Source organism: Gluconobacter vitians (genome assembly GCF_015244565.1).
Lineage (GTDB): Bacteria > Pseudomonadota > Alphaproteobacteria > Acetobacterales > Acetobacteraceae > Gluconobacter > Gluconobacter vitians.
Genome location: NZ_JABCQG010000007.1, coordinates 57,554 through 115,224, shown reverse-complemented (window position 1 = coordinate 115,224; position 57,671 = coordinate 57,554). Strand labels below are relative to the sequence as shown.

The 57,671-nt window shown below is 61.9% G+C and carries 44 protein-coding genes and 1 tRNA gene (2 of these 45 running past the window's edge); 30 read left to right on the top strand and 15 right to left on the bottom strand.

Translation table 11 applies throughout. The features are described from left to right. From xdhB to HKD24_RS07285, 3 genes are all read left to right on the top strand, one after another. Positions 1-2,192: the 3' portion of a xanthine dehydrogenase molybdopterin binding subunit gene (gene xdhB / locus HKD24_RS07295; RefSeq protein WP_194259683.1), read on the top strand. The gene continues 124 nt to the left of window position 1, outside the view; only the last 2,192 of its 2,316 coding nucleotides appear in the window; its start codon lies off the left edge, out of view; its stop codon occupies positions 2,190-2,192. Positions 2,193-2,194: 2 nt separating this feature from the next. After that, entirely contained in the window at positions 2,195-3,067 is an 873-nt protein-coding gene (gene xdhC, locus HKD24_RS07290; protein ID WP_194259682.1) for a xanthine dehydrogenase accessory protein XdhC, read from the top strand. Between the two features lie 230 nt (positions 3,068-3,297). Further along, a complete protein-coding gene (locus HKD24_RS07285) occupies positions 3,298-4,719 on the top strand; it encodes a glucoamylase family protein (protein WP_457851942.1) in 1,422 nt (473 codons plus the stop codon). 4 nt (positions 4,720-4,723) lie between these two features. On the opposite strand, the gene treZ is transcribed toward HKD24_RS07285, so the two are convergent. The 3 genes from treZ to glgA are packed head-to-tail and all read right to left on the bottom strand — an operon-like array spanning position 4,724 to position 10,347. After that, positions 4,724-6,478, bottom strand: coding sequence for a malto-oligosyltrehalose trehalohydrolase (gene treZ / locus HKD24_RS07280; protein ID WP_194259680.1), 1,755 nt, complete (start codon positions 6,476-6,478; stop codon positions 4,724-4,726). Then, positions 6,475-8,700, bottom strand: a complete 2,226-nt coding sequence (glgB, locus tag HKD24_RS07275) for a 1,4-alpha-glucan branching protein GlgB (protein ID WP_194259679.1) — start codon at positions 8,698-8,700, stop codon at positions 6,475-6,477. The genes treZ and glgB overlap by 4 nt, the downstream gene beginning before the upstream one ends. Positions 8,701-8,709: 9 nt before the next feature. Beyond that, on the bottom strand, positions 8,710-10,347 hold the full coding sequence (gene glgA, locus HKD24_RS07270) for a glycogen synthase GlgA (protein ID WP_194259678.1): 1,638 nt from the start codon (positions 10,345-10,347) through the stop codon (positions 8,710-8,712). A 205-nt stretch (positions 10,348-10,552) separates the two neighbouring features. Here glgA and glgX point away from each other — a divergent pair, with 205 nt between their 5' ends. Next, complete coding sequence (gene glgX / locus HKD24_RS07265; protein WP_194259677.1) at positions 10,553-12,697, top strand: glycogen debranching protein GlgX; 2,145 nt, start codon at positions 10,553-10,555, stop codon at positions 12,695-12,697. A gap of 70 nt (positions 12,698-12,767) precedes the next feature. Then, the gene (locus tag HKD24_RS07260) at positions 12,768-12,953 is read left to right on the top strand and encodes a YqaE/Pmp3 family membrane protein (protein WP_062507997.1); all 186 of its coding nucleotides are present in this window, start codon (positions 12,768-12,770) and stop codon (positions 12,951-12,953) included. A gap of 70 nt (positions 12,954-13,023) precedes the next feature. On the opposite strand, the gene HKD24_RS07255 is transcribed toward HKD24_RS07260, so the two are convergent. After that, positions 13,024-14,442, bottom strand: coding sequence for a sugar porter family MFS transporter (locus tag HKD24_RS07255; protein ID WP_322783294.1), 1,419 nt, complete (start codon positions 14,440-14,442; stop codon positions 13,024-13,026). A 324-nt stretch (positions 14,443-14,766) separates the two neighbouring features. Here HKD24_RS07255 and HKD24_RS07250 point away from each other — a divergent pair, with 324 nt between their 5' ends. Continuing rightward, on the top strand, positions 14,767-15,672 hold the full coding sequence (locus HKD24_RS07250) for a LysR family transcriptional regulator (protein WP_194259676.1): 906 nt from the start codon (positions 14,767-14,769) through the stop codon (positions 15,670-15,672). Positions 15,673-15,766: 94 nt separating this feature from the next. Next, positions 15,767-17,608 carry an FUSC family protein gene (locus HKD24_RS07245; protein ID WP_322783293.1) on the top strand — a complete coding sequence of 614 codons (1,842 nt, stop codon included), beginning with the start codon at positions 15,767-15,769 and terminating at the stop codon, positions 17,606-17,608. A gap of 13 nt (positions 17,609-17,621) precedes the next feature. Here the strand turns inward: HKD24_RS07245 and HKD24_RS07240 are convergent, their stop codons facing one another. Continuing rightward, positions 17,622-18,416: an SDR family NAD(P)-dependent oxidoreductase gene (locus tag HKD24_RS07240; RefSeq protein WP_194259675.1), complete on the bottom strand. Its 795-nt coding sequence runs from the start codon at positions 18,414-18,416 to the stop codon at positions 17,622-17,624. Between the two features lie 171 nt (positions 18,417-18,587). Here HKD24_RS07240 and HKD24_RS07235 point away from each other — a divergent pair, with 171 nt between their 5' ends. The 4 genes from HKD24_RS07235 to HKD24_RS07220 all read left to right on the top strand — a co-directional run bounded on the left by HKD24_RS07235 (position 18,588) and on the right by HKD24_RS07220 (position 25,002). After that, complete coding sequence (locus HKD24_RS07235) at positions 18,588-22,214, top strand: PAS domain-containing protein (protein WP_194259674.1); 3,627 nt, start codon at positions 18,588-18,590, stop codon at positions 22,212-22,214. A gap of 81 nt (positions 22,215-22,295) precedes the next feature. Next, entirely contained in the window at positions 22,296-23,135 is an 840-nt protein-coding gene (locus HKD24_RS07230) for an aldo/keto reductase (RefSeq protein WP_194259673.1), read from the top strand. 81 nt (positions 23,136-23,216) lie between these two features. Beyond that, on the top strand, positions 23,217-24,482 hold the full coding sequence (locus tag HKD24_RS07225) for an outer membrane beta-barrel protein (protein ID WP_194259672.1): 1,266 nt from the start codon (positions 23,217-23,219) through the stop codon (positions 24,480-24,482). Positions 24,483-24,525: 43 nt separating this feature from the next. Then, a complete protein-coding gene (locus HKD24_RS07220) occupies positions 24,526-25,002 on the top strand; it encodes a flavin reductase family protein (RefSeq protein WP_194259671.1) in 477 nt (158 codons plus the stop codon). On the opposite strand, the gene HKD24_RS07215 is transcribed toward HKD24_RS07220, so the two are convergent. Both HKD24_RS07215 and queF read right to left on the bottom strand, forming a co-directional pair. Beyond that, positions 24,999-25,811, bottom strand: coding sequence for an aminoglycoside N(3)-acetyltransferase (locus HKD24_RS07215; protein WP_194259670.1), 813 nt, complete (start codon positions 25,809-25,811; stop codon positions 24,999-25,001). The two genes, HKD24_RS07220 and HKD24_RS07215, sit on opposite strands and share 4 nt — an antisense overlap. Before the next feature lie 8 nt (positions 25,812-25,819). Next, entirely contained in the window at positions 25,820-26,308 is a 489-nt protein-coding gene (gene queF / locus HKD24_RS07210) for a preQ(1) synthase (protein ID WP_062501863.1), read from the bottom strand. A gap of 169 nt (positions 26,309-26,477) precedes the next feature. On the opposite strand from queF, the gene typA reads away from it, so the two are divergent. From typA to HKD24_RS07195, 3 genes are all read left to right on the top strand, one after another. Further along, positions 26,478-28,298: a translational GTPase TypA gene (gene typA, locus HKD24_RS07205; protein WP_194259669.1), complete on the top strand. Its 1,821-nt coding sequence runs from the start codon at positions 26,478-26,480 to the stop codon at positions 28,296-28,298. A gap of 208 nt (positions 28,299-28,506) precedes the next feature. Then, a complete protein-coding gene (locus tag HKD24_RS07200) occupies positions 28,507-28,854 on the top strand; it encodes a hypothetical protein (RefSeq protein ID WP_194259668.1) in 348 nt (115 codons plus the stop codon). Positions 28,855-29,022: 168 nt separating this feature from the next. Further along, a complete protein-coding gene (locus tag HKD24_RS07195) occupies positions 29,023-31,134 on the top strand; it encodes a tetratricopeptide repeat protein (RefSeq protein WP_194259667.1) in 2,112 nt (703 codons plus the stop codon). A gap of 23 nt (positions 31,135-31,157) precedes the next feature. On the opposite strand, the gene HKD24_RS07190 is transcribed toward HKD24_RS07195, so the two are convergent. Beyond that, entirely contained in the window at positions 31,158-32,414 is a 1,257-nt protein-coding gene (locus tag HKD24_RS07190) for a D-amino acid dehydrogenase (RefSeq protein WP_062448300.1), read from the bottom strand. 90 nt (positions 32,415-32,504) lie between these two features. Beyond that, the gene (locus tag HKD24_RS07185) at positions 32,505-33,527 is read right to left on the bottom strand and encodes an NAD(P)/FAD-dependent oxidoreductase (RefSeq protein WP_194259666.1); all 1,023 of its coding nucleotides are present in this window, start codon (positions 33,525-33,527) and stop codon (positions 32,505-32,507) included. A gap of 41 nt (positions 33,528-33,568) precedes the next feature. Here HKD24_RS07185 and HKD24_RS07180 point away from each other — a divergent pair, with 41 nt between their 5' ends. The 7 genes from HKD24_RS07180 to HKD24_RS07150 all read left to right on the top strand — a co-directional run bounded on the left by HKD24_RS07180 (position 33,569) and on the right by HKD24_RS07150 (position 44,280). Continuing rightward, positions 33,569-34,648, top strand: coding sequence for a glycosyltransferase family 4 protein (locus HKD24_RS07180; RefSeq protein WP_194259665.1), 1,080 nt, complete (start codon positions 33,569-33,571; stop codon positions 34,646-34,648). Positions 34,649-34,711: 63 nt separating this feature from the next. Continuing rightward, positions 34,712-35,161, top strand: a complete 450-nt coding sequence (gene tsaE / locus HKD24_RS07175; RefSeq protein ID WP_194259664.1) for a tRNA (adenosine(37)-N6)-threonylcarbamoyltransferase complex ATPase subunit type 1 TsaE — start codon at positions 34,712-34,714, stop codon at positions 35,159-35,161. Next, a complete protein-coding gene (gene addB / locus HKD24_RS07170; protein ID WP_194259663.1) occupies positions 35,158-38,208 on the top strand; it encodes a double-strand break repair protein AddB in 3,051 nt (1,016 codons plus the stop codon). The genes tsaE and addB overlap by 4 nt, the downstream gene beginning before the upstream one ends. Further along, entirely contained in the window at positions 38,205-41,780 is a 3,576-nt protein-coding gene (gene addA / locus HKD24_RS07165; protein ID WP_194259662.1) for a double-strand break repair helicase AddA, read from the top strand. The genes addB and addA overlap by 4 nt, the downstream gene beginning before the upstream one ends. An 84-nt stretch (positions 41,781-41,864) precedes the next feature. Beyond that, the gene (trxA, locus tag HKD24_RS07160) at positions 41,865-42,191 is read left to right on the top strand and encodes a thioredoxin TrxA (RefSeq protein WP_011252202.1); all 327 of its coding nucleotides are present in this window, start codon (positions 41,865-41,867) and stop codon (positions 42,189-42,191) included. 73 nt (positions 42,192-42,264) lie between these two features. Beyond that, complete coding sequence (gene rnd / locus HKD24_RS07155; RefSeq protein WP_194259661.1) at positions 42,265-43,455, top strand: ribonuclease D; 1,191 nt, start codon at positions 42,265-42,267, stop codon at positions 43,453-43,455. 135 nt (positions 43,456-43,590) lie between these two features. Beyond that, entirely contained in the window at positions 43,591-44,280 is a 690-nt protein-coding gene (locus tag HKD24_RS07150) for a GcrA family cell cycle regulator (RefSeq protein ID WP_194259660.1), read from the top strand. A gap of 239 nt (positions 44,281-44,519) precedes the next feature. Here HKD24_RS07150 and HKD24_RS07145 read toward each other — a convergent pair. Further along, positions 44,520-44,594: transfer RNA gene (locus tag HKD24_RS07145), tRNA-Thr, on the bottom strand. A gap of 52 nt (positions 44,595-44,646) precedes the next feature. After that, positions 44,647-45,060, bottom strand: coding sequence for an RNA polymerase-binding protein DksA (gene dksA, locus HKD24_RS07140; RefSeq protein WP_141350758.1), 414 nt, complete (start codon positions 45,058-45,060; stop codon positions 44,647-44,649). A 235-nt stretch (positions 45,061-45,295) separates the two neighbouring features. Between dksA and HKD24_RS07135 the strand changes: the two genes are divergently transcribed. From HKD24_RS07135 to HKD24_RS07125, 3 genes are read left to right on the top strand one after another with little or no spacing between them, the layout of a single operon-like run. Further along, positions 45,296-46,438: a flagellar basal body P-ring protein FlgI gene (locus HKD24_RS07135; RefSeq protein WP_194259659.1), complete on the top strand. Its 1,143-nt coding sequence runs from the start codon at positions 45,296-45,298 to the stop codon at positions 46,436-46,438. Next, positions 46,438-46,740, top strand: a complete 303-nt coding sequence (locus HKD24_RS07130; RefSeq protein WP_194259658.1) for a rod-binding protein — start codon at positions 46,438-46,440, stop codon at positions 46,738-46,740. Before HKD24_RS07135 ends, HKD24_RS07130 begins: the two co-directional genes overlap by 1 nt. Then, positions 46,737-47,168: a flagellar protein FlgN gene (locus HKD24_RS07125; protein WP_194259657.1), complete on the top strand. Its 432-nt coding sequence runs from the start codon at positions 46,737-46,739 to the stop codon at positions 47,166-47,168. Before HKD24_RS07130 ends, HKD24_RS07125 begins: the two co-directional genes overlap by 4 nt. 9 nt (positions 47,169-47,177) lie before the next feature. Here the strand turns inward: HKD24_RS07125 and HKD24_RS07120 are convergent, their stop codons facing one another. Both HKD24_RS07120 and hpnH read right to left on the bottom strand, forming a co-directional pair. Beyond that, positions 47,178-48,470 (bottom strand): hemolysin family protein, encoded by a 1,293-nt coding sequence (locus HKD24_RS07120; RefSeq protein ID WP_194259656.1) that lies wholly within the window; start codon positions 48,468-48,470, stop codon positions 47,178-47,180. Between the two features lie 158 nt (positions 48,471-48,628). After that, positions 48,629-49,825, bottom strand: coding sequence for an adenosyl-hopene transferase HpnH (gene hpnH / locus HKD24_RS07115; RefSeq protein WP_062507969.1), 1,197 nt, complete (start codon positions 49,823-49,825; stop codon positions 48,629-48,631). A 324-nt stretch (positions 49,826-50,149) separates the two neighbouring features. On the opposite strand from hpnH, the gene HKD24_RS07110 reads away from it, so the two are divergent. The 4 genes from HKD24_RS07110 to hpnK all read left to right on the top strand — a co-directional run bounded on the left by HKD24_RS07110 (position 50,150) and on the right by hpnK (position 54,407). After that, positions 50,150-50,806, top strand: coding sequence for an ABC transporter substrate-binding protein (locus tag HKD24_RS07110; RefSeq protein WP_062508064.1), 657 nt, complete (start codon positions 50,150-50,152; stop codon positions 50,804-50,806). Between the two features lie 58 nt (positions 50,807-50,864). Beyond that, positions 50,865-52,076, top strand: coding sequence for a bacteriohopanetetrol glucosamine biosynthesis glycosyltransferase HpnI (gene hpnI / locus HKD24_RS07105; RefSeq protein ID WP_194259655.1), 1,212 nt, complete (start codon positions 50,865-50,867; stop codon positions 52,074-52,076). Beyond that, positions 52,073-53,497 (top strand): hopanoid biosynthesis associated radical SAM protein HpnJ, encoded by a 1,425-nt coding sequence (gene hpnJ / locus HKD24_RS07100; protein WP_011252191.1) that lies wholly within the window; start codon positions 52,073-52,075, stop codon positions 53,495-53,497. Before hpnI ends, hpnJ begins: the two co-directional genes overlap by 4 nt. Before the next feature lie 73 nt (positions 53,498-53,570). Further along, the gene (gene hpnK, locus HKD24_RS07095; RefSeq protein WP_194259654.1) at positions 53,571-54,407 is read left to right on the top strand and encodes a hopanoid biosynthesis-associated protein HpnK; all 837 of its coding nucleotides are present in this window, start codon (positions 53,571-53,573) and stop codon (positions 54,405-54,407) included. A 32-nt stretch (positions 54,408-54,439) separates the two neighbouring features. Here hpnK and HKD24_RS07090 read toward each other — a convergent pair whose 3' ends face one another. Continuing rightward, a complete protein-coding gene (locus HKD24_RS07090; RefSeq protein ID WP_194259653.1) occupies positions 54,440-55,420 on the bottom strand; it encodes an adenosine kinase in 981 nt (326 codons plus the stop codon). 297 nt (positions 55,421-55,717) lie between these two features. Between HKD24_RS07090 and HKD24_RS07085 the strand changes: the two genes are divergently transcribed. After that, a complete protein-coding gene (locus HKD24_RS07085) occupies positions 55,718-56,410 on the top strand; it encodes a bactofilin family protein (protein ID WP_228124240.1) in 693 nt (230 codons plus the stop codon). 118 nt (positions 56,411-56,528) lie between these two features. Beyond that, positions 56,529-57,023, top strand: coding sequence for a DUF3465 domain-containing protein (locus HKD24_RS07080; RefSeq protein WP_194259652.1), 495 nt, complete (start codon positions 56,529-56,531; stop codon positions 57,021-57,023). A gap of 54 nt (positions 57,024-57,077) precedes the next feature. Here HKD24_RS07080 and clpA read toward each other — a convergent pair whose 3' ends face one another. Beyond that, a protein-coding gene (clpA, locus tag HKD24_RS07075; protein ID WP_062507961.1) for an ATP-dependent Clp protease ATP-binding subunit ClpA crosses the window boundary here: on the bottom strand, positions 57,078-57,671 show its end. Its footprint extends 1,722 nt past the window's final position; only the last 594 of its 2,316 coding nucleotides appear in the window; its start codon lies off the right edge, out of view; it ends in the stop codon at positions 57,078-57,080.

The window sequence follows — 57,671 nt, the reverse complement described above, 5'->3', positions numbered from 1 at the left end:
TGCCGGGGCTGAGCACGAAGGCCCATGCGCGGATCGTGTCGATGGATCTGGACGCCGTGCGTACCGCGTCGGGCGTCGTGTGCGTGCTGACGGCGGAAGATGTGCCGGGGGAAAACCAGATCAGTCCGGTTCATCGGGAAGACGAGCCACTTCTGGCGACAGATCACGTTCATTTCTGGGGGCAGGTGATGTTCGCCGTGGTGGCGACCTCGCTTCAGGCGGCGCGGCAGGCCGTGCGTCTGGCGAAGATCGAGTATGAGGAAAAGCCTGCGATCCTGAACATCGCGCAGGCGCGGCAGAATGGCAGCCCGATGGTCTGGCGCTCCCTGACCATGCAGCGCGGGGATGTAGAGCGTGGTCTGACGGCCGCGCCGCGCCGTCTGTCGGGACAGATCGAGATTGGCGGGCAGGAGCATTTCTATCTGGAAGGGCAGGCCGCGCTCGCCCAACCCGGAGAGGCCGGGGAAATGCGGATCTGGTCCTCCACGCAGCATCCATCCGAGACGCAGCATCTGGTCGCGGCCGTGCTCGGGCGGCCGCATCATCTGGTCACGACGGAAGTGCGGCGTATGGGCGGGGCGTTTGGCGGCAAGGAGACGCAGGCCAATGCCTGGGCCTGTCTGGCCGCCATCGCCGCTGATCGAACGGGACAGGCCGTCAAGGCGCGTCTGGACCGCGATGATGACATGATGGTCACGGGCAAGCGGCATGATTTCCTGATCGACTACGACGTCGGCTTTACCGATGAGGGCGATATTCTCGCCGTGGACATGGTTTTGGCCGCGCGGTGCGGCTGGGCGGCGGATCTGTCCGGACCTGTTACGGACCGGGCGCTGTTTCATGCCGATAACGCCTATTTCTATCCGGATGTGCGGCTGAAATCCGAACCGTTGCGGACCAATACCCAGTCCAACACGGCCTATCGCGGTTTTGGCGGACCGCAGGGCATTGTCGCGGCCGAGCGCGTGATCGAGGAAGTCGCATTTGCGACCGGGCTGGACCCTGTGACGGTCCGTCTGCGGAATGTTTATGGGACCGGGACGCGCAATCTCACGCCGTATCACATGACGGTCGAGGACTCGATTACGGCGGAAATCCTTACAAAGCTGGTCGCGCGTTGTGACTATCAGGCGCGTAAGGCGGAGATCCGGGCATTCAATCGTAACAGCCGCATCATTCGTCGCGGCATTGCACTGACGCCGGTGAAGTTCGGCATTTCCTTTACGGCCACGCATTACAATCAGGCCGGCGCGCTGGTGCATGTCTATACGGATGGCTCGGTTCAGGTGAACCACGGCGGGACGGAAATGGGGCAGGGGCTGCACACCAAGATGGTGCAGATCGTCCTGCGCGAGTTCGGTCTGACGGCGGATCTTGTGCGCATCACGGCGACCACGACCGGGAAGGTTCCGAACACGTCGGCTACGGCGGCGTCATCGGGAGCGGATCTGAACGGCATGGCGGTGCTGGACGCCGTTCGGAAGATCAAGGGCCGGATGATCACGTTCGCTGCTGAAAAATGGGGCGTGGCGGTTGAAGATATCCATTTCCGGCCTGATGGCGTGCATGTCGGTGCGGAGATCATGACCTTCCAGCAACTCGCCTGGCAGGCTTATTTCGCGCGGGTTTCGCTGTCCTCGAACGGGTTTTACAAGACGCCGAAGATTTCCTGGAATCCCGAGACCGGGCGCGGCCGACCGTTTTTCTATTTCGCCTATGGCGCGGCCTGTGCGGAAGTGTCGGTCGATCTGCTGACGGGGGAGCACAGCATCGACCGAGTGGATATTCTGCATGACGCCGGGCAGTCCCTGAATCCCGATATCGATATCGGGCAGATCGAGGGCGGGTTCGTGCAGGGTGCGGGCTGGCTGACGACCGAAGAACTGGTCTGGGATCCGGCCGGCCGTCTGCGCACCCATGCGCCCAGCACGTACAAGATCCCGGCCTGTTCCGACCGGCCGCGGATTTTCAACGTGGAATTGCTGGAAAACGCACCGAACCGGGAGGAGACGATTTTCCGCTCCAAGGCCGTCGGAGAGCCGCCTTTCGTGCATGGGGTCGCGGTTTTGCAGGCCATTTCGGACGCGATTGCCAGTCTGGATGACTACCGCACCTGTCCGAAGCTGGACGCACCGGCCACGCCTGAGAGGGTGCTGAAAACCCTCATGGCGCTGCAAGAGCGCGCGGACTGATCATGCTCGCGGATGTTCTGCGCTGGCGGCGGGAGGGGCAGGACATGGTGCGCCTGACCGTTATCCGTGCCCGGGGCTCGACGCCACGGGAAGAAGGCGCGTTCATGCTCCTGACCCGGACCGAACAGACCGGCACGATCGGCGGAGGACGTCTGGAATGGGACTGCATGGCGGAGGGGCGCGCGCTTCTTGCTTTGGGCGGTGCGCCTGTGGAGCGTCACATTCCGTTGGGCCCTGCCATCAACCAGTGCTGCGGCGGGGCGGTGACGGTTCGCATCGAGCGGGTGCTCAGTCCCGACATTCTCGAAGCCGAAATCCGGGCCGAATGGGAGAGGCTGCCGCAACTGCTGCTGTTCGGGGCGGGGCATGTGGGGCGCGCTCTGGCACGTTCGCTCGCGCTTCTGCCGCTTCGGCTGGTCTGGATTGATGCGCGCGAGGAGGAGTTCGGGGCCGTGCCGCCGGGCGTGGAGGTACATGTTACCGAGCAATGGGAGCCGCTTGTTCAGGGCGCTCCCGCGGGATCGGGCGTACTGGTCCTGACCCAGAGCCATTCGCTGGATGCGCTCATCACGGGGGCTGCGCTGGAGCGCGGGGACCTACGCTATGTCGGGATGATTGGATCGCGGACGAAGCGCAGGCGGTTCGAGAGTGCCTTCCGTCAGATCGATATTCCGCAGGAGCAGATCGACCATCTGGTCTGTCCGATCGGGGATTTCGGGGTGCGCGACAAGCGGCCCGAGGTGATCGCGACCTTCGTAACAGCGGAAATCGCGGCCCGGATGCTGTGCGAGACAGATTCGGTTGCCAGCCCTGAAGTTTCGGAATCAGTCATTTCAGATATTGCGGATGTTACATTCGCCTCAATCCTGTCATAAAGTTCTCCATGACAAGGGCGGAGTTCCCTCACTTTCTGGATGTCACAGAAAGTTGATGTAACGGGAGGTGCGTGGCGGTCTGTGCTTCTGCTTATCCTCCCCGCATGAGCATGCAGCACCGGACGCAGCGGACTTCCGAAGTCCCGTTTTTCTCTCTACAGGCCGTGACGGGCGACAGAAGGGCCTCCCGGATGGCGCGCTTCCGGCGGGTCGGGATGGCTCTGGGCGCGATGGCCCTGATGCTTCCTTCCGCAAAGGCCGCACCCACGCACAGCACGGCGCTGACGCCGGCCCTTCAGCCTGCGAGCCTGCCGGCTGCCGATGCCGCTTTTGTCGATGATCTGGAAAAGCGGACCTTCAATTGGTTCTGGGAAACGGCCAATCCGCAGAATGGTCTGGTGCCGGATCGTGCGCCGCTTCCCAATGGGGCTGCCAGCATTGCCAGTGTCGGTTTTGGACTGACGGCTTATGGCATTGGTGTGGAGCGGAACTACATTACCCGCCAGCAGGCCGTGGACCGGACCCTGACGACGCTGCGTTTCCTCGCAAGCCTGCCGCAGAATGATCATGTCTCGGGCGCTGCGGGCTATCATGGCTTTTTCTACCATTTCCTCGATCCCAACACCGGCCTGCGTGTTGCGGACTGGTCCGAGCTGTCCAGTGTCGACACTGCGCTCCTGATGGGGGGCGTGCTGTTCTCACAGTCCTATTTCGATCATGACACGCCGCAGGAAAAGGAAATCCGCGACATTGCGGACCATCTGTACCGCCGGATCGACTGGACATGGATGAAAGCCCATGGCCCCTGGCTCAGTATGGGGTGGATGCCGCCGCATACGTTCCTGCCGAGCGACTGGAAGGGCTATAACGAGGGTCTGATCATCTATCTTCAGGCGCTTGGTTCTCCGACGCATCCGCTTCCGGCCGAGACCTGGAAGACCTGGACGGCGACCTATGAGGGACAGTGGGGCGACTTTCAGGGCCATAAGCTGCTGAATTTTGCACCGATGTTCGGGCATCAGTACAGTGAATCCTGGATTGATTTCCGCGGTGTGCAGGATGCCTGGGACCGGGCCCATAACGTCGATTATTTCCAGAACGGTCGTGAAGCGGCCTATGCCCAGCAGGCTTATGCCCGCGCCAATCCCGGTGACTGGAAGGATTACGGTCCCAATATCTGGGGGCTGACGGCCTGTGATGGGCCCGGGGATGCGCAGCAGGTCTATCATGGCAAGCAGCGCCATTACCTCGCCTATAGTGCGCGTGGGGCAGGGCGGGATTATATTCTGGATGACGGGACAATCGCACCCACGGCTGTCGGTGGTTCGATTGCCTTTGCACCGGAAATTGCCCTGCCAGCGCTCAAGGAAATGCGCGCGCGTTACGGGGACCGGATCTACAACAAGTATGGCTTCCTTGATGCCTTCAATCCGTCCTTTGCCGACCAGAAATCCTACTGGGTGGATGGGCAACAGCTCGGGATCGATCAGGGGCCGATCCTGCTGATGCTGGAAAACTGGCGCAGCGGCCTTGTGTGGAACACGATGAAAAAGAACCCCTATCTGCGCGCCGGGCTGGAGCGCGCAGGGTTTGAGGGCGGATGGCTGCGGACCACGACAGCCGCGTCCACCCCGACGGGCAAGTCCCTCTGAGGAACTAGAGGGCGCGGTCCAGTCCCACGACAATGCTGTGGGGGAGCAGGGTGCCGGCTGGCCGGTCGGCACCGGTCTGATAGATCAGGGATCCCGGTTCGACGATGGGCAGGGTCTGGGGGCCCAGATTGATAGCGATGCTCAACAGGGTGCCGTTGTCCAGAAGCCAGCTTGCCCGAACGGCGCCGTCCCCCAGAACTTCTGCTCCTGCACTGCGCGCACCCTTCAGATGAGGCGTGATGTGGTGGTGGCGCAGACCCAGGAGTTCTTTCGTACGAGCGAGCCATTCCTGTCCGACAGGCGTCTCGCGTTCCTGCCGATTAGGGCGTGAAGCGTCATAGGTCGAACGGGCGATGGGATCGGACAGGCTTTCCAGTTCTGCCGGATCGCTGACCCCGCAATATTTGCGGAACTGGTCATTCCGTCCCTTGCGGACCTTCTGTCCCAGTTCTCCATCAAAATCGCAGAAGAAATAGAAGGGTGTGGTGCATCCCCATTCCTCACCCATGAACAGCATGGGCGTCATCGGGCAGAGCAGAAGCAGCGCATAGGCGGCCTTGAACGCTTCCGGCACGCAAAGTGTGATCATCCGCTCTCCTCGTGGGCGATTGCCGATCTGATCATGATTCTGCAGGAAGGTTACGAATTTCGTGGGTGGCAGGTCCGCGCTCGGTGTGCCGCGCATTTTGTCTGCCGGCGCAAAATATTCGCCCTGCCAGGCAAAGCCCTCCGCCAGAACCCGGCGCAGAAGGGCGGTCGGGTCGTTCGTGAAGGCCTTGAAATACCCTTCATCCTCCCCGGTCAGCAGAACGGTGACGGCATGGTGCCAGTCCTCGTCCCACTGGCTGTAGCCATCGCGGAGCAGTGCGGAATCATTGTTCTCGTTCTCGAGGATCAGATGGATATGCCGTTCCGGCTCCGTATAGCGGGCGATCTGCTGACGGAGCTGGGTGAACCAGTTGCGGTTGGTGATCGCCCAGGCCGCGTCGATCCGCAGTCCGTCGAAACGGTATTCCGCAAGCCAGAGCAGGGCATTGTCGATGAAGAACTCTGCCGCGACGGGGTTGTGGAAATCGATCCCTTCACCCCAGACGGTCGCATTGTCCGGATCAAAAAGTGCTTCCGCATATTCGGGCACATAATTCCCGTCAGGCCCGAAGTGATTATACACCACGTCCAGAAACACCATCAGGCCAAGCTCATGAGCATGGTCGATCAGCGTCTTGAGGATGGAGGGGCGGCCATAGGAAATATCGGGTGCAAACAGCAGAACGCCATCATAGCCCCAGTTCCAGTTACCGCTGAAACTGTTGATCGGCATGAGTTCGATGGCCGTGACACCCAGATCAACCAGCTCTTGTAGCCGCCCCATCAGGCCTTCATAGCCACCTTCCAGACCAACATGCAGCTCGTAGATGACCGTCTCTTCCCACGGGCGGCCTTTCCATCCCGGATGCTTCCACTGATAAAAACCGGGATCGAGGACTTCGCTCGGCCCGTGCACGCCATCGGGCTGGCAGCGGCTGGCGGGGTCAGGAACGGAAAGGTCGTCGCGGATCCTAAAGCGGTAGCGTGCCCCTGCACCACAGAGCGCTTCTGTCGTGAAGAAGCCGTCTTCATGCCGTTCCATGACCTGAGGCGGCAGGCCTTCCACTTCAAGAATGACCGTCTTGCAGGATGGTGCCCAGAATGAAAAACGTGTCCGGTCCGGACTGAGAAGTTCTGCGCCGAAGCGGCCCGTATAATGGAAGGCTGTCATGAAGAAGATCCTTGAGGGCTCGCGGGATGGGGAGAGAAATACAGTGTGGACAGGGGCGGAAGTGTCAGGACGAGGGAATGGGCCTCACCGTGAGACGGAACATGCTGTGCATGGCACAGGCCGCCATTGCCCATGTTGGAGCCGCCAAAGATCGCAGCGTCCGTATTGAGGATTTCATGCCAGCTTCCGTCTGATGGCACTCCGATCCGGTAATCATGCCGGGGCACCGGTGTCATGTTGCAGACGACCAGGACCGGTGCGCGGTCCGGCGCCTGACGCAGCCAGGCAAAAACGCAGTTTTCGCGATCATCGGCGATCAGCCAGCGAAAGCCGGATGGTGTGTCGTCACGCTGATGCAGGGCAGGCTCCCGGCGGTACAGTCCGTTCAGGGCGCGGACCGTATCATGCATGCCGCGACCGAAGGCGTCATCCAGACGGAACCAGGCGATTTCGCCTTCGTACGACCATTCCTGCGGCTGGGCGAGTTCACATCCCATGAACAGAAGCTTGCGGCCGGGATAGGCCCACATCAGGGCATAATAGGCTCGCAAGTTGGCATGTTTCTGCCAGTCATCGCCGGGCATTTTTGCGAGAAGCGACCCTTTGCCGTGCACCACTTCGTCATGGGACAGCGGCAGGATGAAACGTTCGGAATAGGCGTAGATCATGCCGAACGTAATGTCGCTGCCATGATGGCCACGCCAGAGCGGGTCCCGCTCCATGTAGCGCAGCGTGTCGTGCATCCAGCCCATGTTCCATTTGTAATCAAAGCCCAGCCCCCCTTCGGAGACCGGCTTCGTCACACCCGGCCAGGCGGTGGATTCCTCGGCAATGAGGAGGGTCTCGGGATGGAGATGGCGGATGGTTTCTGACAGGTGATGCAGGAAGCCGATGGCTTCGAGATTTTCCCGGCCACCATGGATATTGGGATACCACTCACCTTCTTCACGGCTGTAATCGCGGTAGAGCATGGAGGCCACGGCATCGACGCGCAGTCCGTCGATGTGAAAATGTTCCAGCCAGTAAAGCGCGCTTCCCGTCAGAAAGCCGCGGACTTCATTACGGCCAAAATTATAGATCAGCGTATGCCAGTCCTGATGATAGCCTTCGCGCGGATCGGCATGTTCATACAGATGCGTCCCGTCAAAAGAGGCCAGTCCGTGCTGGTCGGCCGGGAAATGTGCCGGCACCCAGTCCATGATGACGCCGAGCCCGGCCTGATGGCACTGGTCCACGAAGCGCGCGAACTGTTCGGGGTTGCCATGACGGGAGGTTGGTGCGTAAAGCCCAAGCGGCTGATAGCCCCATGAGCCGGAGAACGGATATTCCGTTACCGGAAGAAGTTCGATATGGGTAAAACCCAGTTCCGTGACATAAGGGATCAGTGTCGCGGCCAGTTCGTCCCAGTCCATAACACCCCGGCCACTCTGCGGATGGCGCCATGAGGGGGCATGCAGTTCATAAATCGACAGTGGATTTTCCGGGGTCTGGTGCCGGGCGCGTTCCTGCATCCAGACCTTGTCCTGCCAGCTGTGGCTGCCGGAGGAGGCGACGATGGAAGCCGTGGCGGGCGGGTGCTCGCTGGCCCGGGCATAGGGATCGGCCTTGGCGGGGAGCACCGTGCCGTCCTGTGACATGACTTCGTATTTATAGCGCTCACCTGCCCGAAGACCGGGAATGAACAGTTCCCAGATTCCTGCTTCATGTCGAAGTCGCATCGGATGACGGCGGCTGTCCCAGATATTGAAATCCCCGATCACGGAAACCCGCTTCGCATTGGGTGCCCAGACTGCGAACCGGACACCCTGCACACCGTCGATCGTCATGGGAATGGCGCCCATCATCTGGTCCAGATGATGATGGCGTCCTTCGGAAAACAGATACAGGTCCAGTTCCCCCAGCAGCAGGCCGAAGCTGTAGGGATCATGCGTTTCCTGCCAGCCATCCGCCCAGCGGATGCGCAGGCTGTAGCGGCTGGTTTTGGGAATTGTGGTGACGTAAATGCCGCGCTCGTCAATGCGGCGCATGGTCTTTTCCGAGCGCTCTCCCTTGGCACTTTCTACCGTTAGGCGAACTTCCAAGGCGTCCGGATAGAAGACACGAACCTGATCGGTTCGCCCTACACGGTGCCGCCCCAGGAGCGCGAAAGGATCCTGACAGTGTGTGGTGACCAGATCATCGATCATGGATTGCAAGGGTTGAGACACGGTAATGGCCTGCATTCAGAACCTCTAGGCATGGGTGCCGGTACGGGGAAAACTGAGAATGGAACTGACCTGTTCGCCATTGCGCCCACGGGGCATGCGTGCGGCCGGGCGGACTGTGCGCGGTGCGGAGGACATGGGATCGCTGCGACGGGGTGCGATGGCATTTTCGGCTTCGCGGGCCACCGGACGCCGCCCCGTCATTTCCATCAGGAGACGGGCATATTGCGCACCCTTGGAATCCCAGGAGACGTCATGCAGGGCGCCATTACGCTGCATCCGTGCCCAGACAGCTTTCTGACGGAACAGGTTCTGCGCCCGCCGGATGGCCAGCAGCATCGTGTCTTCCGTGGTCGGGGAGAACAGGATGCCATTTGCCACGCCTTCCATGACGGCAGCAGAATTGGCATCGACGAGCGTGTCGCTCAGACCGCCAACACGCGCTGCAATCGGAACGGAACCGTAACGCATGGCATGGAACTGTGTAAGGCCGCAGGGCTCGAACCGGGACGGAATGAGCGAGGCATCCACGGCTGAATGCAGTCGGTGGCCGAGCGTTTCGCTGTAGCGCATGTGGCAGACGCAGTTTTTCGGATAGCGGCCCTGAAGCTGCGTGAAGGACTGCATGATGTCACGGTCCCCCGTACCGACGACAGCCAGCTGGATGTTGTCCTCAAACAGCCGTGGCGCGAGACCCGCCAGCAGATCCGCACCCTTCTGTGTGGTCAGGCGGCTCACCATGCCCAGCAGGAGGGCGTCCGGGTCCTGCGGCAGGCCGAATTCTGCCTGAAACACACGCTTGTTGGCCCGTCGTGCCGCGAGATCTCCCACGGCATACGGAAAGAACACGGCTGGATCGGTCAGGGGATTCCATTCCCGCAGATCAATGCCATTGAGAATGCCGGTCAGAACATTCGCACGCGAACGCAGGATGCCGTCGAGGCCCATCCCTTCTTCCGGGGTCTGAATTTCCTCGGCATAGGTCGGTGAAACGCTGATCAGCCGGTGCGAGACCTGAAGTGCCGCTTTCATAAACCCGATCTGGCCGTAAAATTCGACATCACCGCTGTCATAGGCCTGATCCGGCAGCCCGAATGCGCCCATCATGTCGCGCGGGAAGAGGCCCTGGAATGCAAGATTATGGATGACGTGTGCGACGGGAGGCGTCGGGGCATCCATGTATTTCAGATAGGTTGCCACAAGGCCCGCATGCCAGTCATGGCTCAGAACGGCATCGGGTTTCCAGTCAGCCAGCGCTCCGGCACCGATCATGGCGGCTACGCGGCACAGGACGGCATAGCGCATCCCGTTATCGGCCCATGGCTGCCCGTCCGGTGCCAGATAGGGATTGCCCGGCCGTGCATAGAGGTCCGGAACATCCACGACATAGAGATGGCGCCCCTGTGCCCAGCCTTCCCGCAATGTGACGGCATGGCCCAGAACGTTATCAAACCGGATCGTTTCCTGTTGGTCGGACAGCGCCCGCAAGACGGCAGGATATCCCGGCAGAACTGTCCGGGTGTCGATCCCGTGCTGCCCGAGAACTGCGGGGAGCGAGCCTACAACGTCTCCCAGACCGCCGGTTTTGATGAACGGGTACATCTCGCCTGCCACTGACAGGAGCTGCAATGTAATATCCTGCGCGGGGTGCTGAATCTTGCTCATGACGCACATCTTTCCGGCCGCGAGGGCGCTGTCTCTGACGTTTGATGCCTGTGTCAGGGACAACGCTTGAAGCGGCGTTTGCGAACCGCCTTCACGGATAAGTTATGTTCGTGTCTGTGGTTTGGAGGCGTTAGCGTTTCGGAATGCAGGATGCCCCGCCAGACGGGCGGAGGGACCTGCCTGATCCGGTTTTGGAACGGGGTTTATGAGCAGCACACGTCAGAAGGGCCTGCGCGAAGGGCGTCCGAATATTTCAGGTGCCGTACCGGAAAATGGGGGTGTCAATTTCGCCGTCTTCTCCACGGCTGCAACGGCAGTGGAGATCTGCCTCTTTGACGCGGATGGTAAAACCGAAACCGACCGTATCCGCCTTCCGGAATATACCGACCAGATTTTCCATGGCTGGATCCCCGACCTGGGCGCCGGGCAGCTTTACGGTCTTCGGGTTCATGGTCCTTATACGCCCGAAGCGGGCCATCGCTTCAATCCCAACAAGCTCCTGATGGACCCGTATGCCCGGGCATTCCACGGGGATCTACAATGGGATCCGGCCCTGTTTGGCTATCAGCTCGGTCATGCGGACAAGGATCTGAGCTTTGACGAGCGCGACAGTGCGCCGTTCGTGCCTAAAGGCATCATCACCGATCCTGCTCCCCAGCATTTCGAGCATCCCCGCACGTCCTGGCATGACACCGTCATCTACGAAATGCACGTCAAGGGCTACACAAAGCAGCATCCGAACGTACCGGAAACCCTGCGGGGCACCTATGCCGGGCTAACGGACGGCAATCTGCTCAAGCGCATCCGGCAGCTTGGTGTCACTGCGGTTGAGCTGCTTCCCGTCCAGAGTTTCGTGACGGACCAGTATCTGGCGGATAAGGGGCTGACCAATTACTGGGGCTATAACACGATCGGCTTCTTCTCCCCGGACAGCCGCTATGCCCATGACCGGGACAATGCATTGCAGGAGTTCCGGAACCTCGTGCGGGCCTGTCATGAAGCCGGTCTCGAAGTCATCATGGACGTGGTTTACAACCACACGGCCGAGGGCAATGAACTGGGCCCGACGCTGTCTTTTAAGGGGCTGGACAATGCGTCCTATTATCGCCTCATGCCCGATGATCCGCGTTATTACATTAACGAAACGGGTACAGGAAACACGTTCAACCTGACTCATCTGAACTGCATCCGGTTCGTGGCGGACAGTCTGCGATACTGGGTCAACGAGATGGGCGTGGATGGATTCCGGTTTGATCTCGGAACAATCCTTGCGCGTGAAGCAGACGGTTTTCACAATGATTCCAGTTTCCTGCGTGTCTGCCGTCAGGACCCTGTGCTGTCACAGGTCAAGCTGATTGCCGAGCCCTGGGATGTCGGACCGGGAGGCTATCAGGTCGGTAATTTTCCGCCGGGCTGGGCGGAGTGGAATGACAAGTTCCGTGATACGACCCGCGATTTCTGGCGGGGAGAGGCCCATGCCGATGCGCTGGCACCGCGTGTGCTCGGCAGTCCTGATCTGTTCAATCACAGCGGCCGTCGCACCTGGGCCAGCATCAATTTCGTGACGGCCCATGACGGTTTCACGCTCATGGACTGCGTGTCCTACAATGACCGTCACAACGAGGCGAACCAGGAAGACGGCAAGGACGGATCATCCGACAACCGGTCCTGCAATTATGGCGTGGAAGGCCCGACCGACGATCCGGATATCAATGATATCCGCTGGCGTCAGTGCCGGAACATGCTGTCCACGCTGCTGCTGTCACAGGGTACGCCGATGCTGCTGGCGGGAGACGAGTTCGGTCGGACGCAGGATGGCAATAACAATGCCTATTGTCAGGACAGCCCGATTTCATGGCTGGACTGGTCGCTGGGAGACCGGGCGAAGGAGCTTGAGGCCTTCGTCCGGCGTCTGACGGCCCTGCGCCATCGCTATCCGATCCTGCATCGTGCCCGGTTCCTGATGGAAGCCTATAACAAGGAACTGGATATTCAGGAGCTGACCTGGCTGAATGCCAATGGCGGCACCATGCAGCCGGATGAATGGAAAACCGCGCAGTGCTTCGGCCTCATGATCGACGGACGCAGCCAGCCCAGCGGCATCCGGCGCCGGGGATCGGACGCTACTGTCATGCTGATCTTCAATGGCTGGAAGGATGTGGTGAACTTCACGCTGCCGGAGACGGGCGAGGGGCGCTGGAAGCTGCTGCTCGACACCAATATTCCGGAAAACGGTGGTGCTGTGGAGCGGGAAATCTTCCCGCAGAGCTACAAATATGTCGTGACGGGACGATCGTTCCTGCTGCTGGAACTGGTCGGACGTGATCCGCTTCCGCAGACCTCGTCATGATGCGGAGTTGCATCCGGAGCGTTTCTCACCGAACACTGAGGACAGAGCATTTTTGTGAAAGGAGAGCATCATGCGTCTCATTCTTGCCCTGCTTCTGCCTTGGCTGCAGTTCTTCACCATCCGCCGGCCGTTTGCCGGTCTGGTGTGCCTGATCCTTCAGATCACGGTGATCGGCTGGATCCCGGCTGCCATCTGGTCGGTCTATGCGCTGAGCCAGTACAACACCGATCGCAAGATCGCTGCCGGTCGCGTCTGACGCTTCGGATGTAAAAAAGCCCCCGTTCCTTGCGGAGCGGGGGCTTTTTTATGCTTTAAGGGGGCGTGGATCAGCGGCCGATATTGCGCAGGGTGACGCCTTGGTTGAGCTTGGTTTCGATGGACTCAAGGGACACGCCCTTAGTCTCCGGAACAAAGAACAGCACCATGAAGATGAAGAGCGCATTCAGTGCGGCATAGAGCCAGAAGGTATGCGAGGCGCCGAGCGTCGTGAGCAGACCGAGGAACGTGGCACCCACCACCATGTTCGTGACCCAGTTGGTGACGGTCGAGCAGGTGATGCCGAAATCACGCCCCTGAAGCGGCATGACTTCCGAGCACAGTACCCAGACCAGCGGACCGGCCGAGAAGGCGAAGCCTGCGATGAAGCACAGCAGGACCGAGATCGCGAGGTAATGCGACAGGTCCGTATTGCCGACAGCGCCCGACATGATGGTTGCCAGAACGGCAAGACCAGCCGACATGATGGCAAAACCCGTGACCAGCATCGGACGACGGCCCCAGCTATCGGCGAAAGCAATGGCGATGAACGTGGCGAGCCAGTTGACCACGCCGACGATCGCCGTACCCCACATCTGACCGCTCGCCCCGAAGCCGACTTCCTGGAAGATGCGCGGCGCGTAGTACATGACCACGTTGATGCCCGTGAGCTGCTGCATGACCTGAAGCACGATGCCGAGGAGGACGGCGCGGCGGAAGTTGCGGTTCTCAAGGAACATTGCCAGACCGCGCTGACGGTCATGGATCTGTCCCTGGATGTCGCGGATTTCCTGATGGGCAAGCTCGGGGTTGTGGCGCAGTTCCTTCATGATTGACAGGGCTTCCTCGTGACGGCCACGCAGCATCAGCCAGCGCGGGCTGTCGGGCAGGAAGAACGAACCGATCAGGAAGAACGCGCCGGGAATGGCCATGATCCCCAGCATCCAGCGCCATGAGCCGCTGTAAGACAGAATGGCATTGGACACGAAGGCCAGCAGGATGCCCAGCGTGATCATCAGCTGGTACATCGACACCAGACTGCCGCGCCGCGAGATGTCCGAGACTTCGGAAATGTAGAGCGGAGCCACGAAGCTTCCGATACCGATCGCCAGACCCAGCATCGTGCGCCCGATGATCAGTTCGGAGACCGAGGATGCCAGGGCGCAGACGAGGCCACCTGCCACGAACAGGAATGCGCTGAAGATCAGGGAACGGCGACGCCCGAACGCATAGGACATGCGGCCTGCGCCCACTGCACCCACGGCCGCGCCGAACATCATGGACGATACGATCCAGGACTGCTCGAATTCGGAAGCATGGAACTCGTCACGGATAAAGCCGAGTGCGCCGGAAATGACGCCCACATCCAGTCCGAACATCAGGCCCGCAATCGCGGCCAGAGCCACGGCGAACATCATGCGTCCGACCATGGGGGCTTTGACCGCAGCAGCAGAAGGGACAGGAGAGGGGTTGAGCACTGTGTCGCTCATGACGGGAAAACTCCGGCGACCCGCAGGGCAGACCTGTCAGGGAAAGGCAGAAAAGAAACCGGGCAGGTCAGCCTGCACCGGGGAGAGAGGGAGAAGGCTCTTCTGTGACAGGCACGGTGATTCGCCATCTTGAGCCCTAAAGTATAACGCATGATTGGGAAAATATTCAAAATTATATGTGATAATCGGCTGGATTTTCTGCTCTGATGCAATCAGGTCACAGAGGAGGAGGCAGGGAGGCGCTTCCGTGCGGTCTGACGGATTGCCACGGACGGATCAGGGCGACACACTTCCTACCCTTTCCGTGTTCATGGACAAGCCCTCGTGTTCCTGCGTCAGCTGACCTATCTCATCGCTCTCGACCAGTACCGGCATTTTTCCCGGGCCGCGGAGCACTGCAACGTGTCGCAGCCCGCGCTGTCAATGGCGATCCGTCAGCTCGAGCATGAACTTGGCGTGCCCATCGTCCGGCGCAACCGGCGTGTCCTGGGGCTGACACCGGAAGGCGAGCGCGTTCTGGCCTGGGCGCGGCAGACAGTGGCCGCGCTGGACGGTCTCCGGCAGGAGGCCGATTTTGCGCATGAAGTCGCCGGCGGGACCCTGTCGATCGGGACCATTCCGCCCGCCATTCAGGTCATGCCGCCGCTGATGGAAAGCCTGCGGGCTGCCGTACCAGCACTTCATATCGAACTGACGGTGTCGGCCAATACCGACATCCTGCATGACCTGACCGAGCAGCGGATCCAGATGGGACTGATCTATCTGGATCAGGTTCCCGAAGACGGCAGTTTCGAGACGCATCAGCTTTATGCGGAACAGTATGTCTTCGTGGCAGGCTCTTGCATGGAGCTGCCGTCCCGCAAGACGTTCAGCTGGGCGGATGCCGCCGAACATCCACTGGGCCTTCTGGGCCATTCCATGCGGACGCGTCAGATCGTGGATGAGTGCTTTGCGAAGGCTGGAAGCAAGCCCAACGTCCTGCTGGAGACCAATGCGCTCGAACTGCTATATGTCGAAGTGCTCGCCGGGCGTCTGGCGACGATCCTGCCGGTTGCCGCCCTGCCGCATCAGCGTGATCCGGCCAATCCGCTTCAGATCCGGCGTCTCGCATCATGCCCGTCTCCGGGCGTGGGTCTGGTGCGGCTGAAACAGCCGGTGCAGACAGCGCTGATGTCCCGCAGCTGGGAAGTCGCCACGCAGCTCATTCTGGACGATGCGCTGACAGTCTGAGGATCATCATAAGCGCGACTTATGATGCGATCACAACAATATCTTGGACAGGCCTGGGTTCCGTTTCGCAATTTGCGGCTTTTCGGACGGAAGAGTGCCAGGTTTGGGCGGGAGAGCAGCCGGTCTCGCGGGACTGGGGTCAACATTCGGATCGGAACTGCGCGATGTTCTGATCCAGCGCTGGGGATGGCTGATTGCGCCGTCCGCGAAAGATCTGGGTTTTGCGGTCCGGACTTCGGTCGCGGCGATCCTGTCCCTGCTCATCGCCATGTGGATGGAACTGGACAGCCCGCAATGGGCGCCGCTGACCGTCTGGGTCGTGGCGACGGCCTCGCGCGGGGAGAGCCTGTCCAAGGCGCGCTGGCGGTTTGCAGGAACCATCATCGGGGGCTGCATGGGCGTGGCCCTGATCGCGGCCTTTCCTCAACAGGCGGGACTGTTCTTCATCGCGCTCGCGCTCTGGATCGGGCTGTGCTGCGGCTGGGCGACGTTTCTGGACGGTTATCGGCGCTACGGATTTCTCGTCATCAGCTTCACCTCCGCCATCGTGGCGACTGGCGCGATCAGCCAGCCTGACGATGTTTTCAACGTCGCCATGGCGCGCGGCACGTACATCATGCTCGGAACGCTCTGCGAAGCGGTCATGGCGGCGCTCTTCCTGCCCAATGTCCAGAAGGAAGCGCGGCAGAGGCTTCTGGGACGTCTGCAACAGATTACCGCCAAGGTCGCCTCCCACGCGGAAATCCTGCGGGCAGGCGGGTTTGATCCGGAAACCGAAAGCCGCCTGCTGACCGAACTGGTCGATGCCAACAGCCGTATCGAGTTCGACGTTCTCGAAATGGGGTCCAGAACCCGGCGCAGCGCGGATCATGCGCGTGCCGTTCTGGCGCGTTTGCTGGCAGTCCTCGCGCGGGCGCAGGGCGGGGCGACCGGGATTGACGTGGATCGGGATCTTGAGGCGGCCCAGAACCATATTCAGGCGATCATCACGCCGCCGCGTCATGACCACTTCCGTTTCCGCACGCGTTCTCCGCGTCATATGCTCGAAGCGGTGTTCAACGGATTGCGGGCTGCAACCGGCATTATGGGCGCCTGGCTTCTCTGGGAAGTGACGGCCTGGCCTTCGGGGCCGGCTTTCGTGTCCTTTGTGGCGCTGGTCTATGGGTTGCTGGCGACCCGCGAAATCCCCGCGCTGGCATCGTCCGGTTTCTATCGTGGCGCGGTCTGGTGCGCTGGCGTGGCGGGGATCTATGCGTTTTTCGTCGTGCCCGCTGTCACGGCGCCGGAATATCTGGCGCTGCTTCTGATGGTTCCGATGGTGATTGGCGGTCTGGCCGCCCGGACGCCGAAGCTCGTGAACCACGCCTTTTCGTTCAACATGTTCCTGCCCGTCCTGATCGGCCCGTCAAATCTCATGCGCTATGACGAAGTATCGTTCCTCAATGGTGCCAGCGCGTTTCTGGGAGCGGTCATTTTCGCGCGCGTCACGTTCGGCGTGGTATTTCCGTTCCGGGCTGACAGTCACCTCAGGCGCACCTCGGCCTGGGTCGAGCAGCAGCTTCGCTTCATCGCACGGGGTGGCGGGCAGACGGTTCATCAATGGCTGGCGATCAATGCTGCCAGCATGGTGCGGGCCGTGCGCAACTGTCAGGGCGTCCCGCGGGACGTGATGCTGACCTATATGGCGCGGCATCTTCATACGATGGCGCTGGGCCTGTGGGTGATCGAACTGCGTGATGCAGCGGCACGGGAAGCGACGCCTGTGCCGGTCCGCAAACGGTTGCAGGTTTTTCTGCGGGCCTGGTTCCGCAAAGGCGATAGTGCGGCTCCGCTGGCGCGGACTGTGGCCCAGTCGCTGCGGAATGATCCTGCCGTTGAACCCGACGTCCGAACCGCCCTGCAACGGCTGGCGGGGGACATGCCCCCGTCTGCCTGATCAGCCTTCCTGATCAGATAGTGTCGACCGTACCGCCATCGACGCGCAGGGCCGCGCCGGTCGTGGCGGAAGACAGGGGCGAGGCGGCATAGGCGACAAGGTTGGCCACTTCATCGACCGTGGCCATACGGCGCAGGATGTTGCTCGGGCGGTGCTTCTGCACGAACTCTGCCGCCAGTTCCGCAACAGGGCGGGTGCTGCCGGGGTTCTGGGCCTTGAGCATGTCCTCGACACCTTCGGACAGCGTGGGGCCGGGCAACACTGAATTGACCGTCACGTTCGTGCCCGCCATCAGCTTCGCCAGCCCGCGGGCCAGACCCAGCATGGCGGTCTTGCTGACACCGTAATCCACCATTTCGACCGGGATGTTCAGCGCGGATTCCGATGCAATGAACAGCACGCGCCCCCAGTTGCGCTCCTTCATGCCCGGCATATAGGCGCGGGACAGGCGCACGCCGGAGAACAGGTTCACCTCAAACAGGTGCTGCCAGCTGTCATCCGTTGTCTCGAAAAAATCGTTCGGCCCGAAGATGCCGGCATTGTTGATCAGGATATCAATGTTGCTTTCGGCTTCGAACAGCGTCTTGCAGCCTTCTGGCGTTCCGACATCGGCGACCACACTGCGGAAGGTGCCCCCCGGCACGGCCTTGCCCAGCTTTTCGAGCGCGCCGTCGATGCTGTCCTGCTTGCGGCCATTGATGATGACGGTTGCCCCGGCCTCACCCAGTTTGCGGGCAATGGCAAGGCCGATCCCGCCGGTTGAGCCGGTGACGAGGGCAGTGCGGCCGCTCAGATCGAGGTTCAGCATGGCAAACTCCTGAAAATGTGATCACGTTCCGACAGAAACGTAAGAAAGGCGAAAAAGTGGCCATTCCATTGTAGAGGTTTCATGACAGGATGCGAGGGACGCCAGATCTGCTATGACTGACACGGTCCCGGGGTGGGAAACGTTCGGATGAGCAGGGCTTGAGGAGAGGCAATGGATCGCGGGGAGGACGCAGCAGGAGGAACCGAAGCGCTGATGCTCCGTCCGGCTCCGGCCGGTGGCCGTGCCTCTGTTCTGTGCGTCCATCTTCTGGCCCTTGCCGCCGCCGAGGGGGGCGGTGAGGCTGCTCTGCTGGTGCGCGATACCGAAGGGGTGCGCATCCTGGGCGGTGAGGCGAGCACGATTGCCTATGAAGGCGCGGCCTGTCTCATGGACGGACAGTCCGTCGATTCCTGTACCGTACGCCTCCTGCCGGTCCGCTCCGGTGTGGTCGAGGTGTGGCTGTGCGTGCGGCAGAACGCGCCGGCCCTTGAGCATGTTCTGGCCCTGTGCGCCCTTCAGGTGGATGAACTGCTGCGCGAACATGCAGCGTCCACGTCGCCGGAAGAGGAGGAGCATGCGCTTATGGAGCGGATGCAGCTCCGGATGCAGCGCATGGCGGATACGGCGGAGGTTGCCTTCTACCGCTGTGATTTCGCAGCGCGGATGGTGACGGGAGATGCGCGGTTCGCCCGTATCTGGGGCCTGCCGCCCGAACGGCTGGCCGTGGGTGTCCCCATTGATGAACTGATGCTGTCCCTCCATCCCGAAGACCGGCGCGTCTATGACGGAAATGTCGAGGAGGATCTGCGGGAAGACGGATGCTACGAATTGCGGTTCCGGATTCTTGTTCCGGTTCTCTCGGCGCTTTCGCGGGCGGAGTCTTCCCGCCGACGGCCGATGCTCCGGCATGTCTTGCTGCGGGGATGGCGCGAAGATGAAAGCCGCCCCGACGGACGCCGCAGTGTCGGGCTGGCGATGGATGTGTCGTCCGCATCCATGACGGCGGAAGCCCTGCGCTCCAGTGAGGCGTTCACGCGGCTGCTGCTGTCCAGCCTGCCCGACTGCATCCATATCCTCGACTGTGACGGCTGCATCCGTTTCGTCAATGAGGGCGGCATAAAATCCATGGAAATGGACAGCCCGATCATCATGCACGGGCTGCCCTGGGTTGATCTGTGGCGCGGGCAGCCGCGTCGGCGTGCGGCCCTGGCGGTGCAGACCGCGCTGGAAGGCGAGACGGCACGCTTTCAGGGCTATGCCATGACCATGCGCGGGCAGCGCCGGTTCTGGGACGTGGCCGTTACCCCGGTGTTTGGCGAGGACGGGGACGTCCAGCGTCTGCTGGCAATCGGCCGCGATCTGACGGAGGCCAACCAGTCGGCCGAGAGACTTCAGCTCGCACTGGATGCCGGAGCAATCGCCGGGACCTGGATGTGGGATGACAGCGCATCCCGCATGACGGGGGATGCCAGGCTGGCCCTGACGCTCGGGCTTGATCCGGCCCGGCTGCGCGAAGGCGTCATGCCGAACGTCATCTATGACGCCGTGGACCCCCGGGACCGCTTTGCCGTAGTGCAGGCCGTGACGGCGGCAACGCGGCGGGGCGGGAAATGCCGTTTCGAGTTCCGGGTGGACACTCCGGAAGGCCAGCGCTGGTTCGAAGGCAATGGCCGCTGCGATCTGGGAGAAGAAGGGCGGGTAGCCCGTTTTCCGGGCATCGTCTTCGACATCGACCGCAGCAAGCGTCAGGCCCTGCGTCAGGCCGCCCTCGTCGAACTGGGAGACCAGCTCCGGGCGCTTGACGATACGGGCATGATGGAAGAGGTCGCCGCCCATATCATCTGCCGGGAACTGGATGCCAGCGGCGCGGGCTACGGTCTCATCAATGATGACGGCACGGGCATGACCGTCAGCGGCGTCGCCGAGGCACGGCGGCCCCTGCTGGGCGTGCGGATGTTCGCGGATTACGGCGAGTTCAGGCCGCTCCTGATCCGGGGTGAAGCCGTGGCCATTTCGGATGTCCGCACCAATGCCCTGACGGCGGGATATGATGCACGCTACGAAGTCGAGAATATCGTAGCACTCCTCTGCATCCCGATTTTCAAGTTCGGGCGCTTCGTGGGGCTGATGTTCGTCTGCCATGATACGCCGCATGTCTGGACCGAAGAGGAAATCGTCTTCACCCGTGCCGTTGCGGACCGCACCCATGCCTCCATGCGTCAGGCCCGCACGCAGCAGCAGATCCGCGATCTCAACGTCATGCTTGAAGAGCGCATCCTGCAACGCACCCGTGAGCGCGACCGGCTGTGGAACATCGCACGTGACCTGTTCATCATTATTGACCGCCGTGGCTATTACGTCGCGGTCAGCCCGAGCTGGGAGGAGATGCAGGGTTACAGGGCCGAGGAACTCGCTGGGCTGCGGCTGGATGCGCTGTGCCATCCCGATGACAGACAGACGGTCTGGGACACGTTCGACCGGCTGATTACCGGCACGCCCTGGCCAACGGCGGGGCTGGACGTGCGGATACGGCGTTCTGACGGAACCTGGCGGACCTATAACTGGAGCTGTAACGACGAGGGTGATGCGATCTATGCGGTCGGGCGGGATCTGACCGAGCGCAACGAACTGGAAGAACAGCTCCGTCAGGCGCAGAAAATGGAGGCTGTCGGGCAGCTCACCGGTGGTCTGGCGCATGATTTCAACAATCTGCTTGCCGGGATCGGGGGCGGGCTGGAACTGCTGGGCATGCGGATCGCACAGGGCCGGATGGACGGGCTGGAGCGTTACATCACGGCCTCGCAGGAGGCGGTTCATCGGGCCGCGTCCCTGACCCATCGTCTTCTGGCCTTTTCCCGCCGCCAGACCCTCGATCCCACGCCGACGGACATGAACGCGCTTGTCCGCGGACTGGAGAGCCTGCTCCGGGGTACGGTCGGACCGGGGATAGAGCTTGTTTTTGACCTCCAGCCGGATCTCTGGCTGACGCGCGTGGATTCTAACCAGCTCGAAAACGCTGTCCTGAATTTGTGCATCAATGCCCGGGACGCCATGCACAACCATGGGATGACGCTGCGGCTGAAGAGCGAAAACCGTCTCCTGACAGCTGACGCGGCAGCCGATATGTCCATCCGGCCGGGCGATTATGTCGTCCTGACGGTAGAGGATGAAGGCTGTGGCATGCCGCCTGAAATCGTCCAGCGCGCCTTTGATCCGTTCTTCACTACCAAGCCGCTGGGAGAAGGAACAGGGCTTGGTCTGAGCATGATCTACGGCTTCACCCAGCAGTCAGGCGGACAGGTGGAAATCCGCTCCATCCCCGGACAGGGAACGAGTGTGTCCCTCTGGCTGCCGCGTTATCACGGGCAGGATGTGATGCGCACCGATGCGCCGTCATTGCCGCGCACGCCCCAGCCGCGTCTTCTGGAAGGACGCAGGGTTCTGGTCGTGGACGACGAGGACGCCGTGCGCATGATCGTGGCGGACATGGTGACGGATCTGGGCGGGGTCGTGCTGACGGCATGTGACGGCCCGTCCGCGCTGGCTCTGGCTGCGCAGGACGAGCCACCATCGGTCCTTATCAGTGATATCGGCATGCCGGGCGGGATGAATGGCCGCGAACTGGGCGAGCAGCTGATGAAACGCTGGCCCGCGCTGAAAGTCCTGTTCATCACGGGCTATGCCGAGCAGAGCATTCTGGGCGATCAGCCCCTGGCGCCGGGATGTGCGCTGCTGGTCAAGCCGTTCACGGTTGCGACATTCACCCGCAAACTGGGCATTCTGCTGAGCGGCGACTGAACCCGTCGTTCGGGCCGGACGTTGGACAGACATCACATCACGCGCGTGTAATTCATTCTTCAACCCAGCAGGGAGACAGACATGTCCTCACAGGTTCCATCCGCCGATGCCCAGACGGTGATTTCCTTTCATGACGGTCACACCATGCCCCAGATCGGGCTGGGAGTCTGGGAAACGCCACCGGATGAGACCGCCAGGGTTGTGAAGGAAGCCGTAAAGCTCGGTTATCGTTCCGTCGATACAGCGCGGCTTTACAAAAATGAGGCAGGCGTTGGTGAGGGACTGGAAGACCATCCGGACGTCTTTCTCACGACCAAGCTGTGGAATGACGAGCAGGGCTATGACAGGACCATGCGCGCCTATGAGGAAAGCGCCCGCCTGCTGCATCGTCCGGTGCTGGACCTGTATCTGATTCACTGGCCGATGCCGGATCAGGGCCAGTATGTCGAGACATGGAAGGCACTGGTCGAGCTGAAAAAGTCAGGCCGGGTGAAGTCCATCGGCGTCTCCAACTTTGAGCCGGAACATCTGGAGCGGATCATGGACGCGACAGGTGTGGTGCCGGTCGTCAACCAGATCGAGCTACATCCCGATTTCCAGCAGCGTGCCCTGCGCGAATTTCATGAGCAGCACAATATCCGCACCGAGTCCTGGCGTCCGCTGGGCAAGGGGCGCGTCCTCACTGACGAACGGATCGGGAAAATCGCTGAAAAGCACAGCCGAACTCCGGCACAGGTCGTGATCCGCTGGCATCTTCAGAACGGGCTGATCGTTATTCCCAAATCGGTCAATCCGAAGCGTCTGGCGGAAAATCTGGACGTGTTCGGCTTTGTGCTGGACAGGGACGACATGCAGGCGATCGGGGAAATGGATCGCAAGGATGGCCGGATGGGCGCTGACCCGAATACGGCCAAATTCTGAGAAATATTCCCGGTTAGCAACATTAAGTAAAAAACCGGGCCTGTGCTATGGGCTGCCTCATGCAACCGGAAGGTGGATGGCATGAGGCAGCGTTTCAGTCTGGGTTTTGGGGCGATACTGGCAGTTTTTGCAGGGCTCGGAGGCACCGCTGCCAGCGCCCAGACCGTGGGAGAGCAGACCGCGACCGGACAGGGCAAGGCCTGGACGGATCAGTGGTTTTCTGACGTTTCCTTTGGCGCGCAGATTGAAGGTGGCGTGATGGGCAGTTCCAGCCACCCCGCCAGCAACCTAAATTTCGGCCAGCTTCTCTCGCCTTACGCCGATCAGGCGACGCTGAACCAGCTGACCTTCACGTTCACAAAACCGGTCGATCCGATCGGCGGCGGGTATGGTCTGGGGATGAACCTGCGGATGCTCTATGGCTCCGACGCCCGCAGCTATACGATCGCCGGTGTTTCCGACCGCTGGATCAATGGCCGCTATCAGGCCATGCCAGTCTTCGCCAATGTCGCGATCCATATGCCCTGGTTCACGGCCAAAGGGCTGGACGGGCAGATCGGTATCCTGACGTCCCCCATGGGCGTGGAAACGCTCGATCCCTCCACTCGCGCTTTCTATACGCTGGCCTATACGACCGAATATTCCACGCCGTTCGAGCATGTGGGCGGCATGTTCCAGCTCCATCTGGACGATCATTTCGATCTTCAGTTCGGCGCGGATACCGGCAACCAGACGTCTTTCGGACGCGGCGACAATAATGGCCGTCCTGCCGGCTATATCGGTGTCACGGGCAACAATCTGGCGGACGGGCATCTGTCTTTCACCTATCTGCTGCGGGTCGGACCGGAAAATGCCGTACGCTCGCTTGGGCCGCGGGCCAATGGTGCCATGCGGTACTGGAACGATCTGAACGGGACCTGGACGTTTTCGAAGAAATGGAGCGTCACGGCGGAGCTGAACCAGCTTCACGATGAAGGACTGCGCGCCGATACGTGGAGTGCGGTCGTCTGGGGCGGGTGGCACATTCATCCCAATCTGACGGTCAATGCACGCGCCGAACTGTACCGGGACAATACCGGGAGTTTTGTGGCCAGTTTCGCCGAGAACGAGGGGTATGCACAGGCCATGCTCGGCAATCCGACGCGCTCGGAATCCGCGCCTGCCACGACGTATGGCGCCCTGACGTTGAACACGGTCTGGCGGCCGGATGTGGGGCATCACGTCAAGCTGCTCCAGTTCCGGCCGGAACTGCGTTTTGACCGCTCGCTCAACAGCACCCGCCCGTTCGATGACCAGCACCATATGGGGCGCATCCTGTTTGGCGCGGACATGACGCTGGGCTTCTGAAGGGGAGGTGCGCTGGCCTGCGGATTATGGCAAGGAAGTCTTCATGACGACTCCGAACGAAACCGATTTCCGCAAGGCCATGTCCCACTTCGCCACGGGTGTGGCCGTGGTGACGGCCAAAGGCAGCGAAGGCGAGCAGGGCGCGACCATCAGCGCCCTGACCTCCGTCTCCCTCGATCCGCTCCTGCTGCTGATCTGCCTCAACCGTGCCAGTGCAACCTATCGCGCAATTGCGGAAGCCGGGGTGTTCGGACTTAGCATTCTGGGCAACGACCACAAGGACGTGGCGATGCTGTTTGCAAGCCGTACGGCCGACAAGTTCGGTTCGGACGTGATCGAACGTGCGGCGGATGGCACAGCCTTTGTGCGGGATTCACTGGTCAAGATGCACTGCGAACTGGTCGAGACATTCCAGGGCGGCACCCATGCCCTTTTCATGGCGCGGCCCGTTGATCTGGAACTCGACGAAAACCGCGCGCCCCTGCTGTATTTCCAGGGGCAGCTCGGGATCAGCCTTTAAGCCGCTTCGCTCCCCGTCCAGCGCTCCGTGGCCATCCGGATGGCTGGCGCAAGCGGGAAGAGGCGTGAGGGCGCCGAGCCGACATGGCCATGCCGGAGCAAGGCATTGCCATCCAGCGTGGCGCCAAAAGGCTGAAAACGCTCTATGTCCGTCACGGGCAGACACAGCCGGACCCACCGGCGCTCTCCCTCCACGGTGATGCAGGTTCCGTCCTGAAAGGTCGGGCCGTCCGGCCGGGCAAGCCGCTCGGCCAGATGCAGCGCCGTGCAGGTTTCCCACCCCGTTCCGATCATCAGCACCTGCGCATCCCTGTCCAACAGGGCAGCGAGCGGGGACTGTGCGCCGAACGGATCTTCCATCGGCTGACGCGCCAGAATATCCGCTGCCTGCGGTCCGAATGCACTGAACGAGACCTGCGGGTGCAGACTGCGCTGCACGCCGGGCCATGTCCTGAAGGTTTCAGCGATCTGTCCTACGCCGCGTGTCGGCGTCAGGCGCGGATCATAGGGCGGCATGGTCGCGCGGATCGTTTCCCACCAGCTTTCCGGGACCGGCTGATCGCACCAGCCTGACGGATCGCTCAGTGCGGAAGACTGCGCGGGCATGACGATCGTGCCCTCCGGCCCGACCGCCTGAAGCAGGGCCGAAATTACTGCTGGCGCCCCGCCGCAGACCCATCCGATCCGGCTCAGCGACGCATGGACCAGCAGCGTCATGCCGGGCGTGATCCCGAGACGCTGGAAATCCACCACAAGTCGGGCCTGCGTGACGGGCCCGCTGGAGCGGGCGATGGCGGCGGCTTCGGTCATGGACGGGTTCAGCCGCGGCCGCGATAGCCAGGGACGTCCTGCGCGGGAATCCACACGCCCTTCGGCGGCTCGCCCGTCTGCCAGAACACGTCAATCGGAATGCCGCCACGCGGATACCAATAGGCGCCAATGCGCAGCCATTGCGGGTCGAGCAGGGCGACCAGACGTTCAGCGATGGCGATGGAGCAGTCCTCATGGAACGCGCCATGATTGCGGAAGCTGGTCAGGAAGAGCTTGAGGGACTTGCTCTCCACGATCCATTCGCCGGGGATGTAATCGATGACGATATGCGCGAAATCCGGCTGTCCCGTGACCGGGCAGAGCGAGGTGAATTCTGGTGCCGTGAAGCGCACGACATACTGCCGCCCCTGATGCGGGGAAGGGACGCGCTCGAGGACGGCTTCCTCGGGACTCTGCGGCGTGGTGGTGGCGCGGCCGAGCTGGCTGAGGGCGTCGGTGCCGGGTGCGGACGGGCCAGTGGGCTGGTGGTCGGACATGATCTGAATTCCTCAAAGGGGCCGTGTTTTGTGTGATGTGGCCCAGCTTTCCCGCAGGCTCAAGGCATCTTCAGGACGAAAAGACAGTGACAGAGTTTGCATATTGGCGGGATTCGGTGCAGAAGACGGCGCAAATCCTCTCTTCGATGCCTCCCGTCTGGAAGACCACATGGAACTCCGTAATATCGCCATCATCGCGCACGTCGATCATGGCAAAACCACGCTGGTTGACGCGCTTCTCAAACAGTCCGGTTCTTTCCGCGACAACCAGCACGTTGCCGACCGCGCGATGGACAGCAACGACCTCGAGCGCGAGCGTGGCATCACCATTCTCGCCAAGTGCACGTCCGTCGTCTGGAAAGACACGCGCATCAACATCATCGATACCCCGGGCCACGCCGATTTCGGTGGTGAGGTCGAGCGTATCCTGAGCATGGTGGATGGCGCGATCATCCTCGTCGATGCTGCTGAAGGCGCACTGCCGCAGACCAAGTTCGTGCTTGGCAAGGCGCTGGCCCGTGGCATCCGTCCGATCGTCGTCGTCAACAAGATCGACCGTTCCGACGCCCGTCCGGACGAAGTGCACGAAGAAATCTTCGACCTGTTCGCTTCCCTCGGCGCCGACGAGTTCCAGCTCGACTTCCCGATGCTCTACGCTTCGGGCCGTCAGGGCTGGGCCGATCTGGAGCTGGACGGACCGAAGAAGGATCTGGCCCCGCTGTTCGACCTGGTGCTGCGCCATGTGCCGACGCCGAACGTGGACAAGGACGCGCCGTTCGGAATGGTCTCCACCATTCTCGAGAGCGACAACTTCCTGGGCCGTATCCTGACGGGTCGTATCGATCAGGGCCGTGCGAAGGTGAACATGCCGGTGCGCGTGCTGCGTCCGGATGGCACGGTTGTCGAGACCGGCCGTCTGACGAAGCTGCTCTCCTTCCGTGGCCTGGACCGCGTGCCCGTGGACGAAGCCGAAGCCGGTGACATCGTGGCCGTGGCCGGCCTGTCCGAAGCCACGATCCCTGACACGATCGCTGATCCGTCCGTCGAGGCGCCCCTGCCGTCGCGTCCGGTCGATCCGCCGACCCTGTCCATGACCTTTCGCATCAACGATGGCCCGCTGGGCGGTCGTGAAGGCAAGAAGGTGACGTCGCGCCAGATCCGTGACCGTCTCTTCAAGGAAACCGAAGGCAACGTGGCCATCAAGGTGACGGAAAGCCCGGAAAGCGAAGCGTTCGAAGTTGCCGGCCGTGGCGAACTCCAGCTTGGCGTGCTCATCGAGACGATGCGTCGCGAAGGCTTCGAACTGACGATCGGCCGTCCGCGCGTTCTCTTCCGTGAAAACGAAGAGACCGGCGAACGCGAAGAGCCGTTTGAAGAAGTCCTGGTGGACGTGGACGAGCCGTATTCCGGCGTTGTTGTCGAGAAGATGTCCCTGCGTAAGGGCGTCATGCAGGACATGCGTCCTTCCGGTGGCGGGAAGGTCCGTCTGACGTTCCTGATCCCGTCGCGTGGCCTGATCGGCTATCACGGCGAGTTCCTGACCGACACGCGCGGTACGGGCCTCATGAACCGTCTGTTCCACGGCTATCTGCCGTATGTCGGCCCGATCGAAGGCCGTCGCAACGGTTCGCTGATCTCCGCTGAAGACGGCACGACGACGCAGTACGCGCTGTTCTCCCTACAGGATCGCGGCACGATGTTCGTCGATGCCGGCGAGAAGATCTACACGGGCATGATCCTCGGCGAGCACTCGCGCGAGAATGATCTGGACGTCAATGCGGTCCGCGAAAAGAAGCTGACCAACATGCGTGCTTCCGGCAAGGACGAGGCCCTGCTTCTGACGCCGCCGCGCCGCATGAGCCTCGAGCAGGCCATCGCCTATATCGAGGACGATGAACTGGTCGAAGTCACGCCGTCTGCCATCCGCATCCGCAAGCGTTACCTGGATCCGCACGAGCGCAAGCGTGCCTCCAAGTCCCGCGAGGCCTGATCCGTCCTTCCGAGGATAGCGGTTAGAAAAAAGGCGTGTCCCGGATCTTCCGGGCGCGCCTTTTTTATGGTCGTGCAATAGAGTTTGTCTGAATTGAGGCGCGTTTTCGCAAGACACGGACAAGAGACTGAAATTTCATAAAGTTAATGCGCGACCCGGCAAAGCGGGAATGGTATCTTCAGCTTCAAGGTCACTTCAGGATTACTGAATGCTGACCCGTCTCTATTCTGTTTTGGAGCTTCGTTTCCAGATGCGTCTTTTCAACCGTTCCCTGATCGCCGCCGTCTCCGCCCTGGCCCTGACGGCTGCTCCGGCATTCGCCGACCCTGCCACGACGGCCGCTGCTGTTCCGCCGGCTGAAGCTCCTGCTGCTACGGCTCCTGCAACGGCAACGCCTTCCGAAGCTGCTCCGGCTGCGCCTTCCGCTGAGTCCGACGCTACGGGCACGAGCACAAAGAAGCATCACGGCAAGAAGCACCACCACAAGCACAAGCACCACAAGAAGACGTCCGCTCCGACGGATGCCACGACGTCCGACGCCGCTCCTTCCAACTGAGGACCGGCCCGCAGCTCTCTCGCAGAGCTACGGAATACGGAACGGGGTCTGCTCACGCAGGCCCCGTTTTTTTTGTGCAGCCGCTGATCTTACGCGCTCTGGCTGCTGGCCCGTGACGTCACGATGCAATCATTTGCGTGCATTGATGGCTCTCACTACGCTGATGGCATGACATCCTGTCTTCTGAGCTGGCACGGCTCCATTATCGCACGGCGCGGACTGGCGCTGTATCTGGCTTCCCTGTCCGATGTGATTGCGGGAAGAGCGGAACCCGTTTCACCCGCCGCGGATGACGGGCTGTTCGATATCGTGCCGGTTGAGCCCTCGCTCGCCCGGCCTGTCTATGCTTTGCGTGCGGGGCCTCTTTTTCTGACCGCAGCCCCGGATTGCAGATTTGGAACCGCATCGCAGATTCAGGCATGGGAGCAGTTTATCGCCCTGCCGATAGCCTGGCTTCCTGCACTGCAACGGCTGATCTCACGTCCCTGGCATGTTGCCGGTCCGGCCTTTGTGTCCGTGCGACCCGTAATACAGGACCTCGAGTTGCGGATCGGTGAGCTGTCCGTTCCCTTGGAACGTCTTGATATCCAGTCACGCGAAGACGGGTCTGTTCTTGTGTCGGACAGGCAAGGAGTTTCTGTGGAACTCGATCCGTGTCCATCCCCTGCGCTGCAGGCTCTTCTGGACGAGGTGCGACGCATTGTACGGCGCAGAGATCCCGAGCCTGCAATCCGTATCCGGGATTCCTATGCGGGTCTTCAGTCCGAAGCCTTCAAGGTTGCCCTCTATCCGGAAGATCTGTCCCGTCTGCGATATCTGGCGCTGATCTGTGTGGATTGTGGCGAGCTGGCGTTGGCGGAGCGTGCGCTGGAGCTGGCGCGTCGGGCCGATGATGGTCCGGACATGCTGTATTTCTCGGCTATTCTCGCAATGCGCTGCGGCCATCACCAGCAGGCCGCCGACCTGCTGCGCGACGCTTTGCTCAGGCGTTTCACCGACAGCAATGTCCTGCAGCGGACACAGGACCTCGACCATCGTCTGAGACACGGTGAAAACGCCCTTTTCCTTTTGCCGGACAGACTGCGTCACCTTCTTCTCGCGCCTTTCGACGAACTGTTCGACCGGGTTCTGATGCCCATGCCGCTTTCGGAAAAGGATGGACAGGACATCCGGCAGTCCTATGGCCATCGCTTTGAGGATGCGTCCCTGCGTCTGGCGATGGATGCCCGGGAAGCCCTGTTATTGCTGGACCGGCGCTTCAATGGTGACAATTACTGGAACGCGTTGTGCAGGGGGCATCAGTTCTGGCTCGCAGGGGAGACGGATGCCGCGGATCAGCATTATGCGGCGGCAAAGACCCTCGCCATCCGGACTGGTCTCATGCCGATCCATTACAACTGCGGTGTGTTTTCATGGCTGGGGGGGGCTGCGCGTCATGGAGTACCGGCACCCGTTTCAGACCGTCTGGGGATGGGGACATGGCACTGGGAATCCAGCACTGCTCCGGATGGCCGGTCTCCCGCGCTCAGTCTCGTTTTCGGATGCGACGCCGGGTATTTCCGTTTCCTGCCAAAGCTGCTGCTGTCACTGCTGAAGCTTTGTGCCGCCCGTCCGGACCCGTCCTTCCGGATCCGGCTGTGTCTGGGGATCGACAGCCCCACACCGGAGCAGCTTGTGTTCATGCGCGAGCTGATCGAGGCCGTGTCGCAAAAGGATTTCGGCCTCGATGTTACCCTGGCTCATGGCCGCCTGACATGGCGCGATGCCGCGACCTATACGGCGATCCGCTATCTGATGCTGCCCGAAGTGGTGCGGCGCTATGCCTGCCCGGTCATTACCGCCGATTGTGACGGCTATTTTCTCGATGATTTCCTGACGCTGTTCGATGATCTCAGGAACACCGCCGATTACGGTTTCCGGCTTTATGCCTACAACCATGAAGGACGCCAGACTTTCGGCGAGCCCTGGGGGTTTGGGGCCGGGATTTCATGGTTCGGGGAGGCGGACAGGCTGCCGGAGATTGCGGCGTTCCTGCATGACTATCTTCAGGTCGCGTACGACCCGGCGAATCCGACGAACTGGTGCATCGACCAGTGTGCGCTCGTCCAGTCTTTCCGGCGGTTCGTGGCGCCGCGCTGGAACGATCTGCGGATCCGTTTCATGGATGAAGGCACGCCGCTGATGGTCATGCCGCATCATGTGGGCGGCAAGGACGAACTCCTGCGCCGGGACGGAACTGTCTCGATGCAGGATGTCCGGGCGTTCCTTTCCCGTCCGTAAAAACCAACGGACGGGAGCGTATCTCAGACGCCGTAGCGGTCCAGCGACAGGTCGAGGGACGGAATGGCCGTCTGGCGGCTGGAGATCTGGTCCGCGACGATCTGGCCGGAGCCTGCCGCCATCGTCCAGCCCAGCGTTCCGTGGCCGGTATTGAGCCACAGATTGCCGTAACGCGGGGAGGGACCGACGATCGGTGTGCCGTCCGGCGTGCAGGGGCGCAGACCCGTCCAGTATTTCGCAGACGACAGGTCGCCGCCGCCATACATTTCGCTGAAGGACAGCTCCAGCGTCTCGCGACGGTCCGGGCTGAGGCGCAGGTTAAAGCCGTTCAGCTCCGCCGTGCCACCGATGCGGATGCGGTCGCCAAGGCGTGTGATGGCGACCTTGTACGTCTCGTCATTGACCGTCGAGACAGGGGCGCGGCTTTCATCCGTGATCGGCATGGTCAGGGAGTAACCCTTGACCGGATAGATCGGCAGACGCAGTTCCAGCGGCTTGAGGAAGCGCGGCGAATAGCTGCCGAGCGCCAGAACATAGCGGTCGGCGGTCATGCGGCCGGCGCTGGTACGGATGCTGACGATGGCATCGCTGGCAGCTTCCAGAGCCTCGATATTGACGCCGAGATGGAACTTCACGCCCTTCTCCTCGGCCATCTTGGCCAGACGGCGCGTGAAAAGATGCGCATCGCCCGTCTGGTCACCCGGCAGCAGCAGGCCACCCTTGAGCAGGTGCCGCGCATGGGCGAGGCCGGGCTCGCGGGCGAGGATTTCGTCCACGGTCAGCAGCTTGTGCTCGACGCCGCTTTCAGCCAGCAGGCGCATGTCTTCGGCAGCGTATTCAATCTGGCTGTCGGTGCGGAACAGCTGGATCAGACCCTTCTGTGCACCATCATAGGTGATGCCGGTGTCAGCGCGCAGGGTATCCAGACGGTCACGCGCATATTCCGCGATCCGCAGCATCCGGCCCTTGTTGATGTCATAGGCCTTTTCCGTGCAGTTCATGAGCAGTTCGCCCATGAAGCGGAACATGGCCGTATCAAAGCGCGGACGGATCACGAGCGGGCTGTGCTTCTCGAACATCCACTTCGCGGCCTTGAACGGCAGTCCCGGCATGGCCCAGGGGGTCGAATAGCCCGGAGAAACCTGACCCGCATTGGCAAAGGATGTTTCCAGACCCACACCTGGCTGGCGGTCGATGACTTCGACTTCGTGGCCTTCCTGAGCGAGATACCAGGCCGTTGTTACGCCGATGACGCCGGCGCCCATAACGATGACTTTCATATCTGTCCTGCTGTGTTGTCGTTCGTGAAACCGCCCTGAAGCCATGAAAGCCAGCTCAGCGCTGCGAAAAAACCTGTCTGCCCTGCTCCGTCAGCCCGGCACGCCCTTGCTGGTCGAGTACTCGAAATGCAGGGCCGTGTCGGGATGGACGATGGCATGGATGGCATGGGCCGCCATGGCGCCTTCGGAGAAGCCCTGAAGGATCAGCTTCAGCTTGCCCGGATAGGTCGCCACATCCCCGATCGCGAAAATGCCCGGTGTGCTGCTTTCGAGCGTGGCCGGGGTGACGGGGACGGTGTTGCGATGCGTGTCCAGCCCCCAGAGCGCAATCGGCCCCAGATCGGTGGACAGGCCATAGAACGGCAGAAGCGCATCGGCCTCGATATGCCGGGACGTGCCTTCAAGCGTCGTGACTTCCACGGTCGAAAGCACGCCGTCCGTGCCGTGCAGTGCGTGAAGCTGATAGGGCACGACCTTCTCGATCTTGCCGGCCGCAATCTGCTGTTCGATGCGCGAAAGCGTCTCGGGCGCGCCACGGAAACGGTCCCGGCGATGCAGCAGATAGACCTGCGCCGCCACTTCGGAGAGGGACAGTGCCCAGTCCAGCGCGGAATCGCCACCACCTGCGACCACGACGCGCTTGTCCGCAAAATCGACGCGTTTCTTGACGTAATACTGCACGGCCCCCGTGCGCTCATAGGCTTCAAGCCCGTCGAGCGGCGGACGGTTCGGCCCGAAGGCACCGGCACCTGCTGCGATGATGACGGCCTTTGCGGTGATGACGTCGCCGCGTGCGGTCTTCAGCGTGAACGCCCCGCGCTGGCCTTCCAGCGTTTCGACCCGCGAGCCCAGCAGGCGCGGCACGTCGAACGGTGCAATCTGCTGTTCGAGCGCCTCGATCAGCGCGCCGCCTTCGATGGCGGGATGGGCCGGGATGTCGTAGATCGGTTTTTCCGGGTAGAGCGCTGCACATTGTCCGCCTACGCTGTCGAGCGCGTCGATCAGGACGCAGGACAGCTTGAGCATGCCACATTCGAATGCGGCGAAGAGGGCGGTCGGACCGGCGCCGACAATCGCGACATCGGTGTTGAGGGTTTGAGGTGCAGTCGTCATGACCTGTTTCATAATCGGTTTGAAGAGGTTGGGGTAGGGCATTGAAGGCACGATATGCGTTTGTAATTCAGGACCTCAAAGGCCTCGGCGGGACCGAGCGCTCGGCCTGCGCCGTCATGAACGGACTGGTGCGTCAGGGCTGTGAGGTGCGTCTGGTGGAGTTGGTCGGGGCAGGGGCTCCGGCCTTTCCGCTGTCGCCGGAAATCGCCGTCTCCTCTCTGTTCGACCGGCCGGTGAAGATTTTCAATTCCTGGTTCCGCATTGTCTGGCGGCTGTCGCGGCTGCTGAAACGGGAAAAGATCGACACGCTGGTGGTCGTGGAGTCCACCCATGCACTTTATGGCGTGGCAGCGGCACGGCTTGCGGGCGTGCGCTGTGTCGTGTGGGAGCATTTCAACTTCAACGTGACGCTGAACCGTCGCAAGCGCGTCTGGGGCCGACAGATTGCTGCGCGATGGGCCGACGATGTCGTTGTCCTGACGCAGCGGGACAGGGTTCTGTGGCGTGAGGGGACGACGGTTCGGGCGCGTCTGACCGCCATTCCGAACATAGCTCCCCCCGTGACGGACAGGCCCTATCCGGAAGCGTCCCGGCTGGTTCTGGCGGCGGGACGCCTGACCGAGCAGAAGGGCTACGACCTGCTGCTCCGGGCCTGGCGGATCGTCGAGCAGGACCCGCGGAGCGCGGGCTGGGAATTGCTGATCCGCGGCGATGGCCCCGATCGCGGTGCCCTGCTTCAGCAGGCACAGGGGCTGCATCATGTGACGATCGCGCCCGCAACCGGGGGCATCGATGCCGATTACGCCCGGGCCGCGCTTTTTGTAGCATCATCGCGTTATGAGGGTCTGCCGATGGTGCTGCTCGAAGCCATGGCGGCGGGCGTGCCAGTCGTGGCGTTCGACTGTGAGACCGGCCCGGCGGAAATCGTGCGCGATGGCGAGACCGGGTCTCTGGTTCCGCCTGAAGAGCCCGAGGCGCTGGCCGTTGCCCTGCTGGAACTGATGGGCGCTCCTGAACAGCGCCAGCGCATGTCGGCCAAGGCGCGGCAGCGGGCGGCGGAATTTCAGGAAGGCCCGATCATGGCGCGGTGGAAGACACTTCTTCAGCACACATCCGGCTGAACGGGCACGGATGTTCCCCAAACGTGCTTGCTGGCTCCGGGCAGTCGGGCCACATTGGGGCTCATGCAGATACGCCTCGATGACCAGCTTGCAACCGAAACTCTGGCGGCCCTGATCGCCGATCGCTGCGCGCCCGGAGACTGCCTCGCGCTTTCGGGTGGACTTGGAGCCGGGAAAAGCACGTTCGCCCGGGCGTTCCTGCGCTATCTGGCTCAGGACCCACAAATGGAAGTACCCAGTCCCAGCTTCGCGCTCGTCCAGCCTTACGAGACACCGAAAGGGGCGGTGCATCACTATGACCTCTGGCGTCTGGACGGGCCGGATGCGCTGTATGAACTGGCCTGGGATGAGGCGTGCGAGGGCATCATGCTGGTTGAATGGCCGGAACGGGCCGGGGACCTGCTGCCCGAGGGTGCGTTGCATCTCACCTTCGCCCCCGGAGACACCGAGGCCTCCCGCCTCGTGGAACTGACGGGCTGGCCTGAAGAGCGTCTGGCAGGACTGAACCCATGAGCGGCGTCGTCACCATTGCGGGCACGGAGCCGTTTCTGGACCGTGTGGCGCAGGAATGGCTTGAGCGGGACCCGGCAGCCGGAACGGATGGTCCTGGTCTGATCCTCGTTCCCAGCCGTCGCGCCGGCCGTGCGCTGATGGAAGCCTTCCTGCGGGTTCTGGATACACAGGCCGCACTCCTGCCGCGCATCGTGGCGATTAATGACGTGGACGAGGATGCGCTGGCGTCCATCGGGATCGACGTTGTTCTGCCGCCCGCCGTGGAGCCGCAGCGGCGTCTGGCTGTGCTCTCGATGCTGATCCTTCAGACGCCGCTCGTGAGTGTGGGCGTGGACAGCACCAAGGGGATCGACCGCGCCTGGCCGCTCGCCAAAGCGCTGGCGGACCTGATGGACGAGGCCGAGCGCAGCGGTGTCGATCTGGCTGAACGTCTGCCGGACGCGGTGGAAGAGCGCTTCTCTGATCACTGGCAGCAGACGCTGAAATTTCTAGAAATCGTGACTGCTGTCTGGCCGAAATGGCTGGAGGAAGAGGGGCTCTCCAACCCCGTCGCGCGGCAGATCGCGCGGTTGAAAGCACAGGCGCAGACTTGGGCGGAAAAGCCGCCGCTGACGCCAGTCTGGGGTGTGGGTTTCGCGGATGGGTCTGCGGCGGTGTCGGATGTGCTGGCCGTGGTGGCGCGGCTTCCCGCCGGCCTTGTGATTCTGCCGGGCGTGGATCTGGGGATGGCGGACGAAATCTGGGCCGATCTGCCGCCATCGCATCCGCAGGCCGGTTTGAAGGAAATCCTGACGGATCTGGACCTCTCCCGCGAGGAACTGACGGACTGGGATGGTGGCAGGGATCGCGGGCGCGAACTGATGTTGCGCGAAGTCCTGCTGCCGGAACACGGGATCGAGCACTGGGGGCAGGACAGTCGTCCTCGTGATATCGATGGCCTCTCCATCCTGCCCGCGCAGGACCAGCAGCAGGAAGCGCAGGCCATTGCCCTGATCCTGCGCGATGTCGTCTCCGAAGCCGGGAAAACCTGCGCGCTCGTCACGCCGGATCGCGCTCTGGCGCAGCGTGTGGGCACCGAGCTTCTGCGTTTTGGCATCTATGCCGATGACAGTGCGGGCGAGTCCCTGTCCCAGACTCCGGCCGCCGTGTTCCTGCGCCTAATCGCGACTGCCGCCGAGGCGCGTCTGTCCCCGGTGGCGCTTCTGTCCGTTCTGAAACATCCGCTCGCCTCGTTGGGCCGCACGCCGGGTGATTGTCATGCCTCCGCCCGGCGGCTGGAACGGTTGTTGCTGCGTGGGCCTGCTCCTGCGCCGGGCATCGTGGGCCTAAAAGCCGCGCTGCACGACTACACCCAGAAGAAACATGCCCCCGATCACGGCGCCAGTGCGGATGCTCCCGACGAGCCGGAAGGTCCCGCCGCCTTCATCGCACGCATCGAGCAGGCCTTTGATCCGCTCCTGTCCATCGAAGGCGCCATCCCCCTGCCGGAACTGCTTGAACGCCTGATCCATACGGCGGAAGCTCTGGCCGCCACGGCAGAAGAGCTGGATACACCGGAAGACGAACCGCGCCATCCGGGTGCGCGTCTGTGGCTGGGTGAGGACGGCGAGGCTCTGTCGCGCCATCTGGCGGCGCTGATCGTCAATACGGGCATCCTGCCGCCGCAGCGGCTGACGCATCTGGATTCGTTCCTCAATACGTCCATGGCCGGGCAGATGCTGACCGGTCTGCGCGCGCATCGCGGGGGCGTGGAACTGGCGCATCCGCGTGTTTCGATCCTCGGTGTGCTGGAAGCGCGGCTTCTGGCATTCGATGTCGTGGTGCTGGGTGGACTGAACGAAGGCGTCTGGCCGCCTGCGACCGATCCGGGACCGTGGCTGAGCCGTCCGATGCGCGTACGGGTCGGGCTGCCGTCTCCGGAACGGCAGACGGGTGTGAGCGCGCATGATTTCGTTTCGACCATTCTGGCGTCGAAGGAAGCCGTGTTCGCCAGTTCGGCCCGGCGTGAGGGCGCGCCCGGCGTTCCTGCGCGCTGGATGGTGCGGATGGATGCATTTCTTGGCGGCCGCTCCCAGAGCCTGCCGCTGCATCCCGCTCTGGACTGGCAGCGCTGTCTGGACCAGCCGCTCGCAGGCGCCGAAGCTGTCGCGCCGCCCGAACCGCGGCCGCCCGTCGCCCTGCGTCCACGCGGTCTCAGCATCACCGAGATCGAGACCTGGATGCACGATCCGTATGCGATCTATGCCAAGCATGTCCTGAAGCTCCGCGCGCTCAAGCCGCTGGAGGAAGGCGCGGAACACGCTGATTTCGGTATGATCGTGCATGATGCGATGGAACGCGTCCTGAGCGACTTCCCCGAGCGCTGGCCCGCCAATGCGAGCGCCATCCTGCGTCGCGTTTTTGCCGAGGAACTGGCGAAGGCCAATATGCGTCCGGCTCTCGTAAACTGGTGGGGGCCGCGTCTGACCCGGATCGCGGACTGGGTGGCGGAAAAAGAAGCTGCCTACCGTCTGGACATGGAGGAAAGCGGCCCGGCGCAGGGGCGATTTGTGGAGGTCACGGCATCTTTCCGTCTTCAGGCGGCTTTCGCGCCGTTCGAACTGCGCGGCCGTGCGGACCGGATAGATATCGGTGCGGATGGTCTGGCAACGGTCTTCGATTACAAGACCGGACAGCCCCCCAGCGGGAAGAATGTTGCGGAAGGCTGGTCCGTCCAGCTCGTGCTCGAAGGCGCTCTGCTGGCGAAAGGGGCGTTCAAGGACGTTCCGGCTGTTGAGACGAAGAAGCTGCTCTACTGGCACCTGACCGGCGGGGAGGATCCGGGCAAGGAAAGCGAAGTGCCCGGTGCACGCTCCGGAACGGACGCGCCGACCCTGATTGGTGAGGCCATGGAAAAACTCCGGACTCTCGTGGACGAATACGACAATCCCGATCAGCCCTACCGCTCCCAGCCCTGGGCCGGGCACGTCCCGCGTTACACCGACTACGCCCAACTTGCCCGCGTGGATGAATGGCGCGCGGCCTATGCGGAAGGAGAGGGCGAATGAACGACATGCCGCCTGTGACGCACCCCGTTACCCGCGCTGAAGTCATCGCCGCCGCCGATCGCACGCAGCGTCAGGCCTCCGATCCGCGCGCTTCGGTGTTCGTCTCCGCCTCGGCGGGTTCGGGCAAGACGAAACTGCTGATCGACCGCCTGCTGCGGCTCATGCTGCCGCTCTATGTGCAGACCGAGGACGGTGACACCATTCTGGCTGATGGTGCGCATCCCTCGCGCATCCTGTGTCTGACCTATACCAAGGCCGCCGCTGCCGAGATGGCCAACCGGCTTCAGCAGAAGCTGGGAAGCTGGGTCTCGCTGCCGGATGCGAAGCTGGGTGCGGAACTCGAAAGCCTCGACGTTCCCAACACGGACGAAACCCGCCGTCGTGCCCGCGCCCTGTTCCTGTGCGTGCTTGATCTGCCGGGCGGCCTGCGGATCGAGACGATCCATGCCTTCTGCCAGTCCCTGCTACGGCGTTTCCCGCTGGAAGCCTCGGTTGATCCGCATTTTACGCTGATGGAAGACACCGACACCACATTGGCCTTGCGGGAAGCGATGGAAGACGGACTGGCCCGTTCGCCGGAGCTTGCGGCCGATGTGGCCGGAACGGTGGGACTGGACCGCTTTTTCCAGCGCATCCGCACGCTGAACATGGAGGAAAGCCGTGCGCGCCCGCTGCTGGAGCGCTGGGCCACTTTGCCGGACAGCGTTGTCAGCGCCTATCGCAAGGCCCTGAAAGCCGGACAGCAGAGCCTTGAAGACCTTGAAAGCCTCGCCTGCCAGCCGCCGAAGGAAGATGATCTGCAGGCTGGGCTGCGGGATGTGCTTGGGCTCGTGACACCCGCGGCCCGTACCAATGTTGAACAGATGCTGGCCTGGCTCGGGACGGAACCGGCTGAACGTGCGCCCGCAGTCTGGGCAAAATGTCTGCTGACGGACAAGGGAACCGTACGGCAGATGAACCGGATCGTCGCCAAGAAGGCGCAGGAAGCCGTTCCGGGCATTGTACCTCTGCTGGAGGACGAGGCGCAGCGTCTTCTCGATCTTCAAGCCAGCCTCAAGAGTGCCCGGCTTGTCCTGCTGAACCGCGCCCTGCTGGGTCTCGCCGCGCCGATGCTGACGGCGTTTCAGGACGGCAAGTCCGCCCGTGGCCTGGTCGATTACAACGACCTCATTCAGGAAACCCGCAACCTTTTGCGCGATCCTGGTGCGGCCTGGGTGCTCTACAAGCTCGATGGCGGCATCGACCATCTGCTGCTGGATGAGGTGCAGGACAATTCCGGCCTGCAATGGGAAATCGCCGGCGCGCTCACATCCGAGTTCTTCGCCGGAGAGGGCGCGTGGGACATGGGGCCGCGTCCGCGCACGATCTTCGCGGTCGGCGATTACAAGCAGTCGATCTACGGCTTCCAAGGCGCCCAGCCGGAAGAGTTTCACCGCTGGCGTCACGAATTTGCCAGCCGGGTCCGCAATGCCGGTCTGCTGTGGCGCGATCCGGAACTGAACGTCTCCTTCCGCTCGGTCCCGCCCGTCCTGTCTTTCGTGGATGCGGTGTTCTCCCAGCCTCTCGCGGCGCATGGCCTGCTTCAGGACGACGAAAAGACGCTGCGCCCGCATGTGTCGGCCCGTCCGGGGCAGGGGGGACGCGTGGAACTCTGGCCGCTCGTCCCTGTGGTACAGGGCGAGGATGATGACGAAGGCCTCACGCCCTGGCGTGCGCCATCCGCCAATACCGGACAGCGCAGTGCGCCGCAGCGCCTCGCCGAAGCCCTTGCGGAATGGATCGACCAGCAGATCGGTCGTCCACCCCAGCCGGGACAGGCACTCCTGACGGCTGGCGATGTGCTGATCCTCGTCCCCCGACGCTCGCCCTTCCTGCGCTCGCTGATCCGGGCCCTGAAATCGCGCAATGTCCCGGTCGCGACCTTGGTCCGGGTCGGGCTGACGCAGCAGGTGGCGGTCCGCGATCTCATGACGCTCTGTGCGGCCCTGCTCCTGCCGCAGGACGATCTGACACTCGCTTCCGTCCTGACGTCCCCGCTCGGCGGGCTGACGGACGACTCGCTGATGGCGCTCGCCACCCGCAATGGCACGGCCCATGCCCTCGGCCCGAAAGGCCAGCCGCTCTGGACCGTTCTGCGCGAACGGCACCGGGAGCGCGAGGACTGGCGGTCGGCCTGGGAGATGCTGTCCACGCTCTATGCGCGCGTCGATTATGCGTCTCCGTATCGGTTACTTGCCGAGACGCTGGGCCAGCATGGCGGCCGTACGCGGCTGCTGCGGCGTCTCGGGCCGGAAGCCGCCGAACCGGTGGATGAACTGCTGACGGCGGCACTGCGCTACGAAGGGCTGCACCCGCCATCGCTTCAGGGCTTCCTGCATTGGCTCGAAGCCAGTGAGATCACCAGCAAGCGCGAGGCTGAAAGTGACCTCGGAGCCGTCCGTGTCATGACCGTGCACGGCTCCAAGGGGCTTCAGGCACGTCTGGTCGTGATGCCGGATACGACCTCCAAGCCGCCGCCGGGCAGCGATTTCCTGTGGGAAGAGGCGGGCGCGCTCGAACTTCCGCTCTGGGTGCCGAAAAAGGACATGGGGACGGAAGTTACGACGGCCCTGTCCGAACGGGACGCCGAAAAAGCCCGCGCCGAAAGCAATCGCCTGCTTTACGTCGCCCTGACCCGCGCCAGTGACTGGCTGGTGATCTGTGGGGCCGGAGCCAAGCGCGAGCCTGCGGATACAAGCTGGTATCAGCAATGTGAGGCGGGGTTCCGGCAACTGGCCCATGCGCGATCCGAACCTATGGATCTGGGCTGGGAAGGCGAGCGGCTTGTGCTGGAAGAGGCCCGGACGCTTGCTCCTGTTGCTTTCCAGCCCGGATCGGCCGAACCGCCCTGCGCGACGTTACCGGACTGGATGGGACGCGCGCCGGACTGGAAACCCGTCATCACGCCGCATGAAGATGCCATGACGCGTCCGCTCGCGCCCAGCCGCCCGGATGGTGTGGAGTTCGGCGAACTTCCGGCCGCACGCTCGCCATTGGAGCTTCTGGCTGGCCGTCCCACACCGGTCCGCGAACAGGCCATGCGACGCGGCACGATGATCCACCGTCTGCTCCAGCTTCTGCCGGAAACTCCTCCCGCCGAGCGTGAGGCCGTGGCTCTACGCTGGCTGTCCCGCCGGGCGCTTGGTCTGACGGAACCGGAAATCGAGCGTCTGGCCCAGCAGGTTCTGGGTGTGCTGTCCCATCCCGACCTTGCGCCGCTTTTTGCGCCCGGAAGCCGCGCGGAACAACCGATTTCCGGTGTTAGCGTGGGCCGCGTGGTGCTCGGGCAGGTGGATCGCTTGCGGATCGAGGACGGGCAGATCTGGGTCTGCGACTACAAGACGAATCGCAATCCCCCTCTGCGGGCCGAGCGCACGCCGGTCGCCTATCTGCGTCAGATGGCGGCCTATCGCGCCGTGCTGGCGCAACTTCATCCCGGCTACGACATTCACTGTTCTCTGGTCTGGACGGAAGGACCGGCCGTTGTCACACTTCCGTCCCCGCTACTGGATCAGGTCCGTCCCGGAGCTTGATGCAGATCAAAAGCCCCTTGCAGTGAGGGGCAGGGCAGCCGATATCCGTTCTCAGAAACATCATTCGCCACAAGGAATACCCTCATGAGCGCAAACACCGTCGCCGTCAGCGACAGCAGCTTCGAAGCCGACGTCCTGAAGTCTGAAGGTCCGGTTCTGGTCGATTTCTGGGCGGAATGGTGCGGCCCGTGCAAGATGATCGCGCCGGCACTTGAGGAAATCGGCGCCGAGTACCAGGGCCGCCTGAAGGTCGCCAAGGTCAACATCGACTCCAATCCGGAAGCGCCGACCAAGTATGGCGTCCGCAGCATCCCGACGCTGATCGTCTTCAAGGACGGCAAGCCGGTCGCCCAGCAGATGGGTGCGCTGCCGAAGAGCCAGCTCAAGGCCTGGATCGACCAGTCCCTCTGATCGACCTGAAAGGGTGAGGGAAGGACGATCGGGGGGCGTGGTCACGATCCTGCGCTTTGTGTAGGATCGTTTCATGCGCTCGAAAGCTCCGACCTTCCCGACCCCCGTTCTCCTGACCTCCAGTGAGGAGGTGGCCCGTATCTGCGAAAAACTGCAGAACGAGCCTTTCGTGACCATCGACACGGAATTCGTCCGGGAACGGACCTACTGGCCCGAGCTCTGCCTCGTCCAGCTTGCCGGAACCGAAGATGTCGTCCTGATCGACACGCTGGCGCCCGGCATCGATCTCACACCTCTTGGCGCCCTTCTGGCCAAACCGGATTGCACCAAGGTCTTCCATGCCGCCCGGCAGGATCTTGAGATTTTCCTTCATATTTTTGACCGTCTTCCCGCCTCGGTCTTCGATACGCAGGTTGCCGCTATGGTAGCCGGGTTCGGCGATCAGGTCGGCTATGACAGTCTGGTCGGCGCAATCACCGGTCGCAGCATCGACAAGGCCCACCGTTTCAGTGACTGGTCGGCCCGTCCGCTGAGCAAGGCGCAGATCGCCTACGCTGCTGCCGATGTCACGCATCTGCGCACGGTTTATGATGCCCTGCGTAAACAGCTTGCCGAGCAGGGACGTCTGCATTGGGCCGATGCCGAACAGGCTGTCCTGACGGAAGAAAAGACGTTTCGCCCGGATCCCCGCCGTTTGTGGGAAAAGCTGAAGGCCCGCACCAGCAACCGCCGGATGCTTGGCATTCTGCGTGAAGTCACGGCCTGGCGCGAACAGGAAGCCCAGAACGCCGATATTCCCCGCCAGCGCGTCATCCGTGACGAAAGCCTGCTGGAAATCGCAGCCGTTCATCCCGATACGGTCGAGGCCCTTTCCCGCATCCGCGGCGTGACGCGCGGTTTTGCCGAGGGCAAGATGGGCAAAGGCCTGCTTGAAGCGATTAGCATTGCTCAGGAACTCCCGGAGTCCGAGCTTCCGAAAGCACCATCAAAATCCGATCGCCCACGGCCGTCCACGGCCCTCGTGGCGCTTCTGCGGGTCCTGCTGGCGGCAAAGTGTGAGGAGCACAAGGTTGCCCCCCGTCTGGTCGCCTCTTCGGACGATCTGGACTGGATTGCGCTGGGTAAAACCGATGTCGGTGCCCTGAAAGGCTGGCGGCGCGAACTGTTTGGTCTGGACGCTCAGGCGCTGGTCCGTGGCGAGATCGCACTGGCTGTCGTGAATGGACTTGTAGAGCTACAGCGCGTCGCAGAACCGGCCTCGTAAGAACCGGCTTCGACGCGGCGGGGAGTTTCTGGTAAGAAACCTCCCGAAGATGTTCCGGGTCCGGTGGGCCGGGACTGGAAACCAACAGCATATCGGGCCGGGCCAGGCACCGAAGCGGGACAGGGAAACGAACATATGGAGTGGACGGACGAGACGATCGCCAGACTTCGCGATCTGTGGAGTCAGGGACTTTCGACCGCAGAAATCGGCCGCCAGCTCTCCATCACCAAGAATGCCGTCGTCGGCAAGGCGCACCGTCTGGGCCTGCCGCCGCGTCCATCTCCCATCCGTAACCGCAAGGCCAAGGACGGCGAAACGGGTACGACGGAAGCCACCCCCCGTCGTAAAAGCCCCTCTCGCGCCAAGGCTGCCGAACCTGCGGCAGCGGACCTGTTTGCGGACAAGGATGCGGCTCCCGCCAAGGTGTCTGCAGGCGTTGTGGAGAAGGTGGCAGAAAAGCCTGCTGCTCCGGTCCGTAAAGCACCGTCTGTTGCCCCTGAAGCCGCGAAGCCGACGCCGCCGGTCACTGCCTCACGTCCCCTCCCGGCGGCCGCCAAGGAAACTGTTGCGGCCCGTCGGGAGCCTGCTGCAGCCCCCAAGCCGGAACCTCGCGTCGCTCCTGCACCGCGTCCGGCTATGCCGCCCCGCTTTTCGACCGCGGGCATCGACCGCCCGACCCGCCGTGGCCCGTCCTGCTGCTGGCCCATCGGCGATCCTGGCACACCGGGTTTTCATTTCTGCGGCGCGACACCGCTTCCCGGAAAGCCTTACTGCGCCGAGCATGCAGCTATTGCGTATGTAAAAATCCGCGACCGCCGCGATTAAAAGGCGCACTAACCCGAAAAGGCCGCCCTCCCATTAGAGAGGCGGCTTTTTTTATGCCTGTGTTTCTGCACAGGCATGATCACCCATCAATTACGGGTATTTTTGCGGGCGGGTCTTAGGCAGGCCCCTGCTTCACATCCCATTGGCGGAAGTGAGTTACGACAGCCATGCGCTACGGCCCGTAATGAGGGGGTATTTGAGACTGATCGAACTGCCAAGTCTCTGAAAAGAAGGAAAAATGGTGCTGCTGGACAGGATTGAACTGTCGACCTCTCCCTTACCAAGGGAGTGCTCTACCACTGAGCTACAGCAGCATACCGTTGCCTTGGCGCGCTTCGTAACGGGTCAGCGCGCCAAGCGCAAGCCTTAATCGTCCCGATGGACCTTTTCCATCCGCTCGTGCCGTTCCTGCGCGTCGATGGAGAGGGTCGCGATCGGGCGGGCTTCAAGCCGCTTCAGGCCGATCGGCTCTCCCGTTTCTTCGCAGAATCCATAGCTTCCATCATCAATGCGTTCGAGCGCCATGTTGATCTTGGCGATCAGCTTGCGGGCCCGGTCACGGGTCCGAAGCTCGAAAGCGCGATCCGTCTCGACACTGGCGCGGTCGGTGATGTCGGATTCATGAATTCCACCTTCCGAGAGACTCGCAAGGGTTCCATCTGCTTCCTTCAGGAGATCAAGACGCCAGCGCAGAAGTTTCTGCCTGAAGTACTCCACCTGAAGCGGGTTCATGAACTCTTCATTGTCGGAGGGCCTATAATCCGGCGGCAGCGTAATCATGCGCATCCAATCCCTTGGCTGGTCTGCCAACGTCCGCTTCCAACAGCCGCAGGCGATAACGCGCGGCTTATAGCCACCCCAGCCGCATCCGCCAACCCCGAACATACTTTGCGTGTCTGTCGGAAAGCGCGGAAATCTGCGTCTCTGTTAGGGGTTTCTTTACCCTGTACGCCCATCCTCAACACCTGAGCCCCCCAGACCTGTCTTGCAGGCATCAGGATACCCCTCGTCGCCCATGCGCTTTTTCATGCGATCTTCATTTTCCTTCCAGACCCTGCTGCGGCGTTTGACGGCGCTTGCCTGTGTCGGACTGCTGCTTCTGCCAGGCTTTACCCTGGCTGCCAGCGTTCGCATCAAGGACATTACGGACATGGAAGGCGTCCGGAGCAACCAGTTGATCGGATACGGTCTGGTGGTTGGTCTGAATGGTACCGGAGACCGGTTGACCAATACGATTTTCACCCGTGAAACGCTGATTTCCATGCTGAACCGGCTGGGCGTGAACATTCGCGATCAGGAAACCCAGCTTCAGACGCATGATGTCGCCGCCGTTATGGTAACGGCCGATCTTCCGGCCTTCGCCCATGGTGGCAATCGTATTGATGTTACGGTTTCAGCGGCGGGTGATGCCTCCTCCCTGACGGGTGGCACCCTTCTGGTCACGCCGCTGATGGCGGCTGATGGTGAAGTCTATGCCGTTGCACAGGGGTCTCTGGCCACGAACGCGTTCTCTGCCCGTGGAGCCGCCGCGTCCATTACCCGAAACGTTCCGACCAGCGGTCATATCGCCAATGGCGGCATTGTTGAGCGCGAAGTGCCTTTTGATCTCAGCCATCGTGCCAATCTGCATCTGAGCCTGAGAAATCCGGACTTCACGACCGCGAGTCGCATTGCAGCCATCATCAACCGGACTTTTGGACCGATTGCCGTTGTTCAGGATCCACGCACAGTCCTGTTGGATCTGAGCAATCATGATCCTGTCTCCACGCTCTCCAGAATCGGCGATCTTCTCGTGACGCCCGATACACCTGCCAAAGTGGTGGTGGATGAAGCCAGTGGCACGATCATCATGGGAGCTGATGTCCGGATCAGCACGGTCGCGGTGGCGCAGGGTAACCTGACAGTTCAGGTGACGGAAACGCCCGAAGTCTCCCAGCCTGGTCCGTTTTCCGGCGGTCAGACCGCTGTTGTGCCCCGTACGAACGTCAAGGTTGATACAGGCAAGACCCATCACCTTGCCGTAGTGCCCGGTGGAACAACGCTCAGGGAGCTTGTTTCAGGCCTGAATGCCCTGGGGGTGGGGCCACGGGACATGATCAGCATTCTGCAGGCCATCAAGGCTGATGGCGCGCTGCAGGCAGAACTGGAGATGCGTTGATGACAATATCCTCGACGACCGCCGCGGCATCGCAGGGATTGCCGTTGCATGGGCAGAAGGCAGATCCTGCCAAAACGCTGAAGTCGGCTCAGAGCTTCGAGTCGATGGCCATTAATCAGATGCTTCAGCCCATGTTCGCCACCGAGGACAACAGCGACAGCATGTTCAGTGGCGGTGCAGGCGAAAAGCAGTTCCGGCCCATGCTTGTGGAACAGATCGCCAAGCAGATGGAAAATAATGGCGGAATAGGCCTGACGGACGCAATCAACCGTCAGATGCTGGCTATGCAGGAGCAGAAATGAGCGCGTCCATTATTCCCGCAATGCAGCGGCTGATCGCCATCCTTGAGGCGGAAAATTCGGCACTGGAAGAAGCACGGATTCTGGATGCGCTGGCGTTTCTGGGTGACAAGAAGGACGCGGCCAGAACACTTGAGCATGAAGTTGCGGCCGCCAATGACCGTAAAGAAGAACTCTGCCCATGCTGCCCGGATGATGAGAATGTCGCCGGAGCGGATGCGCCAGCTCTTCCTTACCGCGATCTGCTTGAGCAGATGACAGAACTGGGCAACCGCAATGGTGAACTTCTCCAGAGAGCGATTACGGCCCAGAAGCGCGTGATTGAACTGCTGACCTCGACGCCGACAACTGCTCTGCCGCAGAACTACGGTAATCAGGGCAGTTATGCGCCTGTTACGGATCGACAGGCCCTGTTTACCAGCAAGGCCTGAATGGCAGGGTCAGTCTTCGGCAAGAACCTGGCGACTGACCTTGACCTTTCCGACGCGTCGCCGGTCCATTTCCAACACCTCGAATAGCCAACCCCCGAAGGCCACCTTGTCTCCACGCGCCGGAACACGCCGCAGAAGCGCGAGGATCACACCGCCAAGGGTATGATAGCCGCCCGCGCCGGGAAGCTCTGGCAGGTCGAGACGGGAGCGCAGTTCATCAGCTGGCATGAAGCCGTCAAATACATATTCATCGGCACCTTCAGCTGCTTGAAGCTCCGAAGAGGATGACTCCGTCTTTTCCTCGCCAACAATGGCCTCGAAGACGTCTGATGGTGTCACGATGCCTTCAAAAGAACCGTATTCATCCAGGACAAAGGTGATACCCAGATTGACGCCACGCATGCGCTCGATCATGTCCTGTGCGCTGAGACTGTCAGGAATCACAGGCGGTTCGCGCAGCACGGCATCGACGGAAACCGGAAGCTTTAGGAGCAGCCGGTCCATGATGTCCTTGGCCAGAATGACACCGACCGGGTGATCCACGTCTCCTTCACAGACGACAATCCGGGCATAGGACGACTGGCGGAGCTTGCGGACCAGTGTTTCCTGATCCGCATACCGGTCAATCCAGAAGAGCTCGTTACGCGGTGTCATGATGGCCCGCACAGGGCGGTCTGCCAGACGCAGGAGACGCTCGATCATGGCCTGTTCGTCGGTCTCCAGGACACCTGCACGGGCACCTTCAGCCAGAACGGCCTTCAGTTCCTCTTCAGTGACCGCTGCACGCGTCAGCGGACCGACACGGAGCAGGTGGAGCACCAGGGAAGAAGTGCCGCTGAGCAGCCACACGATCGGCTGTGCGATGCGCGCTACACCGACAAGCAGCCAGGCCAGACGCGAGGCAATGGCTTCCGGTTGCTGTAAGGCGATCTGCTTGGGAATGAGTTCGCCGAAAACCAGCATGGTGAAGGTGATCATCGCAACAACGAGGACGATCGAAACCTCACTGGCAATCGGACGTAGCGACGGGATGTTGGCGATCCATGCCGTGACGGTACTTTCCATCTGGCTGCCGCCAAACGTACCTTCAAGAATGGAGACCAGCGTCATGCCGACCTGAACGGTTGGCAGAAAGCTGTGCGGATCCTCTGCCAGCCGGATTGCAGTTGTGGCCCCTCGGGTGCCCTGTTTGGCCAGAACTTCCAGCCGTGGCCGCTTTGCCGAAATGAGAGCCATTTCTCCCATGGCAAACACGGCATTGAGGAAAATGAGCAGACAGATAACGAGAATAGGGGTCAGCATGATCCGGCCAGAATAATGAATGCCCAATCATAACAGGAGGATTGGCGGATGCCATGCCCTTCATTCTGTCCGGTCAAATGGAAAGGTCTTTTCACAAAAAAACCGGCTCACAAGGAGCCGGTTCTTCATGTGCACACACAGACAGGGAAAGAATATCCTCAGTCTGCTGCGTCGGCGGCTTCCGAAACCGTGTTGGCTGCCGGACGTCCATTGACGCGGACGCGAGGCCCGCGAGCAGGTTTTGCACCCGTGGAGATGCGCTCCATCTGCTGCTGGACCTGTTCCTCGTAGCCGTATTCGGCCGGGCGCTGGTTGGCGAGAGAGATTTCCGGAACCATCGGCTTTTCGGTCTCGGGACCAAACAGGGCGACCTTGGCGATGTGCCAGGGACGGGCCACTGCATCCATGACAGCCGTGGACTCGTAACCGGAATGCACCATGCAGTCGGCGCATTTCTCGTAAGCACCGGTGCCGTACTGCTCCCAGGCGGTATCGTCCATCAGTTCACGGAACGTCTTGGCATAGCCTTCGCCGAGCAGATAGCACGGACGCTGCCAGCCGAAGACCGTGCGAAGCGGCTTGCCCCACGGCGTGCAGTGATAGTTCTCATTGCCGGCCAGGAAGTTCAGGAACAGCGGAGACTGCGTGAAGCGCCACTTCTTGCCCTTGCCGAGGCGGAAGATGTCGCGGAACAGCTGCTTCGTCTTCTGGCGGTTCAGGAAGTGGGCCTGATCGGGTGCACGCTCATAGGCATAGCCCGGAGCGGTCATGATGCCGTCGACGCCCATGGCCATGACTTCGTCGAAGAAAGCTGCGACGCGTTCCGGAACGGCACCGTCGAACAGGGTGCAGTTGATGGAAACGCGGAAGCCGCGGGATTTCGCCAGACGGATCGCTGCGGTCGCACGTTCGAAAACGCCTTCCTGGCAGACTGACGAGTCATGCATCAGCTGATCGCCGTCGAGATGCACGTCCCAGGAGAAGAACGGGGAGGGCTCGTAATCGTCGAGCTTCTTCTCCAGCAGCAGACCGTTCGTGCACAGGTAGACGTATTTTTTCCGCCCGATCAAACCTTTGACGATCTGGGGCATTTCCTTGTGCAGGAGGGGTTCACCACCGGCAATTGCAATGACAGGAGCGCCCGCTTCCGTGTCGGCATCCAGGCATTCCTGAAGGCTGAGACGCTGGTTCAGGATCTGCGCCGGGTAGTCGATCTTGCCGCAGCCGGCGCATGCCAGGTTGCAGCGGAACAGCGGTTCGAGCATCAGGACCAGCGGATAGCGCTTGCGGCCCGTGAGGTGCTGCTTGACAACGTACCGTCCGACTCGGACAGCCTGCATCAAAGGAACGGCCATTATAATCCTCTGGTTCTAGCCTCCGGAGGGTGCACCCATAGGGCGCCCGGGGCCTTGCACATCGTGGATGGGCCCGTGGCTGTCTTCCCTGTCCCGGCTTCGGAAAGTCGGGAAACATGAAGGACCATCGAGCATTAGATTGACTGCCTATAGACCCATTGTCGTGTTCGCCTCAATGTCAGGCTGCATAATTCGCATCAGGCCTGTGGCTAATCGAGCACAGATGGAACTATGGATGCCAGAACTTGATGCAGGGAACTTGATACAATGTGTCATGAACCTGATCTTTATGCCCAGAACTGTCTACAGGACGAAAGCACGATCATGATTTGCCGTTTTTCCCCGAAAGTGACTCTGTCCCTTCTGTCCGCCTGCCTCCTGACGGGGCCTGTCGCCATGACGGCGCTTTCGCCGGTAGCACTGGCCCAGACGGCACCTGCTGATGCGACGTCGGCCGTGGCACCGATCTCTGCGCTGTATGATGCTCTGAAAACGGCCCAGAAAACCGGAAAAACCGCCCAGCAGCGCGCAACGATGATCGCCCCTGCCGTGGACCGCGCCTTTGATCTCGAAGCGATTCTCCGTCGCTCGGTTGGCGTGCGCTACAACAGCCTGAGCCCTGCTGACCGGACCCGTCTGCTGGGATCGTTCCGCCAGTTCACGATCGCGCGCTATGCGTCGTCGTTCAAGCCGGAAGCCCAGGCTGCTTTTACCGTTTCTCCGCAGACCCGTCCCAACCCGACCGGTGGCCAGATCGTGGATACGACGATCGGTGGAACCGACGGAAGCGGTGTCACGCCGATTGACTACATCATGACCAATGGTGCCTCGGGCTGGCGGATCACGGACGTTCTGCTCAACGCGCATATCAGCCAGGTTGCTGCCCAGCGCGCCGATTTTGGTGGTGCCCTCAGTTCGGGCGGCGCCAGCGGTCTGGCCGATCATCTGGACAGCAAGACTGCCCACTTCCTGCATGACTGAGTCCGGTTCCACGACGGCACCCTTTCCCAAAAGCGTTCGGGAAGGGTAGAAGACCGTCGTGCCCCTACCTCTTACGATCGCGGCCGGTTTCTGCGCCCTTGTTTCTGCCGCCGGCAATCTGCAGGCGCTGGCCGGTGCGACACTGCTCGCCCGGTTCCGCCGCACGGAACGCAGTGCTGATGAGGCCCTTCGTCTGTCGGATCGGGCGTGGCCGGCGGTTACCGTTCTCAAACCGCTGCACGAAAACGAGCCATTGCTGGAAAATGCGCTGGAAAGCGTGTTCACCCAGGACTACCCGGATTTCCAGATCGTCTTCGGTGTCCAGAATGCCGAAGATACGGCCCTGCCAGTCATTGAACGTCTCCGGAAACGTTATCCGCGGGTTCCGGTCAGTGTCGTGATCAATCCGCAGGAGCATGGTCCGAACCGGAAGGTTGGAAATCTAATGAACATGTACGGGGAAGCCCGTCATGACATTATTGTGATCTCCGACTCGGATATTCATGCCAGTCCGAACTATCTGCGCCATGTCGTGACGAGTCTGGAAGAGGCGGGGACAGGTCTGGTCACGACCCTGTATGCAGGCCGGCCGGCTGCCGGCACGCTCGTGCAGCAGATCGGCGCCTGCCAGATCAACCACAATTTCCTCCCTGGCGTCATGATGTCCCGTTTCCTGGGGCGGCAGGACTGTCTGGGAGCCACGATGGCCCTGCGTCGTCAGACCCTTGAAGACATCGGTGGCCTTGAGGCGCTGGTTGACCATGTGGCTGATGATGCTGAACTGGGTCAACTGATCCGGGCGCGCGGGGAGAATATTTCCATCGCGCCGACGCTGACCCATACGACCGTGGGCGAACATTCACTCAGCGATCTTCTGGCCCATGAATTGCGCTGGGGGCGGACGGTCAAGAATGTTGCGCCCGTTGGCTACGGCCTGTCCGCGATCCAGCTTCCCCTGTTCTGGGCGGTTACGGCGGTGCTGTTCCGTCCGAATGCCTGGTGGACCTGGTTCATGCTGCTCCTGACATGGCTGGTCCGTGCCCTTGGAAGCCGCATCATGGATCGTGCAACGGAGTGCCCGCTGCCGGCCGCAATCCCGCTTCTGATCGCCCGTGACTGGCTGTCTGCTGCCATTATGGTGGGCAGTGCGCGCGGATCACGCGTTGCATGGCGGGGCAGAACGGTCCATATCGCCCGAAGAAAACGAAATTCCGCGTCCTGCGCCACCTCGTTCCAGGCCGGCGCCACCCACAGGAGTGTCCGATCATGATGAGAACCCTTTTTCTCCAGCCTCCTTCCTTTGACGGCTTTGATGGTGGCGCTGGCTCCCGCTACCAGGCGAAGCGTGAGATCAAGTCTTTCTGGTACCCGACCTGGCTGGCCCAGCCGGCCGCACTGGTTCCCGGATCGCGCCTGATCGATGCTCCGCCGGCGAAGATGGGCATGGACCCCATTCTTGAAGACGTGAAGAACCGTGACCTCGTGGTCATGCACACCTCCACGCCGTCTTTCGCTTCTGACGTCCGCGTCGCCCAGATGCTCAAGGATGCGAACCCCAAGCTGATGATCGGCATGGTGGGTGCGAAGGTCGCCGTCCAGCCGATGGAGAGCATGGAGAAGGGCGGTCCGATCGACTTCGTGGCCCGCAACGAGTTCGACTTCACCATCAAGGAAATTGCCGAGGGCAAGCCGCTCGCCGAAGTGGATGGCATCACCTGGCGCAACGAGAAGGGTGAGATCATCGCGAACAAGGATCGCGCGATGATCGAGGACATGGACAGCCTGCCGTTCGTGACCGAGGTCTACAAGCGCGACCTGAATATCAACGACTACTTCATCGGTTACCTGAAGCACCCGTACATCTCGATTTATACGGGCCGTGGTTGCAAGTCGCGCTGCACGTTCTGCCTGTGGCCGCAGACGGTCGGTGGCCATCGCTATCGCACCCGCAGCCCCGAGCATGTGGCTGCCGAAGTGCGTCTGGCCAAGCAGTACTTCCCCGAAGTGCAGGAATTCATGTTCGATGATGACACCTTCACGGACGACCTGCCGCGCGCTGAAGCCATCGCCCGCGAAATGGGCAAGCTCGGTGTCACCTGGTCCTGCAATGCCAAGGCGAACGTCCCTTACGAGACCCTGAAAGTTCTCAAGGAAAACGGTCTGCGCCTGCTGCTGGTCGGTTACGAGAGCGGTAACCAGCAGATCCTGCACAACATCAAGAAGGGCATGCGCGTCGAGACCGCCAAGGAATTCACGCGCAACTGCCACAAGCTGGGCATCAAGATCCACGGAACCTTCATCGTCGGCCTGCCGGGCGAGACGAAGGAGACCATCCAGGAGACGATCGAGTTCGCCAAGGAAATCAACCCGCACACCCTGCAGGTCTCCCTGGCCGCGCCGTATCCGGGCACGTTCCTGCACAAGCAGGCGACGGAAAACGGCTGGCTGAATGAGGCGGAAGCCGAGCTGATCGATGAGAGCGGCGTCCAGATCGCACCGCTGCACTATCCGCACCTGTCGCACACGGAAATCTTCGAGAGCGTCGAGGAATTCTATCGCAAGTTCTACTTCCGCGGCTCCAAGATCGCCTCGATCGTCAACGAGATGGTTCGCAGCCCGCAGATGATGAAGCGCCGTCTGCGTGAGGGTGTGGAGTTCTTCCAGTTCCTCAAGGACCGTCACGCCGCCTGAACGGTGCGCTTCTGACCGGATACTACCCAGGGGCCATGGCAGATGTCATGGCCCCTTTTTCGTGAGACCAGCCATGACATCCAGCGCCCTTCGCCGCGCCATCGTATCCGCCGACGATTTCGGCATGAGCCTCGAAGTCAACGAGGCCATCGAACAGGCCCATCGCAACGGTATCCTGTCCACGACCAGCCTGATGGTTGCGGGCGATGCCGCCGAAGATGCTATCCGGCGGGCGAAGACCATGCCGGATCTGAAGGTTGGGCTGCATGTCGTGGCGATTGAAGGCAAGTCCGTCCTCGATCTCCCTGCCATCACGGATGAGCAGGGCTGGTTCGGCCGCAACCAGCTGCGTCTGGGTGTGGAGTATTTCTTCTGTCCGCCCGCGCGTCATGCCCTGCGCCGCGAAATCGAAGCCCAGTTCCGGGCCTTTGCCGCGACCGGGCTGACGCTCGATCATGCCAACGCCCACAAGCACATGCATCTGCATCCGACCGTGGGGCGCTTCCTGATCGTGTCCGGGCTAGAGCATGGATTGCAGGCAGTCCGCTCGCCTTTCGAGCCGCCGGAGCCTGTCGAGGCCAACGATACGCTGGGAGACCGCGCCCTGCGTCACTGGATCGGCGTCCTGCGTCACCAGATCCGCAAAGCGGGGCTGAAAACCAATGACTGGTGTTTCGGTCTGCGCTGGTCCGGCCACATGACGCCGGACCATATCCGCGGCCTCATTCCGCGCCTGCCGACTGGCACGAGTGAAATCTACTTCCACCCCGCCACGGCCCAGAACGCCATGATGAAGCGCTTCATGCCGGGCTATGAGCAGGAAGGTGAGCTGGCCGCCCTTCTGGACCCGACTGTGCGGGCGTCATTCGACCGGTATGGTGTCGCTCGCATCGGCTGGGCCGATCTGTAAGACCGACCCTGACCGACGGGGCAGGGCGAGGCTCAGGCCGTCAGCGTGAATGCTTCGGTCGGACGTGCGCCGTAACGGGTGATGATCTCACCGGCGGCCTGGTTGCCCAGTTTCGCGCAGGTCACAAGGTCATGCTTCTTACTCAGACCGGCAAGGAAGCCTGCGGCGAATGCGTCACCGGCGCCCGTGGTATCCACGACCTTCACTTCGGTCGTCGGCACGTCATGGCGCTCTCCGTCGCCAATGACGACCGCGCCCTTCTCGCCACGCGTGATGACAGCCAGCTTCGTCTCGGCGGAGACCTGCGTGACGGCTTCTTCGAAATCCGTGACTTCGTACAGCGCCAGAAGCTCGGCCTCGTTGGCGAACAGGATGTCCACGTGACCGGCCACGAGTTCGTGGAAAGCCGCGCGGTGACGTTCCACGCAGAACGTGTCGGACAGCGTCAGGGCGACCTGACGGTTGGCCTTGCGGGCCAGACGGGCAGCGTGTTCGAAGGCTTCCTGGGCCTGCGGCTTGTCGTACAGATAGCCTTCCAGATAGGTGATCGCCGCATCGGCCACGACGGATTCATGCACGTCCTCGGGCGTGAACTCCGTGCAGGCGCCGAGATAGGTGAACATCGTGCGCTGGCCTTCCGGCGTCACCAGAACGATGCAGCGTGCGGTCGGGGTGCCATCGGCGGCTGGCAGCGGCTCGGACGGGAAGGTGATGCCCTGCTCGCGGATGTCGCGCGTGAAGTGGTCGCCGGCTTCGTCAGCCGTCACCTTGCCGAGATACGCAACCTTTGCGCCCATGCGGGCCGCCACGACGGCCGTATTCGCGCCGGAACCGCCGCCGGTCACGTTTTCGATATCGATGCGGCTTTCGATGGCATGCGCCGTAGGAGCGTCAATCAGGGTCATGCTCCCGGCAGCGGCGCCAAGCCCGTCGATCAGATCCTGGCCCACAGGGGCGAGGACGTCGACGATGGCATTGCCGATACACAGAAGGTCATGCTGGGGTGCAGACATTGGAACTCCGGTCAGGTCGCTGAAAACTTCGGAAAAAACATCTAACGGGCAGACTGCGCCATTAAATCAACACGATCATAGGTCCCCTCTGGGTTCACGCCAACTCCCGGTCCGTCCGGCGCCGTTTTCATGCGTGGCCATTCGTCACATTTATGGAAATGCGCGTCTTGTCCCGCCGGGTGGTGAGCGTGTAGCGTTGTCGAAAGGCCCGCCCTGACTGTTCCGCCCTCGCGATGGAACATACGGGAGACGTCCTAGACAGAGAGTGTTCTTTTCCAGATCCGCAGCGGGGTTTCCTTGTTCAGAAGACGCAAACCGGAAGATGAGTCCAAACCTGCAGAGAACAGCAAGCTCGCAGGACAGCCCATTTTCCCCAACCGGCCGGACGCTCCCAGCCAGACGGCTCCCGCGTCAGGATCCGGATCGCCCACCAGTCCCCAGCAGCCCAACCAGCAGAAGGACCCCGCTCCCATGGGTCGTACCCCTTTCCCGGCGCCGCCGTCCCCCAACTCTCCGACGGGCGCAATGCCGGCAGGGGCTCCGCGTCCCGGTGCGGCCGCCGTTCCGGGCGCACCGCGCCAGACTGGTCCGGAGCGCCGCACGCTCGTCGTGGGCCGCGGCATCAGCGTTCAGGGTTCGGTGCAGGACGCCGAGCGCCTCGTGGTTGAGGGCACTGTCGAGTCCAGCATGATCCAGGCGACCGAGCTTCAGGTCACGCATGGCGGCGTCTTCCGCGGTGGCGTTGAAGTCGAAGACGCGGAACTGGCTGGCACGATCGACGGGACCCTGACCGTCAATGGCAGCCTGACGATCCGCTCCACCGGCCGTCTGATCGGCAAGGTGAAGTGCCGTCGCCTGCAGGTCGAGGACGGTGGCCAGATCACCGGTCAGCTCGAAATGATCACGGACGGTGCGCCTGCCCGCCCGCTCGCCAGCGAAGCCCCGAAGGCCGAGCCGGCTGCCGGTGAAGGTGCCAGCGAAGCTCCCTGATCCGTTTTCCGGACCAGCAGAAAAGCCCGTTCCGTGATTGGGGCGGGCTTTTTTGTGTCCGGGTCCTTTCCGCAGGCGGCAGAACATCGCACAGGGCCGCCCAGACAGGAGAAATTCCATGACATTCCGTCTGCTCCCCGCAGTTGCCGCAGCTCTGCTGTGCGCACCGTTCGCTGCATCCGCACAGGGTCTTTTCGGTCAGGCTCTGACAGGCCAGACCACCCATGACATGCCTGCGTCCTGCGATAATGCGCGTTTTCTTGCGGACCAGCAGGGCCTTGAGCAGTCCGGTCCCACCCGCATCGATCTTCCCGAGCATCTATGCGGACAGGTCCTGGCCATCTCACCAAAGGCCAAGCGGACCCGCAGCGGTTGGCATGGCTATTTCTATGTTTCGGTCGGGCAAGGCGTCTCCATCCGCATCGTCTCCGATCTTGATGAGATGAACGCCCCGCAATGGCCCTGGGTTAACAAGGGCGATCAGGTTGAGGTGCAGGGCCGGTACTATTACGACAGCCTGCGCCGTCAGGGCGTGGACTGGACCCATCACGGTACGAGCCGCAAATGGCGCTGGCCCGGCTATGTCGTTGTGAACGGCACCCGCTACCAGTAACGAAAAAGGCCCGGAAGACAGTGTCTCCCGGGCCTTCTCTTTTAAAGCAGGGCTTCAGTTTGTCGCTTCGTCTTTCTTTGAAGCGCCATCCTCGCCCTTGGGCTCGTCCCGGCCTTCGATGATATCGAAGTCGAGAGCCCCGTTCTTCATACCGATCCGCACGGCACCACCCTGAGCCAGCCGTCCGAAGAGCAGCTCTTCCGCCAGCGGCTTCTTGATGTGCTCCTGAATGACGCGGCCCAGAGGACGGGCGCCATACAGACGGTCATACCCGCGCTCGGCCAGCCATTCTTTCGCGCTCGAGGAGATCTCGATCGTGACATGACGGTCGGCCAGCTGGGCTTCGAGCTGGAGCACGAACTTCTCGACCACGCGGCCCACCGTTTCTGGTGTAAGGTTGGCGAACGGAATGATCGCATCCAGACGGTTGCGGAATTCCGGCGTGAACAGGCGCTTGATCGCCTCTTCATCCTCGCCGCTGCGTACGGTCCGGCCAAACCCGATCGTTTCCTTGGACAGATCCGCCGCACCCGCATTCGTGGTCATGATCAGGATCACGTTGCGGAAATCAACGACCTTGCCGTTGTGGTCCGTCAGGCGACCATGATCCATGACCTGAAGCAGGACGTTGAACAGGTCCGGATGGGC

Coding starts and splice junctions, on each gene's coding strand:
- xdhC (WP_194259682.1), top strand. CDS start 2,195: ATGCTCGCGGATGTTCTGCGCTGGCGGCGGGAGGGGCAGGACATGGTG.
- HKD24_RS07285 (WP_457851942.1), top strand. CDS start 3,298: ATGGCCCTGATGCTTCCTTCCGCAAAGGCCGCACCCACGCACAGCACG.
- treZ (WP_194259680.1), bottom strand. CDS start 6,478: ATGACAGCCTTCCATTATACGGGCCGCTTCGGCGCAGAACTTCTCAGT.
- glgB (WP_194259679.1), bottom strand. CDS start 8,700: ATGCAGGCCATTACCGTGTCTCAACCCTTGCAATCCATGATCGATGAT.
- glgA (WP_194259678.1), bottom strand. CDS start 10,347: ATGAGCAAGATTCAGCACCCCGCGCAGGATATTACATTGCAGCTCCTG.
- glgX (WP_194259677.1), top strand. CDS start 10,553: ATGAGCAGCACACGTCAGAAGGGCCTGCGCGAAGGGCGTCCGAATATT.
- HKD24_RS07260 (WP_062507997.1), top strand. CDS start 12,768: ATGCGTCTCATTCTTGCCCTGCTTCTGCCTTGGCTGCAGTTCTTCACC.
- HKD24_RS07255 (WP_322783294.1), bottom strand. CDS start 14,442: ATGAGCGACACAGTGCTCAACCCCTCTCCTGTCCCTTCTGCTGCTGCG.
- HKD24_RS07240 (WP_194259675.1), bottom strand. CDS start 18,416: ATGCTGAACCTCGATCTGAGCGGCCGCACTGCCCTCGTCACCGGCTCA.
- HKD24_RS07235 (WP_194259674.1), top strand. CDS start 18,588: ATGGATCGCGGGGAGGACGCAGCAGGAGGAACCGAAGCGCTGATGCTC.
- HKD24_RS07230 (WP_194259673.1), top strand. CDS start 22,296: ATGTCCTCACAGGTTCCATCCGCCGATGCCCAGACGGTGATTTCCTTT.
- HKD24_RS07225 (WP_194259672.1), top strand. CDS start 23,217: ATGAGGCAGCGTTTCAGTCTGGGTTTTGGGGCGATACTGGCAGTTTTT.
- HKD24_RS07220 (WP_194259671.1), top strand. CDS start 24,526: ATGACGACTCCGAACGAAACCGATTTCCGCAAGGCCATGTCCCACTTC.
- HKD24_RS07215 (WP_194259670.1), bottom strand. CDS start 25,811: ATGACCGAAGCCGCCGCCATCGCCCGCTCCAGCGGGCCCGTCACGCAG.
- queF (WP_062501863.1), bottom strand. CDS start 26,308: ATGTCCGACCACCAGCCCACTGGCCCGTCCGCACCCGGCACCGACGCC.
- typA (WP_194259669.1), top strand. CDS start 26,478: ATGGAACTCCGTAATATCGCCATCATCGCGCACGTCGATCATGGCAAA.
- HKD24_RS07200 (WP_194259668.1), top strand. CDS start 28,507: ATGCTGACCCGTCTCTATTCTGTTTTGGAGCTTCGTTTCCAGATGCGT.
- HKD24_RS07195 (WP_194259667.1), top strand. CDS start 29,023: ATGACATCCTGTCTTCTGAGCTGGCACGGCTCCATTATCGCACGGCGC.
- HKD24_RS07190 (WP_062448300.1), bottom strand. CDS start 32,414: ATGAAAGTCATCGTTATGGGCGCCGGCGTCATCGGCGTAACAACGGCC.
- HKD24_RS07185 (WP_194259666.1), bottom strand. CDS start 33,527: ATGACGACTGCACCTCAAACCCTCAACACCGATGTCGCGATTGTCGGC.
- tsaE (WP_194259664.1), top strand. CDS start 34,712: ATGCAGATACGCCTCGATGACCAGCTTGCAACCGAAACTCTGGCGGCC.
- addB (WP_194259663.1), top strand. CDS start 35,158: ATGAGCGGCGTCGTCACCATTGCGGGCACGGAGCCGTTTCTGGACCGT.
- addA (WP_194259662.1), top strand. CDS start 38,205: ATGAACGACATGCCGCCTGTGACGCACCCCGTTACCCGCGCTGAAGTC.
- trxA (WP_011252202.1), top strand. CDS start 41,865: ATGAGCGCAAACACCGTCGCCGTCAGCGACAGCAGCTTCGAAGCCGAC.
- rnd (WP_194259661.1), top strand. CDS start 42,265: ATGCGCTCGAAAGCTCCGACCTTCCCGACCCCCGTTCTCCTGACCTCC.
- HKD24_RS07150 (WP_194259660.1), top strand. CDS start 43,591: ATGGAGTGGACGGACGAGACGATCGCCAGACTTCGCGATCTGTGGAGT.
- dksA (WP_141350758.1), bottom strand. CDS start 45,060: ATGATTACGCTGCCGCCGGATTATAGGCCCTCCGACAATGAAGAGTTC.
- HKD24_RS07135 (WP_194259659.1), top strand. CDS start 45,296: ATGCGCTTTTTCATGCGATCTTCATTTTCCTTCCAGACCCTGCTGCGG.
- HKD24_RS07130 (WP_194259658.1), top strand. CDS start 46,438: ATGACAATATCCTCGACGACCGCCGCGGCATCGCAGGGATTGCCGTTG.
- HKD24_RS07125 (WP_194259657.1), top strand. CDS start 46,737: ATGAGCGCGTCCATTATTCCCGCAATGCAGCGGCTGATCGCCATCCTT.
- HKD24_RS07120 (WP_194259656.1), bottom strand. CDS start 48,470: ATGCTGACCCCTATTCTCGTTATCTGTCTGCTCATTTTCCTCAATGCC.
- hpnH (WP_062507969.1), bottom strand. CDS start 49,825: ATGGCCGTTCCTTTGATGCAGGCTGTCCGAGTCGGACGGTACGTTGTC.
- HKD24_RS07110 (WP_062508064.1), top strand. CDS start 50,150: ATGATTTGCCGTTTTTCCCCGAAAGTGACTCTGTCCCTTCTGTCCGCC.
- hpnJ (WP_011252191.1), top strand. CDS start 52,073: ATGATGAGAACCCTTTTTCTCCAGCCTCCTTCCTTTGACGGCTTTGAT.
- hpnK (WP_194259654.1), top strand. CDS start 53,571: ATGACATCCAGCGCCCTTCGCCGCGCCATCGTATCCGCCGACGATTTC.
- HKD24_RS07090 (WP_194259653.1), bottom strand. CDS start 55,420: ATGTCTGCACCCCAGCATGACCTTCTGTGTATCGGCAATGCCATCGTC.
- HKD24_RS07080 (WP_194259652.1), top strand. CDS start 56,529: ATGACATTCCGTCTGCTCCCCGCAGTTGCCGCAGCTCTGCTGTGCGCA.